Source organism: Cupriavidus taiwanensis, from assembly GCF_900249755.1.
Taxonomy (GTDB): Bacteria; Pseudomonadota; Gammaproteobacteria; order Burkholderiales; family Burkholderiaceae; genus Cupriavidus; species Cupriavidus taiwanensis_D.
In genome coordinates, this window is the sequence record NZ_LT976853.1 from 482,840 (window position 1) to 539,112 (window position 56,273).

The window sequence follows — 56,273 nt, forward strand, 5'->3', positions numbered from 1 at the left end:
GCGCTACGTGGCCAAGAACGTGGTGGCTTCCGGCCTGGCGCGCCAGTGCCAGGTGCAGGTCAGCTACGCCATCGGCGTGGCCCGGCCGATCAACGTGACGGTCTATACCGAAGGCACCGGCAAGATTCCGGACGCGAAGATCGCGGAACTGGTGCAGGAGCATTTCGACCTGCGCCCGAAGGGCATCGTGCAGATGCTGGACCTGCTGCGTCCGATCTATGAGAAGACGGCTGCCTACGGGCACTTCGGTCGTGAAGAGCCGGAGTTCTCCTGGGAAGCCACCGACAAGGCGGCTGCGCTGCGCGCGGCTGCCGGGCTATAAGCGCCGCCCAGCGCGCCAGCCGTCCTGGATGGCAAGCCCCGCCGGCCCGCAAGGGCCCGCGGGGTTTTTTGCGCGGGTTTGATCCGGGTCCAGCTGCCGCGTGACGCCGGTGCCACGCCCGGCGCACGGAGTAAAATTCCGCCACGCCCTGCCGCCGCCGCGGCGGCCACCTCCAAACACTGGTAACCGTTCCCAGAGGATGCCATGTCCGAAGCGCCTGTCCTTGCCCCGTCGACCACCGCCCGGCCGCCTGCCGCCGGCCAGCTCGACCTGATCCGCCCGCAGCCTTATACCGAGTGGGCGCCCGAGGTCAGCGCCGAAGCGCGCGCCACGCTGCGCCGCGAACTGGAGCAAGGCGCGGTGCTCTACTTCCCCCACCTGAAGTTCCATTTCCAGCCAGGCGAAGAGCGCTTCCTCGACAGCCGCTATTCGGACGGCAAGTCCAAGAACATCAACCTGCGCGCCGACGACACCGCGGTGCGCGGCGCGCAGGGCACGCCGCAGGACCTGGCCGACCTGTACGCGCTGATCCGCCGCTACGCCGACAGCAGCGAGTCGCTGATCCGCACGCTGTTCCCGGAATACATCCCGCACATGACGCGCGCCGGCACCTCGCTGCGCCCCAGCGAGATCGCCGGCCGCCCGGTCAGCTGGCGCAAGGACGACACCCGCCTGCACGTCGATTCGTTCCCGTCCAACCCGATGCTGGGCAAGCGCCTGTTGCGCGTGTTCCACAATATCGACCCGGCCGCGCCGCGCGTGTGGCGCGTGGGCGAGCCGTTCGGCGACTTCGCGCAGAAGTTCGTGCCCAGGACCCACGGCATGTGGCCGGGGCAGGCGGCGCTGATGAAGCTGCTGCATATCACCAAGCGCCGCCGCTCGGAATACGACCACCGCATGCTGCAGCTGCATGACCTGGCCAAGGCCGACCTGGACTACCAGGCCAACGTGCCGCAGCAGGAATTCCACTTCCCGCCGGGTGCCACCTGGATCGTCTTCAGCGACCAGCTGCTGCACGCTGCCATGCGCGGGCGCGCGATGATGGAGCAGACCATTTACCTCGCGCCGCAGGCGATTTCAGACCACACCCATTCGCCCGAGGCGGTGCTGTCGCGCATGCTCGGGCGGCCGATGCTGGTGTCGTAAGCGCAGGCCTGCGCCAGGCTACGTTCAGCGCAGCAACAGGCGCAGCATGGTGTCGAAGGTCTTGCCGTAAGGCGGCTTGAGCAGGCCGGCGCCATTCAGGCTGGCCTGCTGGAACACCGGCTTCACCTTCGAGAAGGTATCGAAGCCCGCCTGCCCGTGATACGCGCCCATGCCGCTGGCGCCGACGCCGCCGAACGGCAGGCCGTCCTGGGCGATATGGAACAGGGTGTCGTTGACGGTCACGCCGCCGGCGACAGTCTGCCTCATCACATGGCCGATGGCGCCGCGGTCGCGCTCGAACACATACAGCGCCAGCGGGCGCGGGCGCGCGTTGATGTAGTCCACGGCTTCGTCGAGCGTGCGGTAGGTCACCACCGGCAGCACCGGCCCGAAGATTTCCTCGCGCATCGCGGTCACGCCTTCGGGCACGTCCAGCAGCAGCACCGGCGGCAGGCGCCGCGCCTGCGCGTCCGGCTGCGCATCGGATAGCGGCACTACTGTCGCGCCCTGGGCCGCGGCCTCGTCGACCAGCCCGGCCAGCCGCGCGAAATGCCGCGGGCTGATGATGCTGGTGTAGTCGGCATTGCGCGCCAGGTCGGGATAGAGCCGGCGTACGCAGCGGCGCGCCGCCTCCACCAGTTGCCCGCGCAGGTCCTCCGGCACCAGCACATAGTCCGGCGCGATGCAGGTCTGCCCCGCGTTCATCAGCTTGCCCACCAGGATGCGCTCCACCGCGCGCTCCAGCTCGGCGCCGGCGCCGATGATGGCGGGCGACTTGCCGCCCAGCTCCAGCGTCACCGGGGTCAGGTTGGCGGCAGCCGCGCGCATCACATGGTGGCCGACCGCGGTCGACCCCGTGAACAGCAGGTGGTCGAACGGCAGCGCGGTGAAGGCGCTGGCCACTTCGGCATCGCCGTTGATCACCACGATCTCGTCCGGGGCGAAGTGCTGCGGCACCAGCTGCGCGAACAGCGCCGCGAAGCGCGGCGTGTATTCCGACAACTTCACCATGGCGCGGTTGCCGGCCGCCAGCGCGCCGGCCAGCGGCCCGACGGTCAGGTACAGCGGATAGTTCCACGGCACCACGATGCCCACCACGCCGAGCGGCTGCGGCACCAGGCGCGAGCGCCCGGGGCGGAACCAGAACCCGGTCGGCGCGCGCCGCACGCGCATCCAGCGCTTGCCGTGGCGCAGCGCGTCGTCGATGCCGGCGAGGCTGGGGAATACCTCCAGCAGCGCGGTTTCCTGGCGCGGACGGTTGGTGAAATCGGCGTGGATCGCGGCGGCGATTTCGGCCTGGTTTTCGGTCACCAGGCGCCGCAGGCGCTGCAGGCGGTCGGCACGCACGGTCCACGCGGGCAGCTGGTCGCGCCGCGAAGCGGCATGCATCGCACCGAAGACGGACGACAGGTCGGGCACTTCTCGCATGGCTGCGCTCCTGGGTTTGCGCGCACATTGGCGCACCATCGCGCACGATAAGTCAGCGCGCCGGCCAACACAATGGAAGCCTGCCACCAGGTGGCCAATTCAAACGCCCGTCCGCCGCGCGCGGCTTTCGTTGCCGCGACCCCTGTCGGACACCATCAGCGCTTCTCCGGCCGCCAAGCCAGCGCCTACACTGAATCTCACGGCTTGCCATCCGCTGGACGGACAGGGCGCGCGCGCCGGCGCAGCCCGGCTCACGCATGCGCGCCGCCTGCGGAATCGCGGGGGAGACAGATGGAAACCACCTATGACTACGTCATCGTCGGCGCGGGTTCGGCGGGCTGCGCGCTGGCGGGGCGCCTGGCCGACAGCGGCGACGACACCATCGCGCTGGTCGAGGCCGGGCACCACGACCACCATGTGCTGGTGCGCACACCCGCCGGGCTGGCCGCGATGCTGCCGCGCGCGGGCGCGCGCAACTACGGCTTCCAGACCGTGCCGCAGCCTGGCCTGAACGGCCGCCGCGGCTACCAGCCGCGCGGGCGCGGGCTGGGCGGCAGTTCGTCGCTCAACGCCATGATCTACACGCGCGGCCGGCCCGCCGACTACGATGCCTGGGCCGACGCCGGTTGCGATGGCTGGGCCTGGGACGACGTGCTGCCGTACTTCCGCCGCGCCGAATGCAACGAACGCCTGGCGGGCAGCGATGACGATCCGCTGCACGGCGGCAACGGCCCGCTGCATGTCAGCGACCTGCGCACGCCCAACCCGTTCGCCGAGCGCTTTATCGAGGCCGCGCAGCAGGCCGGCTATCCGCGCAACGACGATTTCAACGGCGAAGAGCAGGAGGGCGTGGGCTGGTACCAGGTCACGCAGCACGCGGGCGAGCGCTGGAATGCCGCGCGCGCCTACCTGCACGGCGGCAACGTGCGCGACCGCGCCTGCAACGGCGGCCGGGCGCGGCTGCAGGTGCTGACCGACACGCAGGCGCTGCGCATCGTCTTCGAAGGCCGCCACGCCGCCGGAGTGCTGGTGTTGCGTGACGGCCGCCAGCAGCTGCTGCGCGCGCGTCGCGACGTGATCGTGTGCGCGGGCACGTTCGGCTCGCCGCAGCTGCTGATGGTCTCGGGCGTCGGTCCCGCCGCGCACCTGCGCGAGCACGGCATCGACGTCGTGCATGACCTGCCCGGCGTGGGCGCCAACCTGCAGGATCATCTGGACGTGGTGCTGCACAAGCGCACCGCCGTGCCCGAGCTGTTCGGGGTGTCGTTCGGCGGCGTGGCGCGGCTGCTGTCCGAAATGCTGCGCTACCGGCGCGAGCGCGCCGGCATGATGTCGAGCAACTTCGCCGAGGCCGGCGGCTTCGTGCGCAGCCATCCGGCGCTGCCCGAGCCCGACCTGCAGCTGCATTTCGTGGTCGGCCTGGCGGACGACCATATGCGCAAGCTGAATCTCGGCCACGGCTATTCCTGCCACGTATGCCTGCTGCGCCCGCGCAGCCGCGGCGAAGTGCGGCTGGCCGCGGCCGATATCCGGCGCGCGCCGCTGATCGACCCGAAGTACCTGAGCGACGCGCGCGACCTCGACGACATGGTGGCCGGCGTGCGCATCGTGCGCAGCATCCTGGCGCAGCCGCAGCTGGCGTGCTTCGGCGGGCGCGAGCTGTATACGGCCGGGCTGCGCGCCGATGGCAGCGACGATGCCGCGGTGCGCGAACTGGTCCGCGCGCGCGCCGATACCATCTACCACCCGGTCGGCACCTGCCGCATGGGCATGGACGCGATGGCGGTGGTCGACCCGCAGCTGCGCGTGCGCGGCGTCGAGGGGCTGCGCGTGGTCGATGCCTCGGTGATGCCCACGCTGATCGGGGGCAACACCAATGCGCCCGCGATCATGATCGGCGAGCGCGCGCACGACCTGATCCGCTATGCGCCGCGGGTGATGCTGCGGGTGCTGGAGTCGATGGAAGCCTAGCCTTCGAAGCCGCGCGACGCCACCCGCGCGAGCGCATCGGCATCGGCATCCAGCGTGCCGAACACGCGCCCGTGCTGGCGCCCGAGCCGGCTGGCGACGAACAGTTCCGCGTTCTCGTGGTCGGCATGCGCCAGCATCAGCGCCGCCTGCGCGGTCAGCACCAGGCCCTGGGCAAAGCGGCGGGCATTGGCCTCGAGCTGGTCGGCGGGCTCGCGCAGCATGGCCTGCAGCGAGGCCAGTTCGGCGCGCACCGCCGGGTGGCCGCCGGCGCGGCGCGACAGGTCCTGCAGCAGGCGCGCGCCATCGTCGGGGTTGCGCTGGAGCGCGCGCAGCACGTCCAGGCACATGATGTTGCCCGAGCCTTCCCAGATCGAATTGACCGGCGCCTCGCGGTACAGCCGCGCCATCGGGCCTTCCTCGACATAGCCGTTGCCGCCCCAGACTTCCATCGCCTCGCCGGTGGCTTCGAGCGTGCGCTTGCAGACCCAGAACTTGGCCGCGGGCGTGACCACGCGTTTCCATGCGGCGGCCAGCGGATCCTCGTCGGCGTGCGCGAAGGCGTGGCCCAGTTCCATCATCAGCAGCGTGGCGGCTTCGGATTCGAGCGCCAGGTCGGCCAGCACGTTGCGCATCAGCGGCTGGTCGCACAGCAGGCGGCCGAAGGCGCTGCGGTGGCGCGTATGGTGCAGCGCCTGCACGAAGGCCGCGCGCAGGATCGCGGCGCTGCCGATCACGCAGTCGAGCCGCGTGCTGGTGGCCATCTCGATGATGGTCGGGATGCCGCGGCCTTCCTCGCCGATCAGGATGCCGGTGGCGTCGCGGAACTCGACTTCGCTGCTGGCATTGGAGCGGTTGCCGAGCTTGTCCTTGAGCCGCTGGATCTGCACCGCGTTGCGGCTGCCATCGTCGCGAAAGCGCGGCACGAAGAAGCACGACAGCGGACCGTCTTCTGCGCCCATGCGCGCCACCACCAGGTGCGCATCGCACATCGGCGCTGAGAAGAACCACTTGTGGCCGGTCAGCGCGTATTCGGCGCCGCGGCCTTCGCCGCCGGCGCCGTGTAAGGGGCGCGCCACCGTGGTGTTGGCGCGCACGTCGGAACCCCCTTGCTTCTCGGTCATGCCCATGCCGACCATGATCGCGGTCTTGTCGCGCCACGGCAGGTCGCGCGCGTCATGCCCGGTCGCGTACAGGCGCGGTTCCAGCTCGGCGAACAGCGCGGCTTCCTTGCGCAGCACGGGGATGCTGGCAAAGGTCATGGTGGGCGGGCACAGCGAGCCCGATTCCACCTGCGCCTGCAGGAAGTAGCCCGCGGTGCGCGCCGCCCACGCGCCCGCGCGCGGTTGCGCGAACGGCAGCGCCTGCAGCTGCTGGCTGCGCAGCAGCCCCAGCAGCGCGTGCCAGCCGGGATGGAACTCGACCACGTCGATGCGCTCGCCGGTGCGGCTGTGGGTGTGCAGCTCGGGCGTATGGCGGTTGGCGTCGGCGGCCCATTGCTGCACTTCCGGTTCGCCCAGCCGCGCGCCGAACTGCCGCAGCGTGTCGGCGTGCCAGCCGCCGCCCAGGCGCTCCAGCGCGGCCCGCAGCATGGGATCGCGGTCGAACAGGTTGTAGTGCGCGAGATCCGGCACCTGGTTGAAGACGCGATGGGTGGCGGCGTCGGTCATGATGTCTCCTGGATCGGGGCTGGCCGTTTGCTTGCATGGTAGAGCACTTGGAGCACCTGGAGCACTAAACGAACGTGGGGCCCGCGTGAGTGCAGGGTCGTCCGCCTGGCGTAGGCTTTTGCGATGCAGCATGCGCGATTCGATACCTTTCTGCACAGCTGTGGCACCACCCCCGATGGCCAACTGGCACTGGCGCCCACCGGTGCTCTGTGCTTAAATTCACCCCGTTGGATGAAACAGGGGTGCCGTACGGATGGGCCGTGCGGCTGAGAGAGTCCCTTCGAACCCGATCCGGTTAGTACCGGCGTGGGAAGTTTCAGCAAGACCAAGCCTCTTGTCCCACCGGGACTCGCCACCTCGCCCACCGGCCAGGCGGCGCTCACAGGGCTCCTGGTTTCGTCCACCCCGCAAGAGAGAGAGGACGACACCCATGGCCCGTACTGCCCCCGCTGCATCCTTCGAATCGCTCGAAAGCGATCTCGACCAGAAATTCGCCTACCCGGCTTCGAGCAAGACCTACCTGACCGGCAGCCGCCCGGATATCCGCGTACCGCTGCGCACCATCCTGCAAACGTCGACTCGCACCGACAAGGGCGAGATGTCCAATCCGCCGATCCCGGTGTACGACACCTCGGGCCCGTACAGCGACCCGGACGTGCATATCGACCTGAAGGCCGGCCTGCCGGCGGTGCGCGCCAAGTGGATCGAAGAGCGCGGCGACACCGAAGTGCTGCCCGGCCTGTCGTCCGAATACGGCCGCGACCGCGCCAACGACCCCGCCACCGCGCACCTGCGCTTTGCCCAGCTGACCAATCCGCGCCGTGCCAAGGCCGGCGCCAACGTGTCGCAGATGCACTATGCGCGCCGCGGCATCATCACGCCGGAAATGGAATACGTGGCGCTGCGCGAGTCGCTGAACCTGCAGGCGCTGTACGACAAGCCCGAATACAAGGCGCTGCTGCGCCAGCACCCCGGCAACGCGCTGGGCGCCGGCCTGCCGCTGCGTCCGGAAGACATCACGCCGGAGTTCGTGCGCCAGGAAATTGCCTCGGGCCGCGCCATCATCCCCGCCAACATCAACCACACCGAGCTGGAGCCGATGGCGATCGGACGCAATTTCCGCGTCAAGATCAACGGCAACCTGGGCAACTCGGCGGTGACCTCGTCGCTGGCCGAGGAAGTGGAAAAGATGGTGTGGTCGATCCGCTGGGGCGCCGACACCATCATGGACCTGTCCACCGGCAAGCACATCCATGAAACCCGCGAATGGATCCTGCGCAACTCGCCGGTGCCGATCGGCACGGTGCCGATCTACCAGGCGCTGGACAAGACCGGCGGCATCGCCGAGGACCTGACCTGGGAGATGTTCCGCGACACGCTGATCGAGCAGGCCGAGCAGGGCGTCGACTATTTCACCATCCACGCCGGCGTGCTGCTGCGCTACGTGCCGCTGACCGCCGACCGCGTCACGGGCATCGTTTCGCGCGGTGGCTCGATCATGGCCAAGTGGTGCCTGGCGCACCACAAGGAAAACTTCCTGTACACGCACTTCGACGAGATCTGCGAGATCATGAAGGCCTATGACGTGTCGTTCAGCCTCGGCGACGGCCTGCGTCCGGGCTGCATTGCGGACTCGAACGACGAGGCCCAGTTCGGCGAACTGCGCACGCTGGGCGAGCTGACCGCCAAGGCGTGGAAGCATGACGTGCAGGTGATGATCGAAGGCCCGGGCCACGTGCCGCTGCAGCGCATCCAGGCCAACATGGACGAAGAACTCAAGCATTGCTACGAGGCGCCGTTCTACACCCTGGGACCGCTGGTGACCGACATCGCCCCCGGCTACGACCACATCACCAGCGGCATCGGCGCGGCCAATATCGGCTGGATGGGCACGGCCATGCTGTGCTACGTCACGCCCAAGGAGCACCTGGGCCTGCCGGACAAGGAAGACGTGCGCGAGGGCATCATCACCTACAAGATCGCTGCCCACGCCGCGGACCTGGCCAAGGGCTGGCCCGGCGCGCAGCTGCGCGACAACGCGCTGTCCAAGGCACGCTTCGAGTTCCGCTGGGAAGACCAGTTCAACCTGGGCCTCGACCCGGAACGCGCGCGTTCGTACCACGACGCCACGCTGCCGGCCGAGGGTGCCAAGATCGCCCACTTCTGCTCGATGTGCGGGCCCAAGTTCTGCTCGATGAAGATCACGCAGGAAGTGCGCGACTACGCCGCGTCGCTGCCGAAGGACGCGCAGCAGGGCATGGAAGAAAAGTCGATCGAGTTCCTGAAGAAGGGCAGCAAGATCTATTCGTAAGGCGGTAGCAGTACGGGCCCGGCCTCGCAAGCCAGGCCCGCGCATGATCCGCCGCCGCGCAGCGCCCCGCGCGGCGGCACCGATAACAAGGAGGCCGGACGCGGCCGCATGGCGCGCCCGGCACAACACCCTCATGACAGCAGTGCAGTCGTTTGACGTCGCCATCCTCGGGGCCGGCCTTGCCGGCCGCCTGGCCGCCTGGTTGCTGGTCCGCAGCGGCGCCCGCGTGGCGCTGGTGGAGCGGGCCGGCCCGGACGGCGCGGGCTCGGCCGCCTATGTGGCCGCGGCCATGCTGGCGCCGCTGGCCGAGTCGGCCATCGCCGAGCGCCGCATCGTCGACCTCGGCATCGCCAGCGTCGACCTGTGGCGCGCGTGGCTGGCCGAGCTGGCCGAGCCGGTCTTCTTCCAGGAAGACGGCACGCTGGTGGTCTGGCATGCGCGCGACCGTGCCGAGATGTCGCTGTTCACCAGCCGCATGCGCGCCGTGGCGCCGCCCGAACTGGTGGCGCAGCGGCTGCGCGCGCTCGACGGCCAGGGCGTCGGCGAAGTCGAGCCCGCGCTGGCGGGGCGTTTCCCGCAGGGCCTGCTGCTGGCGGGCGAAGGCCAGCTCGACAACCGCGGCGTGCTGCGCGCGCTGCTGTCGTGCGCGGTCAGCGAAGGCGTGCATTGCGTCTGGGAAGCCGGTGAAGTCGATGCCGGGACCTTGCCCAGGCTGGGCATCCGCGCCGACGTGGTGCTGGATTGCCGCGGCCTCGGGGCGCGCTCGGCCTGGCCCGCGCAGCCCGGCGGCGACAAGCCGGGGCTGCGCGGCCTGCGCGGCGAAGTGGTGCGCGTGCATGCGCCCGACGTCAAGCTGCACCGGCCGGTGCGCCTGCTGCATCCGCGCTATCCGATCTATATCGCGCCCAAGCCCAACGACCTGTATGTGATCGGCGCCACCGAGCTGGAAAGCGAGGACGATTCGCCGATGAGCGTGCGTTCCGCGCTGGAGCTGCTGTCGGCGGCGCATTCGCTGCACCCGGCCTTCGGCGAGGCGCGCGTGCTGGAGCTGAACGTGCAGCGCCGCCCGACCCGCCCCGACCACCTGCCGGCGATCCGCGTCGACCAGCGCGCACGCGTGGTGCGCGTGAACGGCCTGTACCGCCACGGCTTCCTGATCGCCCCGGCGGTGACCGAGGCCGCCTGCGCGGTGGTCGGCGCGCTGCTCAAGGGCGATCCCGCCGCGCATGCCGTGCCGGCCGCGCTGCGCTGGCCCGGTATGATCGAGGCGGTGACCGAAGCGCCGGCGCCCACCGTTGGCGCGCGCTCCGGAACGCTGCACTAACGCAAGACTGACATGGATATCCTGCTCAACGGCCGACCGCTCGCGCTTGCCGCATCCGCCACGCTGGCGGACGCGGTGACCGCGGCGCAGATCGCGCCCCCCTTTGCCGCGGCGGTCAACGGCCAGTTCGTGCCGCGCGCCGCGCACGCCAACACCCCTCTTGCGGCCGGCGACCGCATCGACCTCGTGCAACCCGTGACGGGAGGCTGACCCATGACCTTCGAACCTTCCGCAACCGTGCGCGACCCGTTCGTGCTGTATGGCGAGTCGTTCGGCTCGCGCCTGTTGCTGGGCACCGCGCGCTATCCGTCGCCGGCCACGCTGGAAGCGGCCGTGCAGGCCTCCACCCCGGCCATGATCACCGTCGCGCTGCGCCGCCAGGGCGCGGTCGGCGACGGCGAGGGCGGCCAGGCGTTCTGGCAGATGCTCAAGGCGCTGGACGTGCCGGTGCTGCCCAACACCGCCGGCTGCTTCACCGCGCAGGAAGTCATCACCACCGCGATGATGGCGCGCGAGGTGTTCGAGACGCCGTGGATCAAGCTCGAGCTGATCGGCGACGACTACACGCTGCAGCCCGACACGCTCAACCTGCCCGCCGTCGCCGAGACGCTGATCAAGGAGGGCTTCAAGGTGCTGCCGTACTGCACCGAGGACCTGGTGCTGTGCCGCCGCCTGCTCGACGTCGGCTGCCAGGCGCTGATGCCGTGGGCCGCGCCGATCGGCACCGGCCGCGGCGCGGTCAACCCGCACGCGATGCGCGTGCTGCGCGAGCGCCTGCCCGACACCCCGCTGATCGTCGATGCCGGCCTGGGCCTGCCGTCGCATGCGGCGCAGGTGCTGGAGTGGGGCTACGACGGCGTGCTGCTCAACACCGCGGTGGCGCAGGCCGCCTACCCGGTCGACATGGCGCGCGCCTTCGCGCAGGCCGTGGCCGCGGGCCGCACCGCCTACCTGGCCGGGCCGATGCCCGAGCGCGAAGTCGCGCAGGCCAGCACCCCGGTGGTCGGCATGCCGTTCTGGCACGCCAGCGACACGGAGCAGCGCGCATGACCCGCCGCCCCGTGCACGCCCCCAGCGACGGCCCGCTGCGCCAGGCGGTGCTGGAACATTACGGCGACACCTTCGGCGTCGACGACAAGCCGTGGCAGGCCTGGCACCTGCAAGACGCGCCGGCGCAGCCCGGCGCCCACGATGTGCTGCTGTCCGATGGCGAAGCCGACGCCGACACCATCGCGCGCGTTGCCGCCGCCGGCGCCACGCTGGTCGAGACCGACCGCGAGGGCGGCCAGTGGGTCGACACCGTGCGCTCGCCGATGGGCACCTGGGTGTTCTCCGTCGCGGCCGACTCCGGCCAGCCGCATTCGCCCGCCTTCGTCGCGGTGCTGCTGGCCTGCCTGTCGCTGCATTTCCCGGCCCACGACGCGCTGTGCCTGGCGCGTGCCTGGGCCCCGGGCTCGGCCGACTGGCCCTCGGATTTCGCGCGCTTCCCGCACGTGCGCCACGCCGCGCTGGTCGCGCCCGAGCACACCGCCGCACCGTTCGCCCCGTGCCCCGCGCTGGGCCTGTACGTGGTGGTGCCCAGCGCCGACTGGATCGAGCGCCTGGCGCCGCTGAACGTGCCGACGCTGCAGCTGCGCTTCAAGTCCGACGACGCCGCCGCGGTGCGCGCCGAGATTGCCCGCGCGGCGCGGGCCGTGCAGGGCGCGTCGTCGCGCCTGTTCATCAACGACCACTGGCAGGCGGCGATCGACTACCGCGTTGCCCACGGCGGCGAACAGAGCGGCGTCTACGGCATCCACCTGGGCCAGGAAGACCTGGACCACGCCGACCTCGACGCGATCCGCGCGTCCGGCCTGCGGCTGGGCGTGTCCACGCACGGCTACGCCGAGATGCTGCGCGTGGCCGCGATCCGCCCGAGCTACCTGGCGCTGGGCGCGATCTTCCCGACCACCACCAAAACCATGCCGACCCAGCCGCAGGGCATGGGCCGCTTCCGCGCCTATGTGAAGCTGATGCAGCCGGTGATCCCGTCGCTGGTCGGCATCGGCGGCGTCAACGCGGCCAATATGCGCGAGGTGCTGGCGGTAGGCGTCGGCAGCGCCGCGGTAGTGCGAGCCGTCACCGAAGCCGACGACGTGCCGGCCGCGGTGGCCCATCTCGTCAGCCTGTTCCCGGCCGCCTGAGCGCGCCATGGCGCGAACCGCCGCGGCCCCGCGCATCCGCCTCGCGGTGGCCGACGACCTGCCGCGGCTGCCCGAGATCGAGCTGGCCGCGGCGGCACTGTTCCCCGATGCCGATCTGCCGGCGCTGCTGCGCCTGGTCAGCACGCCCGATTCGGCGCTGATCGCCGCGCAGCGCGATTCGCGGCTGTGGGTGGCCGAGCGCCACGGCGAACTGGCTGGCTTCGCGCTGGCCAGCCGCAATGGCGAATGCGCCTATCTCGATGAAATGGACGTCCATCCGGACCATGGCCGCCGCGGCCTCGGGCGGGCGCTGGTGGGAGCGGTGCAGGGATGGGCGCGTGCGGGCGGGTTGCGCTCGCTCAACCTGACAACGTTCGCGCATTTGCCCTGGAATGCGCCGTTCTATGCCTCGCTCGGCTTCCGGCAATTGCGCGAGGACGAGCTTTGTCCGCTGCTGGCCGCTGCGCTGGCGGCGCAGCGAGCGGCGGGATTGCGGCAGCGCGTGGCGATGCGGCAGGTGCTTTGAGCAGCAACTCTGCGGTGCCATACTAGTGAGCCTCAATGGAGGCCACCTTGATCGTCCTGCGGCTCCCGAAACAGATTGAACAGCGACTGAAAGCGCTTGCCAGGCGTACTGGCCGGAGCGAAACGTTCTACGCTTGCCAGGCCATCATCCGTCACCTGGATGATCTCGAAGACCTGCATTTGGCACACATGGTCGTCCGTCGACTACGCAATGGTGAAGAATCAACGGTGACTCTCGATGTTCTGGAAGCGGGACTGAGCGAGCCAGGCTGCGCGAAGCCCCCGGAGGGCGCCCGGCTGACCCAAGATTTGTGCGACATTCGCCCAGCCGCCGGAACCGAACCGTACCCCGCCGCTATGATGTCGGGCAGCATTCCCCGCCAATCACCCAGCGTCCCGACCATGTCCGCCCAGCCCCCCGCAATCATCCCCGCCGCCCCGGGCACGCCCGAAAAGCCCTACTTCGGCATCGATGTGCCGCTGATGCGCTATTTCGGCCTGCAGCCGGAGCTGATCGAAGAGGGCTACTGCCGCACGCGGCTGCCGGCGCACCCGCAGCTGGTGAACAGCCGCGGCGACGTGCATGGCGGCACGCTGATGGCGACGCTGGACTTCACGCTGAGCGGCGCCGCGCGCTCGCATGCGCCCACCGAGACCGGCGTGATCACCATCGACATGTCGACCCACTTCCTGGCCGCCGCGCGCGGCGAGCTGATGCTGGAAGCGCGCTGCCTGCGCCGCGGCGCGCGCATCGCGTTCTGCGAAGGGGAAGTCAAGGATGCCGACGGCAACGTGGTGTGCGTGGCGCGCGCCGCGTTCAAGCTGGTGCCGCTGTCCAGCGGCGGTAACTGAGCGGTAACTGAGCGGCAACTGAGCGGCAACTGAGCGGCAACTGAGCGGCACGTGCGCGCGGGCCGGGCCGCTCAGCCCAGCGCGCGCGGCGCGAAGGCGTGGTTCAGCGGACCGTTGCCGCTGCCCAGCCGCAATCCGGCGCCGGCCGCGATGGCCTGCGCCACATAGTCCAGCGCGGTGCCCACCGCCGCCTCCAGCGCATCGCCGCGCGCGAGCTGCGCCGAGATCGCCGCCGCCAGCGTGCAGCCGGTGCCGTGCAGGTTGCGGGTAGCGACGCGCGGATGCGTGAACACGCGCACGGTCCCATCCCTCAGCATCAGCATGTCGTCCAGCCCGCCGGCGCTGCCGGTCGCGCCATCGTCTTCCAGGTGGCCGCCCTTGAGCAGCACGGCCGGGCAGCCCAGCGCGATCAGATCGGCGGCGGCCTGTTCCATGTCGGCGCGGCGCGCGATCCGCCGGCCCAGCAGGTAGGAGGCCTCGGGCAGGTTGGGCGTGACCAGCAGCGCGCGCGGGAACAGCAGCCGCACCATGGCCTGCGTGGTGGCATCGTCGGACAGCGTTGCGCCCGAGGTCGAGATCATCACCGGATCCACCACCAGCTTGCGGATGCCGTGCCGGTCTGCCGCCGCGGCCACTGCCTCGACGATGGCGGCGGTGCCCAGCATGCCGGTCTTGGCCGCGTCCACGCCGATATCGCTGGCCACCGCATCGATCTGCGCGGCCACCATTTCGGCCGGAATGGCGTGCACGCCGGTCACGCCCAGCGTGTTCTGCGCGGTGATCGCGGTGATCGCGCTCATGCCGAAGCAGCCCAGCGCGGAAAAGGTCTTCAGGTCGGCCTGGATGCCGGCGCCGCCGCCGGAGTCGGAACCGGCGATGGTCAGGGTGCGGGGTGGCGTTGGGTTCATCTCTGGGGAAATCAAGGAGGGCCGGTGCGCAAGGCGTCCGGGCACGCTACAATACCGCCACTCGTGCGACACGCACTCTCGTGTCCGGGTAGCTCCAACGTAAGGAGCATCGACCTTTGTTGGGACAAGGTGGCGGCCTCGGCTGACACCGTCCAATCCCAACCATTTCTTGCTTAGACAAGCCGAGCCGCAAGGTGAGGTAAGTCAATCGGTGCAATGCCTGCCGGCTTTTCGGTAGGGATTGTAGCTTGCTTTTGCTGGTCAACAGCCAGCCATCGCCCAAGGCGGGGACGCTCGCCTTCGGGCGAATTCGCCTTGACACCTTCCCAGCGGGAAGGCGTCTGCGCACGTCTCTGTTGCATAACTGCCACACGAATTAAACCGATCTATTGGATCGGCATCGCGTCTTGGACCGACTGCAGCCACTGCGCTCGTACGTTCGGTAAGCGCTCGCCATTACGGGAGCACATAAGTAAGGACTGAGGCCCGGAGCGTAAAGCTCTACGCGTTATGGTTCGGTCGAGCACGCCCGAGAGGGCGCCTTGATAGAGAACCCGCTATGCGACTAGCGGTAGCCTAGGGGGACATGCGTCACTGGTAACGGTGGGGTGTGAAGCTTCCCTGACAATGTAGCCCCCGTAAGGGTGCCAATGGACCGTGAGGTCCGTAGGTAGCAAACCGAAGCAGCATCGGTTGAGGAGCTAGGCTGGCTGGTATGGGCAACATATGTGAACTGCTGATAAACGTCGTGAGTATTACGGTGCCAAAGCTGATGATAGGCACTCACCAAAAGGTACGTGGCTGGATACTCCGCTGAGTGGTCGGAGTACGTCGTCGTTAAGCCACCGGCGAAGAGGCAGGTCCTAACCCAGTCGTGTAACGCGTGGGGAACGTGGTAAGCCCGTATGGCTGCCAGAGTGCAGTTTGGCTCAGGCAGGCGAACCGCAAGGAACGCTGTCGGCTGTGCGGGTATGGGAGGTTGGAAAAAGCGAATGCCGGGTTGTAATGATCCGGATAGGGATTGAAACATCATCCCACGCGAAAGCGGGCAGACTTCCAACTGGTCTACTCGTCGCAAGACGACTGACTGAACTCGCTTGTTTAATTTTTCTTCCCTTGAGGGGCAACACGTCCCTCAAGGGGCGTGCTGTCTCTTGATGTTGGGGGAGATCCTCAAGATAGGAGGGCAGCATGGAAGCATTGATCCGCGAGGATGAATCTGCGCCTTCCGGCATTCCGCAAAAATGGGGCGACATCGATTGGCGCCGCATTGAACGGAATGTTCGAGTAATGCAGATTCGAATTGCGAAGGCAACACAGGAAGGGGATTGGCGCAGGGTGAAAGCCCTGCAAAGGTCCTTGACCCGCTCGTTCTCCGCCAAGGCATCGGCGGTGCGGCGAGTGACGATGAACCAAGGTGCGCGGACGGCGGGAGTCGACCGCGTGAAGTGGGAAACGCCTGAAGTCCGGTGGGAAGCCATTGGACGGTTGAAGCGCCGGGGGTACAGGCCACTGCCATTACGGAGGGTCTACATCCCCAAAGCCAACGGTAAGAAGCGCCCCCTGGGCATTCCGACCATGTTGGACCGAGCCATGCAAGCGTTGTATCTGTTGGCGCTGGAACCGGTGTCTGAAGGGACGAGCGATCCGAACTCGTATGGGTTTCGGATCAATCGTTCGACTCACGATGCTATGCGACAGCTGTTCGCCTCCCTAGCCCTGAAGGCCTCGGCACAATGGGTATTGGAGGCGGATATCAAAGGGTGCTTCGATCACATCAGTCATGCCTGGCTGGAGCGCAATGTCCCCATGGACAAAGCCATCCTTCGGAAGTGGCTGCAAGCTGGTGTGGTATTTGAAGGCCAGTTTCAGGCGACCGACGCCGGAACACCACAGGGAGGCATCATCTCCCCGACTCTGGCAAACGTGGCGCTGAACGGGTTGGAAGAGCAACTGACCGCAGCCCTCAAGGCGAAGTTAGGGGCTCACAATCTGCGAAGGCACAAGGTAAATGTTGTGCGCTATGCGGACGACTTCGTAATCACCGGCAATACGCCGGAGGTGCTCGAAAACGAAGTGAAGCCGTGGGTGGAACAGTTCCTCGCTGTCAGGGGGCTGACACTATCGACGGAGAAAACGCGGATCGTAAATATCGCCGAAGGCTTTGATTTCCTTGGGTGGAATTTCCGGAAGTACTCGGGAAAGCTGCTCATCAAGCCGAGCAAGAAGAACGCGCAAGCGTTCTACCGCAAGGTCAAAGGAGTCATCAGTGCGAAGAAGGGAGGAAAGCAAGAGGATCTGATCCGACTGCTGAACCCGATGCTCAGAGGCTGGGCGCAATATCACAGTCCAGTGGTGGCAAAGGCAATGTTCACCAGAATGGAGCGCATGGTTTTCCAGGCTCTGTGGCGGTGGGCAAAACGGCGACATCGAGGAAAGAACGCCGAGTGGGTGCGGAAGCGGTATTTCGTAACCATCGGCAATCGGAACTGGGTGTTCGGTACCACAACAGTGGATAAGAGAGGTAATCCCTTCTGGTTGGAGTTATACCCGCTCGCGGGCACGCCGATCAGGAGGCACACGAAGGTCAAGGGGGAATACAACCCCTTTGATCCGGCTTGGGAAATGTATGGCGAAAAGCTGCGACAGGAACGCATGCTGCAAAGCATGTCGCACCGCAAGCAGTGGATCAGGCTGTATATGTCCCAGCGGGGTTTATGTGCGCTGTGTCAGTGCAAGATGACCAAAGAGACGGGGTGGGATGACCACCACATCGTGCCGCGCGTTCTTGGCGGTTCCGATGCTCTAGGAAATCGCGTGCTGGTGCACCCGGGTTGCCATGTTCAAGTTCATCACCACGGCAGAACCGTTGTGAAGCCGGTGTTCGATTTATTCGATTCACTTTGTTGAGGCTTGAGCCGTATGCGGGGAAACCCGCACGTACGGTTCTTAGGGGGGAGTGTCACCAGCGATGGTATACTCCTACCCTCCCGAGGAGCGTTGCAACGGATGGAGGCCTGCGAAGCACATCGCGCGGCCGGCGGCACAGCCGCCCCATGCCATCCGCCAGGCTCGGACTGTCTTCAACGGCGCTCGCTGATCCGTGGTTTCGCACGGAGGCGAGTCGACCTATCCGCGTGCTCCGCATGTGCCCTTGCGCCATGCCTCGGCCGCCAGATTCCCATACTCGTCACCTGCATGCCACTCTTCACCGGGAGTGAAACATGAACGCTGTGACCGACCTGAAGCAAGACTATCTCGTCGCCGACATCAACCTGGCCGGCTGGGGCCGCAAGGAAATCGCCATCGCCGAGACCGAGATGCCCGGCCTGATGGCGATCCGCGACGAGTTCGCCGCCGCGCAGCCGCTCAAGGGCGCGCGCATCGCCGGCTCGCTGCACATGACGATCCAGACCGCCGTGCTGATCGAGACGCTCAAGGCGCTGGGCGCCGACGTGCGCTGGGCCTCGTGCAATATCTTTTCGACGCAGGACCACGCCGCCGCCGCGATCGCCGCGGGCGGCACGCCGGTGTTCGCGTTCAAGGGCGAGTCGCTGAAGGAATACTGGGACTTCACCCACCGCATCTTCGACTGGGCCGATGGCGGCACGCCGAACATGATCCTCGACGACGGCGGCGACGCCACGCTGCTGCTGCACCTGGGCGCGCGTGCCGAGAAGGACGAGTCCGTCATCGCCAAGGCCACCAGCGAGGAAGAAACCTACCTGTTCGCCGCGATCAAGGAAAAGCTGGCCAAGGACCCGGGCTGGTACAGCCGCAACCTGGCAGCGATCCGCGGCGTGACCGAGGAAACCACCACCGGCGTGCACCGCCTGTACCAGATGGCGCAGAAGGGCGAGCTGCGCTTCCCGGCGATCAACGTCAACGACTCGGTCACCAAGAGCAAGTTCGACAACCTGTACGGCTGCCGCGAATCGCTGGTCGACGGCATCAAGCGCGCCACCGACGTGATGATCGCCGGCAAGGTCGCCGTGGTCGCCGGCTACGGCGACGTGGGCAAGGGCAGCGCGCAGGCGCTGCGCGCCCTGTCGGCGCAGGTGTGGGTCACCGAGATCGACCCGATCTGCGCGCTGCAGGCGGCGATGGAAGGCTACCGCGTGGTGACCATGGACTATGCCGCCGAGCATGGCGATATCTTCGTCACCTGCACCGGCAACTACCACGTCATCACCCATGAGCACATGGCGAAGATGAAGGACCAGGCCATCGTCTGCAATATCGGCCACTTCGACAACGAGATCGACATCGCCTCGATCGAGAAGTACGAGTGGGACGAGATCAAGCCGCAGGTCGACCACGTCAAGTTCCCCGACGGCAAGAAGCTGATCATCCTGGCCAAGGGCCGCCTGGTGAACCTGGGCTGCGCCACCGGCCACCCGTCGTACGTGATGAGCAGCTCGTTCGCCAACCAGACCATCGCGCAGATCGAGCTCTGGCAGGAACGCGACAGCGGCAAGTACCCGGTCGGCGTCTACACGCTGCCCAAGCACCTGGACGAGAAGGTCGCGCGCCTGCAGCTGCGCAAGCTCAACGCGCAGCTGACCGAGCTGACCGACCAGCAGGCCGCGTATATCGGCGTGAAGAAGGAAGGGCCGTACAAGGCGGATCACTACCGCTATTGATTCGGTTCGCCTTCTGCACTCGCCGTGCTCCCCTCTCCCGCTTGCGGGAGAGGGAAGCAATCCTCCGCCAAGGAAGCCAACCAAGGAGCCGTCATGAGACTACTGGTCGTCTGGATCATCAACGCCGTTGCGCTGTTCGTCTTGCCGTACATCATCCCGTCGATCCACATCAAGAGCTTCGGCTCGGCGATGCTGGCGGCGCTGGTGCTGGGTCTGGTCAATACGCTGATCCGTCCGATCCTGGTGCTCCTGACCTTGCCGGTCACGCTGCTGACGCTGGGGCTGTTTATCTTCGTCATCAACGCGCTGCTGTTTCTGTTCGTCGGCAACCTGCTGTCGGGCTTTACCGTCGGCGGCTTCTGGGCGGCCTTGCTGGGCTCCATCCTGTACAGCGTGATCTCGTGGCTGCTGGCCAGCCTGCTGCTGGGCAACCGCGACGACTGACCCTAATCGCGCGCCGCGCCAACGCGGCGCGCCACCATCATGCAAGACCGCTACTTCAGCTTTGAATTCTTCCCGCCCAAGACGGCGGAGGGCACCGAGAAGCTGCGCAACACGCGTGCGCAGCTGGCACCGCTCAAGCCCAAGTACATCTCGGTGACGTTCGGCGCCGGCGGCACCACGCAGCAGGGCACGCTCGACGCCGTGCTGGAGATCCAGCGCGAAGGCATCGAGGCCGCGCCGCACCTGTCGTGCGTGGGCTCGTCGCGCGAGAGCATCCGCGCGATCCTGCAGCAGTACCGCGACGGCGGCATCCGCCATATCGTCGCGCTGCGCGGCGACATGCCGTCGGGCATGGGCGAGATCGGTGAATTCCGCTACGCCAACGAGCTGGTCGAGTTCATCCGCGCCGAGACCGGCGACTGGTTCAATATCGAAGTCGCGGCGTACCCGGAGTACCACCCGCAGGCCAAATCGCCGCGCCATGACCTCGACAACTTCGTGCGCAAGGTCAGGGCCGGTGCGGATTCGGCGATCACGCAGTACTTCTACAACGCCGACGCGTACTTCCGCTTCGTCGACGACGTGCGCGCGCTGGGCGTGGAAGTGCCGATCGTGCCGGGCATCATGCCGATCACCAATTACTCGCAGCTGATGCGCTTCTCCGAGATGTGCGGCGCCGAAGTGCCGCGCTGGGTGGCCAAGCGGCTGGAGAGCTTCGGCGACGACCGCGAATCGATCCGTGCCTTCGGGCTGGACGTGGTCACGGCGCTGTGCGAGCGGCTGCTGGCCGCGGGCGTGCCGGGGCTGCATTTCTACACGCTCAACGCGGCCGGCGCGACCAAGGCAATCTGGCAGCGGCTGAAGCTGTAAGGGCAATGCTGAAGGAGAGAGCGGTTTTGGGTGCTCCCAAGCCGCCCGAACTAGCCTAAGCAAGGTGTTCCCCCTCTCCCCTCATGGGGAGAGGGCCGGGGTGAGGGGTGGTTTGGCCAGGAACCACATCAAGCGGGGCCAACGGTGCTTACCCACCGGCCTCAGCCTTTGACACGCCCGCCCTCACCCCCGACCCCTCTCCCGCAAGCGGGCGAGGGGAGCTTGCTGCGGGCGTATATGGTGGCGCCACGCTGCCGGGAATCGATGCCATACTCGCCCCATGGTCACCGCCACCTTCCGCTTCTACGAGGAACTGAACGACTTCCTCGCGCCGGACCAGCGCCGGCGCGACCTGTGCTGCGTGTGCGCGCGCGCCGCCACGGTCAAGCACATGATCGAGGCGCTGGGCGTGCCGCATACCGAGGTCGAGCTGATCCTGGTCAACGGCGAGTCGTGCGGGTTCGACCGGCAGTTGTGCGATGGCGACCGGGTCTCGGTCTATCCCAAGTTCGAGCGCATCGACGTCTCCCCGCTGCTGCGGGTACGCGAGCAGCCGCTGCGGGTGATGCGCTTTGTCGCCGACGCGCACCTGGGCGGGCTGGCGCACCTGCTGCGCATGACCGGCTTCGACACGCTCTACGACAACCATTTCGAAGACAGCGAGATCGAGCGCATCGCGGTCGACGAGGGCCGCATCGTGCTGACGCGCGACCGCGAGCTGCTCAAGCGCCGCGGCATCACGCACGGCTGCTATGTGCGCGCGCTCAAGTCGCGCCAGCAGGTGCGCGAGATCTTCGCGCGGCTGGACCTGGCGCGCAGCGCGCGGCCGTTTTCGCTGTGCCTGGACTGCAATGCGCCGCTGCGCGGGCTCGATCCCGCCAGTGCCGCCGGGCGCGTGCCGGACGGCGTGCTGGCGCGCCACCGCAGCTTCGTGACCTGCGACCGCTGCCGGCGCGTGTTCTGGGAAGGCTCGCACTGGCGCTGCATGCGCGCGCTGGTCGATGAACTGGTGCAGGGCGCCGGGCCCGCGCCGGGCTAGAACGCCCCCGACTCCGTCACGATCCAGTCCATGGCGATGTCGTGCGGCTGCGCCTGCAGCGCAATGCGGCAGGCGTCGTAGCCGATGCCGATGGCCACCGGCCGCTGTGCCAGCGCCGCCAGCGTGCGGTCGTAGAAGCCGCCGCCATAGCCCAGGCGGAACTTGTCCGGGCTGAAACCGACACAGGGAATGATCAGCGCATCCGGCATCGCGGCGTCGGTGCCGTCGGGCACCGGGATGCCGTAATGGCCGGTGGCCATGGGCGTATCCGGCGTCCACAGGTGGAAATCCAGCGGCGTGCCGGGGCGGCTGACCGAGGGCAGCGCGGCATGGCGGCCGGGCACCGCGGCCAGCCACTGCGCCACCGCGGCGCGCGCGTCGAACTCCTGCTGGATCGGCCAGTAGAAGCCCAGGCAGCGCACCGCCAGGCCCGCCAGCAGTTCAGACAGCGCGGCGGCGATGCGTGCATCGGCCTCGGCGCGCGCGGGCAGCGCGGCGCGCTGCGCCAGCAGCTGCGCGCGCAGCGCGCGGCGGTCGCCGGCAGGGATGGAGCTAGTCGCGGGAATGGAAGACATGGCGTGGGATAATGCCCTCGTCCGAACCAACACGGACGGCGAAGCCGCGGTTTCCGGCACACGGTGCAGGCGCCGGCGCCGCCGTCATCGACAAGGAAGAAGAATGCTGAAGGGAGTATATCTGCAGCGTGCAGGGCGGGCCGCCTGGATCGCGCTTGCATGTGCATTGCTTGTCACGCCGGTCCACGCGCAGAAGCGCCCGCAGCCGGTGTCGCGCGCGCCGTCGACGGTCATCCCCAGCGATCCCGACGAAGCCTTCACCGCGCTGCGCGAAGCCGCGCGCAAGAACGACGTGGAACGCGCCTACGCGATCTCGGCGACGCTGGTGGATTACCCGGTGCCGTCCTACGTCGAGTACTTCCGCATCAAGCCGCAGCTGTTCGACGCCAGCGGCCTGGCCCGCATCGACGCGCCGGACGACCAGGTGCGCGTGTTCCTGCAGCGCTACAAGGGCGACGCGATCGCCGACCGCATGCGCAACGACTGGCTGCTGGTGCTGGGCAAGAAGCGCGACTGGGCCAATTTCGATGTCGAGTATCCGCAGTTCGCGCTCAAGGACGATACCCAGGTCGAGTGCTATGCGCTGCTGTCGCGCGCGCTCAAGGGCCAGAACGTCGCCGCCGATGCGCGCCACGTGCTGAGCGACCCCCGCTACTACGGCGAGGGCTGCGTCGACCTGATCGGCTACCTGGTGCAGAGCCAGCAGATCCAGCGCAGCGACGCGGCTTTCCAGGCGCGCCTGGCGCTGGAGCAGAACTACGTCACGCTGGCCGGCAAGATCGCCGCGCTGCTGCCTGATGCGCGCGTGGACAGCGATACCCTTGCCACCATCGTCAAGATGGCGCGCTCGGATCCGGCGCAGGCGGCGGCCTACCTGTCCACGGCGCAGGGCACGCTGTCGCGCGACGAGCAGGGCGCGGCCTGGGGCGTGATCGGCCAGTTCGCGGCCAGGAAGCTGTTGCCCGAGGCGGCCGGCTACTACCGCCGCCAGATGGACCTGGGCGGCAACCAGTGGCTGTCCGACGACAGCCAGGAATGGCGCGTGCGCGCCGCGCTGCGCCAGGGCGACTGGAAGCAGGTGCGCCAGGCGGTCGAGCTGATGCGCCCGGAGCTGCGTGCCAAGGACCCGGCCTGGACCTACTGGTACGGCCGCGCGCTCAAGGCCGACGGCCGCGACACCGAGGCCCAGCAGAACTTCCAGCAGATTGCCGGCCAGTTCAACTTCTACGGCCAGCTGGCCAGCGAGGAGCTGGGCAACCGCATCACGCTGCCGCCGCGCACCACCGTTACTGACGCCGAGGCCATGGCGATGCGCGCGCGCCCCGGTTTTCAGCGCGCGCAGAAGTTCTACGCGATGAACCTGCGCTTCGAGGGCAACCGCGAGTGGAACTGGGAGCTGCGCAATATGAGCGACCGCGAGCTGCTGGCCGCGGCCGAATATGCGCGCCGCCTCGAATTGCTCGACCGCACCGTCAACTCGGCCGACCGCACCCGCAACGAGCATGACTTCGCGCTGCGCTTCCTGATGCCGTACCGCGACATCATGCAGCGCGCCACCGACGAGGTCGGCCTCGACATGGCGTGGGTGTACGGCCTGATCCGCCAGGAATCGCGCTTCATCATGAATGCGCGCTCGTCGGCGGGGGCGCATGGCCTGATGCAGGTGATGCCGGCGACGGCAAAGTATGTGGCGCGCAAGATCGGCATGAGCGACTTTTCGCCGTCGATGATGGGCGATCCCACCATCAACATCCAGCTCGGCACCAACTACCTGAACATGGTGCTGACCGACCTGGACAGCTCGTGGACGCTGGCCTCGGCCGCGTACAACGCCGGCCCGGGCCGGCCCAAGGCCTGGCGCAGCACGCTGACGCGGCCGGTGGAAGGCGCGATCTTTGCAGAGACCATCCCTTTCAACGAAACGCGCGGCTATGTGAAGAATGTGCTTTCCAACGCTACGTACTATGCTGCATTGATGAGTGGCCGGCCGCAGTCGCTGAAGTCGCGCCTGGGCATGGTCACGCCGTCGGCGGTGACCACCACCAGCCTGCCCTGAAGCCGTCGCTTCTGGTGCGCCTGCCCCGGCATGGGGCGGGCACGACGGGCCTGCCGGCGTAGCGCCGCGGGCCCGGGCTGGCGCGGGTGCCGCGGCGTGCGGTTCTTTCCTGGCACGGAGGCATCATGCAGACCAGCAACGTCCTCGTCATCGGTGGCGCCGGCTTTATCGGCAGCCACCTCGTCTCGCGCCTGGCCGGCGCCGCGTCGGCCTCGGGCGCGCCGCTGGAACCCGGCGCCAATCCCGATTCCCCCATCGCCCCGGACCGCATCGTGGTCGGCACGCGCAATGTCGAGCATGCGCAGCACCTGCTGCTGCTGCCGCGGGTCGAGGTGGTGGAGCTGGGCCTGGCCGACAATGCCGCGCTCGACGATGCGATCGGCTCGCTGGGCGTCGACGGCATCGTCGTCAACCTGGTGGGCGTGCTGCACGGCGAGCGCGCCGAGCCCTACGGCGAGGCCTTTGCCAGCGCGCATGTGGAACTGGTGCGGCAGATCGTGGCGTCTTGCCTGTCCACGGGCGTGCGCCGGCTGTTGCATATGAGCGCGCTGGGCGCCGACAGCAACGGGCCGTCGATGTACCTGCGCAGCAAGGGCGACGGCGAGCGCATCGTGCGCGCCAGCGGGCTCGACTGGACCATCTTCCGGCCCTCGGTGGTGTTCGGTCCCGACGACCATTTCCTGAACCTGTTCGCCCATATGCAGCAGCTGGCGCCGGTGGTGCCGCTGGCGTGCGCGCATGCGCGCTTCCAGCCGGTGTTCGTGCAGGACGTGGTGCAGGCCTACGTGAACGCGATGGTCAACCCGGCCACCATCGGCCATGGCTATGAGCTGGGCGGGCCGCAGGTCTATACGCTGGAAGAGCTGGTGCGCTTTGCCGGGCGCGCCTCGGGCCATCCGCGCCCGGTGATCGCGCTGCCGGATGCGCTGGCGCGGGTGCAGGCCGCGGTCATGGAGCACATGCCGGGCGAACCGCTGCTGTCGCGCGACAACCTCGATTCGATGCGGCTCGACAACGTGCTGGAACGCCCGATGGCGCCCGAGCTGAACCTGCAGCCGGTGCACCTGGAGTCGGTCATGACCGACGCGCTGTCCGGGCGCAACCGCGATGCCGCGCTGACGCACATGCGCGCCAGCGTACACCGCTGAGGCGCGCGCCGCGGTGCGGGCTATGTGACCGGATTTCATATCGGTTGCGAGTGCAATTCACTTTGACGCGGGCGGCCGCGCTGGCAAAATGACTGGTCCGGCGCGCGGCTGCCCCGCCGTCCGTGCCGCCTCTCTCCCTCCGTTTCCTCCCCCAAGGACCCCGCGATGAAGCTCGTCATCGGCAACAAGAACTATTCCTCCTGGTCGCTGCGCCCCTGGCTGCTGCTGCGCCAGGCCGGCATTGATTTCGAGGAAGTGCAGGTGCGCCTGTTCACCGGCAGCTTCGCCGCCGAGATCGCCCGCTACTCGCCCGCGGGCAAGGTGCCGGTGCTGCTCGACGGCGACGTCACCGTGTGGGATTCGCTGGCGATCTCCGAATACGTGGCCGAGCGCTTCCCCGACAAGCAGCTGTGGCCGGCCGACCCCGCGCAGCGCGCGGTGGCGCGCGCGGTCTGCGCCGAGATGCATTCGGGCTTCGTCAACGTGCGCAGCCAGTTGCCGATGAACGTGACCGCGGTGCTGCCCGGGCGCGGCTGGAACGTGGCGGTGCAGCGCGAAGTGGAGCGGATCGCCGCGATCTGGGACGGACTGCGCCAGCAGCATGGCGCGCGCGGGCCGTTCCTGTTCGGCACCTTCACCGTCGCCGACGCGTTCTTTGCGCCGGTGGTGAGCCGCTTCGCCACCTACGGCATCCACCTGCCGGACGAGACCGAAGACGCCAAGGCCTACGCCGATTTCATGCTGGGGCTGCCGGCGATGCAGCAATGGATTGCCGGCGCGCGCGAGGAACGCGACTTCCTCGCCGACGACGAACCGTACCGCCTGGCCCCCGACCGTGCCGATGCGATCATCGTCAACCACTAGCGATCAAGCCGGCACCGGGCCTGCAAGCCGTGCCGGCGCCTGACGAGGCCACAACCATGCAGGTGTATGCCGTCGGCGGCGCGATCCGCGACGAACTGCTGGGCAAGCCCAGCCAGGACCGCGACTACGTGGTCGTCGGCGCGACCCCGGCCGAGATGGAAGCCACCGGCTATCGCCCGGTCGGCAAGGATTTCCCGGTGTTCCTGCATCCGCGCACGCAGGAGGAGTACGCGCTGGCCCGCACCGAGCGCAAGACCGCGATGGGATACAAGGGCTTCGCGTTCTACTGCGAGCCCGATGTCACGCTCGAGGACGACCTGGTCCGGCGCGACCTGACCATCAACGCGATGGCGCGCGCGGTCGATGCGGATGGCAACCTGACCGGCCCCGTGATCGATCCGCACGGCGGCCAGCGCGACCTGGCCGCGCGCCTGTTCCGCCATGTCTCCGACGCCTTTGCCGAAGACCCGGTGCGCATCCTGCGGCTGGCGCGCTTTGCCGCGCGCTTCCACGACTTCAGCGTCGCCGCCGAGACCATGCGCCTGATGCGCGAGATGGTCGCCGCGGGCGAGGTCGATGCGCTGGTGCCCGAGCGCGTGTGGCAGGAACTGGCGCGCGGGCTGATGGAGGCGCGGCCATCGCGCATGTTCGAGGTGCTGCGCGAGTGCGGCGCGCTGGCGCGCCTGCTGCCCGAGCTGGAGCGGCTGTGGGGCGTGCCGCAGCGCGCCGACTTCCATCCCGAGGTCGATACCGGCGTGCACGTGATGATGGTGATCGACTGCGCCGCCGCGCTGGGCGCGCCGCTGCCGGTGCGCTTTGCCGCGCTGGTGCATGACCTGGGCAAGGGCACCACGCCCGAAGACGTGCTGCCGCGCCATCTCGGCCACGAGCTGCGCAGCGTCAGGCTGCTCGAAGCGGTCTGCGCGCGGCTGCGCGTGCCCAACGATTGCCGCGACCTGGCGGTGGTGGTGGCGCGCGAGCACGGCAATATCCACCGCTCGCTGGAGTTCGGCGCCGCCGCGGTGGTGCGGCTGCTGGAGCGCTGCGATGCGCTGCGCAAGCCCGCGCGCTTCGCCCAGGCGCTGCAGGCCTGCGAGGCCGACAAGCGCGGGCGCAAGGGCTTCGAGCACAGCGACTACCCGCAGGCCGCGCGCCTGCTGGCGGCGCGCGACGCCGCGGCGTCGGTCGATGCGGGGGCCATCGCGCGCGCGTGCGCGGACAACGTGGCGCAGATCAAGGACCGCGTCCATGCCGCGCGGGTGGCGGCGGTGGCGCAGCGCCTGGGGACCCAGCCGGGCGAGTAAGCCCGTGCCGGCTGCCCCGTCGAAGCCGCTACAGCAGCTTGCCGATCACCAGCGCGATCAGCGAGATCAGGATCGTCGACGCGAACGGCAGCACGAACTCGCGCCCGAACACGCGGAAGCGCACGTCGCCGGGCAACCGGCCCAGCCCGACCTTCTGCAGCCACGGCAGCGCCGCGGACAGGATGATCACGCTCAGGAAGATGGTCAGGGTCCAGCGCAGCATGGCGGCTCCGGTGCCGTTACAGGGCGTGGCAGCGGTCGCCGCACGCAAAGCCGGTCAGCGGCTCGCTGTCATCCAGGCCGCGCTCCAGCCCGCGCGTCAGCGCGATCACCTTGAACAGCTCGCCCATCTCGGCTTCGGACAACAGCTTCTGCACCGCATTGGCCTGCGGCAGGAACGTGCGCGCGTCGGACGGGTCCAGCGTCATCAGCAGGTCGGTGATGCCGGCGTTCATCAGGAAGCGCGCCTGCGAGGCAAAGCCCGCCACGGTCAGCCCCGCCTCCACCGCGGCATGCGCGATGCCGCTGAAGTTGACGTGCGCGGTGATGTCCTGCAGGCCGGGGTACAGGAACGGGTCCGGGTGCGCATGATGGCGGTAGTGGCACATCAGCGTGCCGCCGGCGCGCTGCGGGTGGTAGTACTCGGCGGCGGGGAAGCCGTAGTCGATGAAAAAGGCCGCGCCGCGCGCCAGCATCGAGCCGACCGCGCGCGTGAAGCCCTCGGCCTCGGCATGGGTCTCGGTGACCAGGTCGTGGTCGCCGGGGATGGCGCGCAGCGCCTCGGGCACGTCGGCATCGGCCAGCGGGCGGTCTTCGAAGCGGAAGGCGGATGCGCCGCGGTCGGCTTGCACCGTGGCGCGCGCCACGCCGCGCTCATGCCAGCTGCCGCCGCTGCGCGCATACAGCTGCACCGGCATCGCATCCAGCACTTCATTGCCGACGATCACGCCTTCGAAGGCGGCCGGCAAGGTATCGAGCCAGGTAACGCGCTCGGCAAGATGCGGTGCGCGCCGGGCCAGCGTGTCCTGCTGGCGCGCGCGCAGTTCGCCCGACAGTTCGACGATGGCGTAGGTGTCCGGCAACTGGCCTTCCTGCTCCAGCCCCAGCAGCAGGTCCGCCGCGAGCCGGCCGGTGCCGGCGCCGAATTCCAGCAGGCGCGGCAGCCCCTGCGCCAGCAGCGGCGCGAACTGGCGCGCCAGCGTGCGCGCGAAGAAGGGGCTCAGTTCCGGTGCGGTGATGAAGTCGCTGCCGTCGCGGGCATCGCGCCCGAACTTGGCCGAGCCGCCGCTGTAGTAGCCCAGGCCGGGCGCGTACAGCGCCAGCGCCATGTAGCGGTCGAAGCCGATCCAGCCGCCGGCCGCATCGATCGATTCGCCAATACGGGCCGTAAGGGTATCGGAGGCGGCCTGCGCGTCGGCGGGGGGAAGGGGTAAACTAGCGGCTTTCTGCATCCTGCGATTGTAGCAATGCCCGCCTCCAAGATTTCCGCCGGCCAGACCGGTACCCAGCCAGCCGCGGCCCGCGGCGTGGCGCTCGTGACCGGCGGCGCGCGCCGCCTGGGCCGCGCCATCGCGCTGGAACTGGCGGCGCAGGGCTGGGACGTGGCCGTGCACTGCCATCGCTCGGTCGACGAGGCCGAAGCGCTGGCCACGCAGATCCGCGCGCTCGGCCGCCGCGCCGCGGTGCTGCGCGCCGACCTCGCTGACGAGGCTGCCACCAGCCGCCTGGTAGCCGACTGCACCGCCGCGCTGGGCGTGCCCACCTGCCTGGTCAACAATGCCTCGCTGTTCCAGTACGACGTGGCGACCAGCTTCTCGTATGCGTCGCTGGATACGCATATGCGCACCAACGTGGCCGCGCCGCTGCTGCTGGCGCGCGAGCTGCACAAGGCCCTGGCGGCCGCTGCCGGCAACGACAAGGCCGCCGAGCCGCGCGGCGTGGTGATCAACCTGCTCGACCAGAAGCTCGACAACCTGAACCCGGACTTCCTGTCGTACACGCTGTCCAAGGCCGCGCTGCAGACCGCCACGGTGCAGCTGGCGCAGGCGCTGGCGCCGCGCCTGCGCGTGGTGGGCGTGGCTCCCGGCATCACGCTGGTGTCGGGCGAGCAGTCCGAGCAGAGCTTCCGCCGCGCGCACCGCGTGACGCCGCTGGGCCAGTCGTCCACGCCCGAGGACATCGCCCAGGCGGTGGCCTACCTGGCGCAGGCGCGCGCCGTGACCGGCACCACGCTGTATGTCGACGGCGGCCAGCACCTGATGCCGCTGGCGCGCGACGTGATGTTCCTGACCGAGTAAGCTGGAAGCCAGCAACCGAATACCGTAGTGCCTGATGTGCCGCGCCCGCCGGGCGCGGCTTCCTTTTTCCCCTCAGCAGCCCGCTCATGACCATGCTCGCCGCCCTTTCCCACCCCAGCCTGCAAGACTGCCGACGCATGTTCCTGCGCAACTACGAAGTGCAGATCAATATCGGCGTGCACGAATTCGAGAAGAAGGGCGAACAGCGCGTGCTGATCAATATCGACCTGTTCGTGCCGCTGGCGCAGAGCACCCCGCAGGCCGACAAGCTCGACGAAGTGGTCGACTACGATTTCATGCGCAACACCGTGGCCGAGCGCATGGCGCAGGGCCACGTGCACCTGCAGGAAACGCTGTGCGACGACGTGGCCCGCGCCATGCTGAAGCACCCCAAGGTGCGCGCCGTGCGTGTCTCGACCGAGAAGCCCGATGTCTACCCGGATTGCGATTCGGTCGGCGTCGAGGTATTCCACATCAAGCAGGCCTGAGCCGCCAGTGCCTGCGCGCCTGCAGCTTGCGGGCGCCTGACGTAAAATGTTGCCCCTTCGCGCCGCGCCGGCCATTCCATCCGGCGGGCGCCACGCAACAGGATGCTCCATGAGCCACTCGAACAACTTCTACCGCCTCGAGACGAGGCTGCAATCGCAAACCGGCAAGGCCATCGGCGACTTCGGCATGATCGAGGACGGCGACACCGTGCTGGTCTGCATGAGTGGCGGCAAGGACTCGTACACCATGCTGTCGGTCCTGATGGCGCTGCAGAAGCGCGCGCCGATCAAGTTCAAGCTGATCGCGATGAACCTGGACCAGAAGCAGCCCGGCTTCCCCGAACATATCCTGCCGCAATACCTGAAGTCGGTCGGCGTGGAATATGTAATCGTCGAGGCGGACACCTACTCGATCGTCAAGGAGAAGGTGCCCGAGGGCAAGACCACCTGCTCGCTGTGCTCGCGCCTGCGCCGCGGCGTGATCTACCGCACCGCCAAGGAGCTGGGCGCCAACAAGATCGCGCTGGGCCACCACCGCGACGACATCGTCAACACCTTCTTCCTGAACATGTTCTTCGGCGGCAAGATGAAGGCGATGCCGCCCAAGCTGGCCACCGACGACGGCGCGCATATCGTGATCCGCCCGCTGGCGTACTGCTCGGAGAAGGACATCGCATCGTATGCGCGCGCGATGGAATTCCCGATCATCCCGTGCAACCTGTGCGGCTCGCAGGAAAACCTGCAGCGCAAGAAGGTCAGCGAGATGCTGCAGGAGTGGGAGCGGCAGAACCCGGGCCGCATCGATAATATCTTCTCGGCGCTGCGCAACGTGGTGCCGTCGCACCTGGCCGATACCGAGCTGTTCCCGTTCACCGGGCTGGCCACCGGCCTGGCCAAGGTGGACGAGGCCTCGCTGTTCGGTGAAACCACGTTCCAGCAGCAGCCGCTGATGTTCGCCGGCAGTGTGGAAGAGAACCGGATGGAGTTCGTGCGCTTCGAGCGTGCGCCGGCGGCTGCCGCGGCACCGGCGCAGCAGGCCGGCACACAGTAAGCTGCCGACAGCGCAACCTTGCCGGCGGTTTGCTCCCCTCTCCCGCCCGCGGGAGAGGGCGCACACAATCGGTCTTCGGTCTCCCTAGTTCGCCGCCGCCGACTGCACCGGCGGATTGGCCTTCTCGCGCATCAGCGCATGCGTGTCGTCGATCCACTTCTGGAAGCGGTCCTGCGCGTGCGCCTTCTGTTGCGGCGTGGTCATATTGGCGATGGCCACGGTCAGCGCGATGCCGGCGTTATTGCCGGCTTCATGGCTGGCCGCGTGCCGGGCCGGCGGGTTCTGCCAGTATTCGCGGAAGCGGCGCAGCAGGTCCATCACCTGCGCCTTGGGCGGCTGCGTGGCCTGCACGTAGCGCACCATCTTGATCCATTCCTGCTGGCGCGCGACGCGCTCGGCATAGCGCGACTCGGCGTTCTGCACCACCGGCCCCACCTTGACGCGGATCGCCTTCTCCTGATCGGGAGAGAAGCCGCCGTAGATCAGCCGGGCGTATTCCATCACCTTGTCGAAGCGCGCTTCCTCGCGCTCGGCCGGGTCCGCGTTGAGGAATTTCTTGCGGTACTTGGCGTTGCCCTCGGCAAACTTCTTTTCCATGCGCGCGATCTGGTCGGGTGTGAGCGTCAGCAGCAGGTCGGCCATGTCGGGCATGGCCTGCTCGAAGGAGCGGCGCGCCAGTTCCTGCGAGGCGTCCTGGAAGTGCGCGACCATCGCCGGGGTGACCGGCTGGCGCACGTCGGCCTTGGCCTCCTGCAGCAGGTTGGCGATTTCCGGCAGCTGCGCCTTGCGATGCCAGGCAAAAAAGCGCGCGATGGCCTCGCGCGTCAGCGGCTCCTGGGCCGTGGTAACGTCGACATAATTGTCGATCCACCAGTACGCCAGCCGGTCGCCCTGCTGGTAACCCAGCTTCATCGCGCTGCACGCGCACAGGGCCGCGGCGCCGAGAATCATCAAAATACGCCGGGCCCAGCAATTGTGAAATTCGGAAACCACGGTCCGTTGCGCAGAAACCGCCATGTTAAAATCGGCGCGCATTGGAGCCGGGCTACCCTGATGCCGGCCAGCCGAGTCCTGGCAAGGGTTTGCGGGAAGCTGCGCAGGCCTTTTAACCAGCTTGCGCGAGCCCCGGCGGCACAGTTTGCCAAACACCGGACCCAACCTCGGGCCAAATACCCGGCCGGCGTTTTCCAGAATATTTTCGGACACACTCACTTAGGGGTCTCCTTGTGAATATCGTCATTCTCGCCGCGGGCATGGGCAAGCGGATGTATTCCGATTTGCCCAAGGTGCTGCACCCGGTAGCCGGGCGGCCCATGCTCGCGCATGTCCTGGATACGGCCCGTGCGCTGTCGCCGTCCCGGCTGGTGGTCGTGGTCGGCCACGGCGCCGCGCGCGTGCGCGAGGCGGTGGCCGCCGACGATGTCGCCTTCGCCGAGCAGGCCCAGCAACTGGGCACGGGCCATGCGGTGATGCAGGCACTTCCCTTGTTGGACGATAACCAGCCTACGTTGGTTCTCTACGGTGACGTCCCGCTCACCAGCGCGGCAACGCTGCAGGCCCTGGTGGCCGAGGCCGGCGCGCAGCGCCTGGGCGTGCTCACCGTGGAAATGCCCGACCCCACCGGCTATGGCCGCATCGTGCGCGACGCCGCGGGCAGCATCGTCCGTATCGTCGAGCAAAAGGACGCGACCGAGGCCGAAAAAGCCATCCGCGAAATCAACACCGGCATCATCGTGTGCCCGACCGGCCACCTGCGCAAGTGGTTGTCGACGCTGCGCAACGACAACGCCCAGGGCGAGTATTACCTGACCGATACCGTCGAGCGCGCCGTCGCCGACGGCGTCGAGACGGTGTCGGCGCAGCCGGCGGCGCTGTGGGAGACGCTGGGCGTCAACAGCAAGCTGCAGCTGGCCGAGGTCGAACGCATCCACCAGGGCAACCTGGCCCGGCGCCTGCTGGAAGCCGGCGTCACACTGCTGGACCCGGCCCGCATCGACGTGCGCGGCGAGCTCACCTGCGGGCGCGATGTCACCATCGACGTGGGCTGCGTGTTCGAGGGCCGCGTGCACCTGGAAGACGGCGTGCGCATCGGCGCCCATTGCGTGATCCGCAACAGCACCGTCGGCGCCGGCGCGCAGGTGCATCCGTTCTGCCATATCGACGAAGCCAGGGTGGGGCCCGCGGGCCGCATCGGCCCCTACGCGCGCCTGCGTCCCGGCACCGAGCTGGGCGAGGACGTGCATATCGGCAACTTCGTCGAGGTCAAGAATGCACAGGTGGCGGCACACAGCAAGGCCAACCACCTGGCTTATGTGGGCGACGCCACGGTGGGCTCGCGCGTCAATATTGGCGCGGGTACCATCACCTGCAACTATGACGGGGTGAACAAGCACCGCACCGTGATCGAGGACGATGTCTTCATCGGCTCCGACACGCAACTGGTGGCCCCGGTAACGGTGCGCCGCGGCGCCACGCTCGGCGCCGGCACCACGCTCACCAAGGAGGCCCCGGCCGACAAGCTGACGCTGTCGCGGGCCAAGCAGCTGACCATCGACGCCTGGCAGCGTCCGGTCAAGCAGCCGAAGCAGTAAGCATCGCGCGCCGCCTGCACCAGGCGGCGCCACCGGATTCATACCGGCGCCAGTGGCCAGACGGCAGGCGCCAGCAAACGGGGGTTCAGCATGTGTGGCATCGTCGGCGCGGTTTCCACGCGCAATATCGTTCCGGTCCTGATCGAAGGGCTGCGCCGCCTGGAATATCGCGGCTATGACTCGTGCGGCGTCGCCGTCGTGCGCGACGATGCGGTCGAGCGCGCGCGCACCGTGTCGCGCGTCGCCGACCTCGACGCGCAGACGCAGGCGTCGGGCCTGTCCGGCTTCACCGGCGTGGCGCATACGCGCTGGGCCACGCACGGCAAGCCCGACACCGTCAACGCCCACCCGCACCTGTCCGGCGAAACCATCGCGCTGGTGCACAACGGCATCATCGAGAACTACGAGCCGCTGCGCGAAGAACTGCGCGCGGTCGGCTACGGCTTCGAGTCGCAGACCGATACCGAGGTGGTCGCGCACCTGATCCACCAGGCCTACAGCTACCCCAGCAGCGCCACGCGCGGCGACCTGTTCGCCTCGGTGCGCGCGGTCACCAAGCGCCTGCACGGCGCCTACGCCATCGCGGTGTTCGCCAAGGACCAGCCGGGCCGCGTGGTCGGCGCGCGCGCCGGCTCGCCGCTGGTGGTGGCGCTGGGCGAGAACGAATCGTTCCTGGCGTCCGACGCGCTCGCCGTGGCCGGCACCGCCAACCGCATCATCTACCTGGAAGAGGGCGATGTGGTCGAGATCACGCTGGACGGCGTGACCATCCACGACGCCGGCGACCACCCGGTCGAGCGCGAGGCGCGCGTGGTCGAAGCCCATGCCGCGTCGGTGGACCTGGGCCCGTACCGCCACTTCATGCAGAAGGAAATCTTCGAGCAGCCGCGCGCGCTGGGCGACACCCTCGAGGGTGTCGAAGGCCTGTCGCCGGACCTGTTCGGCGCCAACGCCGCCGAAGTCTTCGCCGGCATCGACAGCGTGCTGATCCTGGCCTGCGGCACCAGCTACTATTCCGGCTGCACCGCCAAGTACTGGCTCGAAAGCATCGCCAAGATCCCGACCCAGGTCGAAGTCGCCAGCGAATACCGCTACCGCGACACCGTGCCCAATCCGCGCGCGCTGGTGGTGGTGATCTCGCAATCGGGCGAGACCGCCGACACCATGGCCGCGCTGCGCCATGCGCGCGCGCTCGGCCACGTCCATACGCTGGCGGTCTGCAACGTCGCCACCAGCGCCATGGTGCGCGAGACCGAACTGCGCTTCCTGACCCGCGCCGGCACCGAGATCGGCGTGGCCTCGACCAAGGCCTTCACCACGCAGTTGGCCGCGCTGTACATGCTGACGCTGTCGCTGGCCAAGACCCGCGGCCTCTTGACCGACGAGGCCGAGGCCCAGGCGCTGACCAACCTGCGCCACCTGCCGGCCGCGCTGCACGGCGTGCTGGCGCTGGAGCCGCAGATCATCGCCTGGTCCGAAGACTTTGCCCGCCGCGAGAACGCGCTGTTCCTCGGCCGCGGCCTGCATTACCCGATCGCGCTGGAAGGGGCGCTCAAGCTCAAGGAAATCTCGTATATCCACGCCGAGGCCTACCCGGCCGGCGAGCTCAAGCACGGCCCGCTGGCGCTGGTCACCGAAGCCATGCCGGTGGTCACGGTCGCGCCCAACGACGCGCTGCTGGAAAAGCTCAAGTCCAACATCCAGGAAGTGCGCGCCCGCGGCGGCCGCCTGTACGTGTTTGCCGACAGCGATACGCAGATCCAGTCGTCCGACGGCATCCAGGTGATCCGCATGCCCGAGCACTACGGCGACCTCTCGCCGATCCTGCACGTGGTGCCGCTGCAGCTGCTGGCCTATCACACCGCCTGCGCGCGGGGGACCGACGTCGACAAGCCGCGCAACCTGGCGAAGTCGGTGACGGTGGAGTAAGTTGAGCGAGGCCGGCGCGATGCCGGCTGCCAGCTGCAAAGAGGCCCTGCGGGGCCTCTTTGCATTGGGACGCGGCCGCGCCGCCGCTACGCGACCGACAGCAGGAATGCCCGCGCCATTTCCTGGTCCAGCCGCCGGTCCGACAGCGCGAAAATGCTTTCGCGGTTGATCAGCGCATACAGCAGCGTGCCGGCCAGTGCCTGGTGGGCGAAGCGGATGCGCAATTCCAGTTCCGGCGACGCGCCGGCCGGGTGCAGCCGCGCCAGGCGCGGGGCCAGGTCCGCCATGTACTGGCGGTTGAGCTGCCGGATCGGATCTTCACCGGTGGTGGCCCGCACCACCAGCGAGGCGCGCAGCACGCCTTCGTTGCGGCAGGCCCAGATGCGGCTGTCGCGCGCCAGCGTGCGCACCGCGTCTTCCAGCGTGGTGGGCGCGTGGTCGAGCCGGGCCAGGCGCGCCGCCATGGCCTCGCGCAGCGCGGCCAGCGCCAGCGCCTGCAGCGCCCTGAAATAGCTGTCCTTGCCCTCGAAGCGGCTATAGAACGCGCCGGTGGTCACGCCCGCGCGGGCGCAGATTTCCTGGATCGAGACCTGTTCCAGCGTGCGTTCGCGCAGCAGCCGCCGGCCGGCTTCCAGCAACTGGTGCGTGGTGCGCAGCCCGCGCGAATAGCGCGGCACGGCATAGCCGGCATGGCCTTCCAGCGCGATCAGATTTTCTTTCATGACGACCCCGATCGGTCGCGGAAGTGCTTCCGCGAGCCTCTTTTGTCCGTGTTTTTACCGATGTCATGAACTGTATCAGGCCACCATACTCGGCCAAAACATAATTAAGATTATCAATTAAGCGGTACCGCAGCCATGCGGGACTGCCCGCAGACCGATGCACACAGCGACGCCCCCTCCGGCTCGGACGAGCTCCAGATTCGCAAGGTCGGTGCCCGCCTGTCCGGCCATATCGGCCGCGGCGACCGCGGGCCGGCGCATCACGGAAGGCGCACCGTCGATGCCCGCCGCGGCGGCATCGCATCCTTACAGGAGACACGCATGAATCCGACCTACCAACCCCGTCGCGCGTGGCTGACCGCAGTGCTGCTGTTCTTCTTCCTGGTGGTCAACGCCATGGACAAGATGGTGGTGGGCCTGCTGGCCGCGCCGATGATGGACGAACTGGGGCTGACGCCGGCGCAGTTCGGGCTGGTCGGCAGCAGCTTCTTCTGGCTGTTCGCGGTGTCGGGCGTGCTCGGCGGCTTCCTCGCCAACCGCACGCCGACCTCGCGGCTGCTGGTGCTGATGGCGCTGGCGTGGTCGCTGTGCCAGATCCCGATCGCGCTGTCGTCGAGCCTGGCGGTGCTGATCGTGGCGCGCGTGCTGCTGGGCTTTATGGAAGGACCGGCCGCGCCGGTGGCGATCCACGCCTGCTACAAGTGGTTTCCGAACAACCGGCGCAACCTGCCGGTGGCGGTGCTGACGCAGGGCGCGGGCATCGGCATCGTGCTGGCGGGGCTGCTGATCCCGGCCGTGGCCGCGCACTGGGGCTGGCGTACCAACTTCTACCTGCTTGCAGTGCTGGGCGTGGTGTGGGCGGTGGCGTGGCTCGCGCTCGGGCGCGAAGGCACGCTGGATGAACGCCCGGCCGGGCACGGAGCCGCGGGCACCGGCGCGCCGCAGCGGCTGCCGTATCGCGTACTGCTGGGCGATCCCACGGTGCTGGGCTGCTTTGCCTTGCGGCTGGCGGCGTACTGGGGCCTGGCGCTGTGCCTGACCTGGATCCCGGCTTACCTGCAAAGCGGGCTGGGCTTCGACCATGCCGTCAGCGGCAAGCTGTTCGCGCTGATCGTCGGCACCAACCTGCCGCTGACGATCGCCATCGCCTGGTTCTCGGAACGGCTGCTCGCGCGCGGGGTGTCGTCGCGGGTGGCGCGCGGCCGGGTCTCGGCCGGCATGCTGCTGCTGGCGGGCGGCTTCTTCCTGATGCTGCTGTGGCCGGGCACCACGCCGGCCATGCGCGTGGCGCTGCTGGTGCTGGCCTGCGTGTGCGCGCCGGCGATCTATTCGCTCGGCCCGGCGATGCTGGCCGAGGTGGTGCCGGCAGGGCAGCGCGGCGCGGTGCTGGCGATCGACGCCTCGGTGTCGTCGGTCGCGGGCGTGCTGGCGCCGCTGGTGACGGGGGTGCTGGTGCAGAACACGCCCGGCGCGCGCGGCTTTGAACTGGGGCTGGCGCTGTGCGGCGCGATCATGGTGGTGGCGGCACTGGCCGGGCTGTGCGTGGTCAACCCGGAGCGCTCGCGCCAGCGCCTGGCCGCGCGGCTGCCAGCGGACGTCCAGGCCGGACAGCCCGCGGTGGCGGCAGGCTGATCGCCACCTGTCACGCCGGGCCTACGGCGCCGGCCCGGCATCGGCGCCGGCTTGCGCCACCGCTTCATGCACCAGCGCCGCGAACACGCGCATGGCCGGCGATGGCGTGTGCCCGGCCAGCGTCACGATCCCGTATTGCGCCTTCAGCGCGGTGGGCGGGTGCATCGGCAGGGCCACGGCCAGGCGCTGCGCGCAGGCATCGGCCATCATCGCCACGGGGACCAGCGCGACGGCATCGACCGCCAGCAGCAGCGTGCGCAGCGCGTGCATGTCGTTGCAGGTGACGGTCATCAGGCCCGGCTCATCGTCGGGCAGCGGGCCGCTGCCGCCGCTGGCCTCGTGCAGGGCCTGGCGGAAGAAGCGCACGATATGCGGCGGCAGCCGGGTGCCGGCCACCGGGTAGGCGCGCAGGTCGGCCAGCGTGACCTTGCGCTGCCGCGTCAGCGGATGCCCGGCGCGCACGAAGAAAGCTGTTTCCATTGCCGGCAGCCGCTCGATCTGCAGGTGCGCCTGGTCCGCCAGGCTGCGGCTTTCGCCGACGAAGATGTCGAGCTGCTCGGCTTCGAGTGAACGCCGCATGGCCGGGGTGTCGGCGGTCTCCAGGTCGATGCGCAGCCGCGGGTAGCGGCGCACCAGCGCCTCCAGCACGGGGTCCAGCAGGAACGAGGCCGCAAACGGCCCGAAGCCGGCGCGCAGGGTGCCGATCTCCACGTCTTCCAGCAATTGCAGGTCGCGCCGCAGCTCGCGCTGCTCGCGCAGCATGCGGCGCGCGCGCGCCAGCGCCAGCGTGCCGGCGGCGGTGGGACGCACCTTGCCGTAGCTGCGGTCGACCAGCGTGCCCAGGTCGGCTTCGAGCGCCTGGATGCTGCGCGTCAGCGCCGGCTGCGACAGGTGCAGCGCGGCGGCGGCGCGCGCAAAGCTGCCCTGTTCGACCAGCGTGACGAAGTGATGCAGTTGCCTCAAGCCCATGAATTCACTATTTGCGCATCGAAAACTGAAAAATATTGCATTGGACGTAAGTTCTCAAGCCCACTAAGGTTGTCCTCCAAAACCAAAACCCGAACTGGAGACAACATGAACCGACGCGCATGGCTGACGCTGGCCACCGGCGGCGTGGCCGCCGGGCTTTCGCTCGGCATGGCCCTGCCTGCCGCGGCGCAGGCCTATCCCGCCAAGCCGATCCGCATCGTCGTGCCCTATGTGGCCGGCGGCGGCACCGACACCATTGCCCGCGCCATGGGCGAAAAGCTGAGCAAGCGGCTGGGCCAGCCGGTGGTGGTCGACAACAAGGCCGGCGCGTCCGGCATCATCGGCACCGATGCCGTGGCCAAGGCCGCGCCGGATGGCTACACGCTGCTGATGACGCTGACCCAGTCGGTGCTGACCAACCAGTTCCTGTTCCAGAAGCTGCCTTACGACCCGCGCAAGGACCTGAGCATGATCAGCGTGCTGGCCGACGCGCAGCTGGTGCTGGTGACCCATCCGTCGGTGCCGGCGCGCACCGTGCGCGAGCTGGGCGACTATGCGCGCAGCCGGCCGGGCAAGCTGAGCTATGCCTCGTGGGGCGTGGGTTCGCTGTCGCACCTGAGCGGCGCCTACTACAGCAAGCTGGTGCACGGCCAGGCCACGCACGTGCCCTACAAGGGCGAAGCGCCGATGCTGCAGGACCTGCTCGGCGGGCAGGTGCAGTTCGGCTTCGCCAGCATCCTGACCGCCAAGCCCTACATCCAGAGCGGCAAGCTCAAGGCGCTGGCGGTGACCGGCACCCAGCGCAGCAGCGCGATGCCCGACATGCCCACCTTCGCCGAGGCCGGCCTGCCGGACAGCGCCTTCAAGACCGTCGGCTGGATCGGCCTGGTGGCGCCGGTAGGCGTGCCGGCACCGATCCTGGCCAGGCTGGAAGCCGAGGTGCGCGCCATCCTGCAGACCCCCGAGATGCAGGAGCGCATGGTCACGCTGGGATTGCGCACGGTCGGCAGTTCGCCGGCCGAGGCGCAGGCGCTCTACGCGCGCGACTGGCCGGTGCTGAAGACGCTGGTGGCGGATTCGGGCGCGAAGCTGGACTGAACTTCACCGGTGGCAAAAGCCCATGGCGGGCGCCGCGGCAAATTACCGCGGCGCCCGTTTTTTATTGTCACGATGCCGTGCAGGGCGCTTTTGAAAGTCGAATAAAAACCATTGGTATTCGCATCCGCAAGCAGGCGGAAAAATACGAATCCATGCGGCAAAAGCGACGCCGCGCGGGCCCTGATGGCTTTGATGTCCGCTTGCGCGGCACTACCATGAAGTCACGGCGGATGAGTCGCCGTGGCGTTGCTGTGGTCATGCAAACGCGACATCGTATGTCCCGGTCGAGGGACATTGGGGGCTGCCATGAAGAGCGACAAAAAGGTAATCCAGTTGCTGAACACGCAGCTGCGGCATGAGCTGACCGCGATCAACCAGTATTTCCTGCATGCCCGCATGTATCGGCACTGGGGACTGCGCGCGCTGGGCAAGCACGAGTACGAGGAATCGATCGAGGAAATGAAGCACGCCGACAAGCTGATCGAACGGATCTTGCTGCTCGATGGCTTGCCCAACCTGCAGGACCTCGACAAGCTGCTGGTCGGCGAGAACACCGAAGAGATGCTCGGCTGCGACCTGAAGCTGGAGCTGGTATCGCAGGCCAGCTGCAAGGACGCGATCAAGTATTTCGAATCGGTCGGCGATTATGTCTCGCGCCAGCTGGTGGTCGATATTCTCGAAGACACCGAAGAACATATCGACTGGCTCGAGGCGCAGCTGGAGCTGGTGCGCAAGGTCGGGGTGCAGAACTACATCCAGTCCGCCATGGGCGAACTGGAGGACTAAGCCGGCGCTGCGCTGCGCGGTCTCCTGCAAAGATTTCCATTTCCCGCTACACTGCGGCCCGCAGCACGTCGCGCCGCTCCGGCGCGATGTCAGCGGCGGGGTGGCAGAGTGGTTATGCAACGGCCTGCAAAGCCGTGTACGACGGTTCGATTCCGGATCCCCGCCTCCAGTTTCCTGCCCGGGCGCATCGCGCCCGGCGCCCCGGCGCACTCGCGCGTGATCGCCGCGCTTGCCTCTTATTCCCTCTCATTCACACGCGTGTCATCGGCCTGCGCCATGACCGCGTCCGGCTGTGCCGCGCGCACCCTGACCGGTATGCCGCAGCGATTTCCGGACACCTATTTATCCCCAATAGATCAACGACACCGAATCAGGTAATGTTGCCCGACAGGCCCGCCGGCCTGTGTGCAACCCGTGCCGCCAGATGGCGGCACCGCCATGTCCGGGCTTCCATGGCGTTTCCCGTCGCGAGGCAGTGTGAAAGAGAGAGGCTCCAGATGATGAAAGACCTGCGCATCCGCGCGGCCGTGCCGACGGATGCTCCCGCCGTGGGAGAGGTGCTGGAACGATGCGGGCTGTCGGTGGACGGCGTGCCGCGCCTGCTCGAGCATTTCCACGTCGCCATCCTGGGCGCGCAGATCATCGGCTGCGCCGCCGGCGAGCGCTGCGGCGAGACCGTGGTGATCCGTTCCGTGGCGGTGCTGCCCGAACACCGCGACCAGGGCGTGGCCACCCACGTGGTGCGGGCCGCGCTGATGCGCGCACGCGCCAACGGCGCGCGGCGCGCGGTGCTGCTGGCCTCGAGCTGCCCAAGCTATTTCGCGCGCTACGGCTTTACGCTGGTGCCCGCCGCCAAGCTGCCACCCGAGGTCATGTCATCGAGCGAATTCCTCCGCGCCGCCGACACGCCGCCGCTGTGCATGTGGTGCGAGCTGAGCTGATTCCCTGCAGACCGATGGCGAGCTTGCGCGCCCGCCTCAGTGGACGCCGTCGCAGCGGCTGATCTCCACCGTCACGTGCACCAATTCCTCGTGCACTGACAGCGCCTCGCGCACGCGCTGCGGCGTCAGCGCGGCATCATGCGTGACCAGGCAGACGATGCAGGCAAAGTGCTGCCGGCCCACGCGCCACACATGCAGGTCCGACACGCGGGTGCCTTCGTCGCTTTCGTTGCCGTGATCGAGGCCGGCCAGCACCTCGCGCACTTCATCCACCACCGGGTGGTCCATCTCGCGGTCCAGCAGCACGGTGCCGCTCTGGCGCATCAGGCCGATGGCCCAGCGGCCGACCAGCACCGCGCCCACCAGCCCCATCACGGGGTCGAGCCACGACCAGCCCAGCCACCAGCCGCCAGCCAGCGCAACGATCGCCAGCACCGAGGTGGCGGCATCGGCCAGCACGTGCACATAGGCGGCGCGCAGGTTCAGGTCGTGGTGGTGGTGATGGTCGTGCCCGTGCCCGTGCCCGTGATGATGGCCGTGGTCATGACCATGGTCGTGGCCATGCGCATGGCCGCCCAGGATCAGCGCGCAGCCGAGGTTGACCAGCAGCCCCAGCGCGGTCACGCCCATCGCCTCGCGATAGTGGATGGCCTGCGGCGCGAACAGCCGCTCGACCGATCCCGCCGCCATCAGCGCGGCAATGCCGAGCAGGAATACCGCGCTGGCAAAGCCGGCCAGCACTTCGATCTTCCAGGTGCCGAAGGCAAAGCGCCAGTCACCGGCGTAGCGCCGGGCCGCGGCATAGGCAAAGGCGGACAGGCCGATCGCCAGCGCGTGCGAGCTCATGTGCCAGCCATCGGCGAGCAGCGCCATCGAGTTGAACCAGAGCCCCGCGGCGATCTCCGCCACCATGGTGATGGCGGTGATCACCATGACCAGGCGCGTGCCGCGTTCGGCGGCGCGGTTGCCGGCGTCGAAGGCGTGGCTGTGGGTCCAGGCGGACAGGTCTTGGGTATGCATGGGGAATACGCGCGTTGCGCTTGAAATCCTGGGGAATCGCCTGGCACGAGGCCGGCAGGCCCAAGGGTAGCAGAGACCATTGCGCCTGCCGCGGCATCCCGCGACGGCAGCAGGGGCGCATTCGGGTGACGTCAGGAAGGGGGGCGCCATCGCCAAAGTGTGCGTTATGCGCAACAAGAGGTCCGCGATAGTCGTAAGGAATCTTATCTTTCGCATACATACATTCATGAATGGATGTATGATTCGGCGAAAAATTCACGTCCCCGTCATCTCTTTGTTGACCGTACCACGATGAGCTATCGCTTTATTGCCACCTGTCTTGCCGCCTGGATCGGCGTTTGCGCCACCGCGGGCTGGCTGGTCGAGCGTCTCTGGAGCTGAGCGCCGACCGCGCCGTGGGCTGAGCCTGGACCGCCTCCACCTCACTCCACCTCACTCCACCTCACTCCACCTCACTCCGCCTCCCGCCACCTCAAGCTGCCTGTTGCGCCTGCGCCAGGCTGTCGAAGAACTGCCACAACTGCGGCGCATCGCCGGTGGCCACGTTGAAGCGGATCCACGGCGAGTCGGTTTCGCCGGGCTCGAAATACGAACCCGGCGCCAGCCAGATGCCATGCTCCAATGCCAGCGTGGCAAGCCGGTTGCCGAGCAGCGGACCGCCACGGCGGCTGGCCACCCACTGCGCCTGCACCGATTCGTTCAGGCGCGCCCACGCGAACATCCCCCCTTCCGGGCGCAGCAGCACCTCAAGCCCGTGCGCTTCCATCTTTTCCGTGACGCGGTCCTGCTGCGCACGCAGCCGCTCCGACAACGCCGCCACATGGCGGCCGTAGTGGCCGCTGGTCAGCACCGAATACACCAGCCGCTCGGTCACCTCCGATGAGGTCAGGCCGACCGCCATCTTGGTGCGCGCGAAGGCCTTGGCCAGCTCCGGGCTGGCCGCCAGGTAGCCCACCCGCAGCGACGGCGTGATGGTCTTGGAAAAGCCGTTGACATAGACCACCTGCGACAGCCCGTCCATCGCCGCCAGCATCGGCGAGCCGGCCGGCGCCAGTTCGCGGTAGATATCGTCCTCGACCACCAGCAGCCGGTGCTGCTCGGCCAGCTGCAGCACGCGGAAGGCGTTCATGCTGGTCAGGCTGGCGCCGGTCGGGTTCTGCAGCACGGTGTTGATGAACAGCGCGCGCGGGGCGTGGGTGCGCAGCGCATCCTCGAGCGCGTCGGTGTCCAGCCCCGCCGCCGTGCGCGGCACCCCCACCACGCGCAGCCCGGCCAGCCGCAGGATCTGCAGCAGGTTGCAGTAGCAGGGCGATTCCACCAGCACGGTATCGCCGGCGCGCAGCAGCGTGCGCACCACCAGGTCCAGTGCCTGCGTCGCGCCCTGGGTCAGCACCACCTGCTGCGCCTGCAGCGGAATGCCGTACTGGCCCAGGCCTGCGGCAATATGCTCGCGCAGCGGCGCAAAGCCATACGGATGGCCGTAGCCGGACAACTGCGCCGCCGGCACGCGGGCCGCGGCGCGCATGGCCTGGTGCAGGCCTTCCTCGTTGAGCCAGTCGCCCGGCAGCCAGCCGGCGCCAGCCTTGATCGGCACCGAGTGGTCGGCAAACACGTCCGACAGCAGCCAGGCCGCGTTCAGTCCCGGCGCTTCCCACTGCGGCGCGCGTGCATGACCGGCCGGGGCGTGGCGGTGCGCCACGGTGTAGCCGGAGCCGGGCCGCGCGGCCAGGTAGCCGAGCGCGGTCAGGCGCCCGTAGGCCTCGGCCACGGTGAAGGTGCTGACATGGTGGTGCTGGGCAAAGCGCCGCACCGACGGCAGCGCCGCGCCGGCGCGCAGCGCGCGCTGTTCCACCAGCGCGGCGATGCCGGCGACGATCTGCTCGGTCAGGGTGTCGCCGTCGCGGCGGCTGCGGGTCAGGTTCAGGGTCAGCATCAGGCACTCGGGCGGGCGTGGACCTGTACAGTTTAGCGGCAGCGGGGGCGCTCGCGGGGCATGGCTCTCCGCCACGCGAACATTGCCGCAGTGCAGCGTGGGATGGCATGCCGCGGTGGAGGCCCCGCGCCACGGAATCGCCTGGGATCGGTGCCGCTGCGTCGCTTGCCTGTACGGTTCGGCGTGATCAAACTGTACGGTAAGGCATGGTTGTCCGGACTGTATATTTTGTCGGCCAGTCGCCGCCGGTAGAGTGGCTCTCATTGCCGCCGCTGTCCGCCAGCGCGCGGCCGCAATCCGACCCGCCAACCGACCCGCTTTCCCTCCAGGAGGACGTATGGACGCCGCCAAGACCGTGATTCCCGATCTCGATGCCCTGTGGATGCCCTTCACCGCCAACCGCCAGTACAAGGCGGCGCCGCGCCTGCTGGCGTCGGCCAGCGGCATGTACTACACCACCCACGACGGCCGCCAGATCCTGGACGGTTGCGCCGGCCTGTGGTGCGTGGCGGCCGGTCACTGCCGCAAGGAGATCGCCGAGGCGGTGGCACGCCAGGCGGCCACGCTGGACTACGCGCCGCCGTTCCAGATGGGCCATCCGCTGTCGTTCGAGGCCGCCACCAAGCTGGCGGCGATCATGCCGCACGGGCTGGACCGCATCTTCTTCACCAACTCGGGCTCGGAGTCGGTCGATACCGCGCTGAAGATCGCGCTGGCGTATCACCGCGCGCGCGGCGAAGGCCAGCGCACGCGCTTTATCGGCCGCGAGCGCGGCTACCACGGCGTCGGCTTCGGCGGAATGGCGGTGGGCGGCATCGGCCCCAACCGCAAGGCCTTCTCGGCCAACCTGATGCCGGGCACCGACCACCTGCCGGCGACGCTGAACCTGGCCGAGACGGCTTTCTCCAAGGGCCAGCCGCAATGGGGCGCGCATCTTGCCGACGAGCTCGAGCGCATCCTCGCGCTGCATGACCCGGCCAACGTCGCCGCGGTCATCGTCGAGCCGCTGGCGGGCTCCGCCGGCGTGCTGGTGCCGCCGGTCGGCTACCTGGAAAAGCTGCGCGAAATCACCAGCAAGCACGGCATCCTGCTGATCTTCGACGAAGTCATCACCGCCTTCGGCCGCCTGGGCGCGGCGACCGCGGCCGAGCGCTTCAACGTGACGCCGGACCTGATCACCATGGCCAAGGCGATCAACAACGCCGCGGTGCCGATGGGCGCCGTCGCGGTGCGCCGCGAAGTGCATGACGCGGTGGTCAACTCGGCTGCGCCCGGAACGATCGAGCTGCTGCACGGCTACACCTACTCCGGCCACCCCGTTGCCGCGGCCGCGGCGATCGCCACGCTGGACCTGTACCAGCGCGAAAACCTGTTCGGCCGCGCCGCCGAGCTGGCGCCGGTATTCGAGGCCGCGGTGCACGGCGTACGCGGCGCGCCGCACGTGAAGGACATCCGCAACTACGGGCTGGTGGCGGGCATCGAACTGGAGCCGCGTCCGGGCCAGCCGGGCGCGCGCGCCTACGAGGCCTTCCTCAAGTGCCTGGAGCTGGGCGTGCTGGTGCGCTACACCGGCGACATCCTGGCGTTCTCGCCGCCGCTGATCATTTCGGAGGCGCAGATCGGCGAGCTGTTCGATACCGTGAAAAAGGCGCTGCAGGACATCAAGTAAGCGGCCCTCGCCGCATCGCCTTGCCGCCGGGCCCGCGGGCCCGGCCTCCCTGATTGCACGCCGGGCGCGCTGTGTTGCGTGCCCCGGCCCTCGAAGGAAACCCCAAGTGAGCATCGCAGAAAACCGGCAACTGGCCGAAATCCATCATTTCATCGGCGGCACCGTGCGCCGCGCCGGCGGCCAGCGCCAGGCGGATGTGTTCAACCCCGCCACCGGCGAAGTCAGCGCACGCGTGGCGCTGGGCACCGCGCAGGACGTGGCCGACGCCGTGGCCGCCGCCAAGGCCGCGTTCCCCGCCTGGGCCGACACCCCGCCGCTGCGCCGCGCGCGCATCCTGTTCAAATTCAAGGAACTGCTGGACCAGCACCACGACGACCTCGCCGCGCTGATCACGCGCGAGCACGGCAAGGTGTTCACCGATGCCAAGGGCGAAGTCACGCGCGGCATCGAGGTGGTGGAGTTCGCCTGCGGCATCCCCAACCTGCTCAAGACCGATTTCACCGACAACATCGGCGGCGGCATCGACAACTGGAACCTGCGCCAGCCGCTGGGCGTGGTGGCCGGCATCACGCCGTTCAACTTCCCGGTGATGGTGCCGATGTGGATGTTCCCGGTGGCGCTGGCGTGCGGCAATACCTTCGTGCTCAAGCCGTCCGAGCGCGACCCGTCGCCGAGCCTGCTGATCGCTGATCTGCTGCGCCAGGCCGGCCTGCCCGACGGCGTGTTCAACGTGGTCCAGGGCGACAAGGAAGCGGTCGATGCGCTGCTGGCGCACCCCGACGTGCAGGCGCTGTCGTTCGTCGGCTCGACGCCGATTGCCGAGTACATCTACACGGAAGGGACGAAGCACGGCAAGCGCGTGCAGGCACTGGGCGGCGCCAAGAACCACCTGGTGGTGATGCCCGATGCGGACCTGGACCAGGCCGTCGATGCGCTGATCGGCGCCGCCTATGGTTCGGCGGGCGAGCGCTGCATGGCGATCTCGGTGGCGGTGGCGGTCGGCGATGTCGCCGACCGGCTGGTGCCGCGGCTGGCCGAGCGCGCCCGCGCGCTGAAGATCCGCAACGGCATGGAGGCCGATGCCGAAATGGGGCCGCTGGTGACCGCTGTTCACAAGGCCAAGGTCGAGGGCTACATTGCCAAGGGCGTGGAAGAGGGCGCAACGCTGGTCACCGATGGCCGCGGCCACCAGGTCGATGGCCACGAGAACGGCTTCTATGTCGGCGGCACGCTGTTCGACCACGTCAAGCCGGACATGACCATCTACAAGGAGGAGATCTTCGGCCCGGTGCTGTCGGTGGTGCGCGTGCATGACTTTGCCGAGGCGGTGGCGCTGATCAACGCGCACGAGTACGGCAATGGGGTCTCCTGCTACACCAGCGACGGCGGCATCGCGCGCGCGTTCGCGCGGCAGATCCAGGTGGGCATGGTCGGCATCAACGTGCCGATCCCGGTGCCGATGGCGTGGCATTCGTTCGGCGGCTGGAAGCGCTCGCTGTTCGGCGACCACCATGCCTACGGCGAAGAGGGCGTGCGCTTCTACACGCGCTACAAGAGCGTGATGCAGCGCTGGCCGGACTCGATCGCCAAGGGCGCCGAGTTCACCATGCCGGTGGCGAAGTAAGCGCCGCAGCCGGGGCATGAAGGTCAACCGCATCGTCGCCAACATCGGCACCGCCGATCCCGGCCAGGCCCGCGTCTTCTACCAGGAGGTGCTGGGCCTGGACCTGCTGATGGACCACGGCTGGATCCGCACCTACGGCAGCGATGCCGCGGCGCGGACCCAGGTCAGCTTTGCCGTGGAAGGCGGCAACGGCACGCCCGTGCCCGCGCTGTCGATCGAAGTCGACGATGTCGACGAAGCCCACCGCCGCATGGTGGCCGCCGGCTTTGCCGTGGAATACGGCCCGGCCGACGAGCCGTGGGGCGTGCGGCGCTTTTTCGTGCGCGATCCGTTCGGGCAACTGGTCAATATCCTCGCGCACGCCTGAGGGCGTGCCTTGTCGGTCGTCAGTGCCGCCCCGGCCTGGCTTTCCTATCATTCCTGCAACGCGGTGGCCTGGCGCAAGTGATGTATGCGCCCGGGCCTCGTCGTACACTACCGCCCTTTTTTCCGGGCCCGCGCGTTGCCGCCGCGGACCCGGCCACCGTTGCAGGGAGTCTGAATGAGCTTGTTCCGCACCAAGGACATCGACGCGATGCTGGCCGTCGCGCGCGATGACGGCCTGAAGAAAGTGCTGGGTCCGGTCGACCTGGTGCTGATGGGCATCGGCGCCATCATCGGCACCGGCATCTTCGTGCTGACCGGCACCGGCGCGCTGACCGCCGGGCCGGCGCTGACGGTGTCGTTCGTGATCGCGGCGCTGGCGTGCGGGTTTGCCGCGCTGTGCTACGCGGAGTTTGCCTCGGCGATCCCGGTGTCGGGGTCGATCTATACCTACAGCTACGCCACGCTGGGCGAGATCGTCGCGTGGATGATCGGGTGGGACCTGCTGCTGGAATACGGGCTGGCGACGTCGGCGGTGTCGGTGGGCTGGTCGGGCTATTTCCAGTCGCTGATGGCGGGCTTCGGCATGAAGCTGCCGGCGGCGCTGAGCGCGGCGCCGGGCTCGGTGCCGGGGGTGCAGACCGTGCTGAACCTGCCGGCGTGCCTGATCATGCTGGCCATCACCTGGGTGGTCTCCTACGGCGTGCGCGAGTCGGCGCGCGTCAACAACCTGATGGTGGCGGTGAAGATCGGCGTGGTGCTGCTGTTTATCGCGGTGGGCGTGTGGCACGTGCAGCCGGCCAACTGGCAGCCGTTCGCGCCGTTCGGCTTTGCCGGCATCTTCAATGCGGCGGCGCTGGTGTTCTTCGCGTTTATCGGCTTCGATGCCGTGACCTCGGCGGCCGAGGAAGTCCGCAACCCGCGCCGCGACCTGCCGATCGGCATTATCGGCTCGCTGGCGGTCTGCACGGTGCTGTACGTGGTGGTGGCGGCGATCATGACCGGCATCGTGCCGTTCGCCAGGTTTGCCGGCGTCGACCATCCGGTTTCGCTGGCGCTGCAGTTTGCCGGAGAGAACTGGGTGGCGGGCTTCGTCGACCTGGGCGCAATCCTGGGCATGACCACGGTGATCCTGGTGATGACCTACGGCCAGACCCGCGTGATCTTCGCCATGTCGCGCGACGGGCTGCTGCCCGAGCGGTTGTCGTCGGTGCATCCGGTGCATGCGACGCCGTATTTCGCCACCTGGACCGTCGGCATCGTGTTTGCCGCGATTGCCGCGTTCGTGCCGCTGAACGTGCTGGCCGAGCTGATCAATATCGGCACGCTGGCCGCCTTCACGCTGATCTCGGTGGCGGTGCTGGTGCTGCGCAAGACCCGGCCCGAACTGCCGCGCGCGTTCCGCTGCCCGGGCGTGCCGGTGGTGCCGCTATTGTCGATCGGCTTCTGCCTGTTCCTGATGGCACACCTGCAGGCGCTGACGTGGATTGCCTTCCTGGTGTGGCTGGCAGTGGGGCTGGTGATCTACTTCGCCTATGCGCGGCGCAATGCCGTGCTGCATAACCACGGCGGCTGAGCCGGCTCGGTGGCCAGGTTCAGCCGCCGCGTTCGGCGGCTGCCTTCATGAACGCCACCGCGCGCGGCTCGTTGGCATAGGCGGCGTTGATGCGGATCCACGCCGAGGTCTCGCCGCCCGGGCGGAAGTAGTTGCCCGGCGCCAGCGTCACGCCGTACTCCTCGCCCAGCGTCACCAGCTCGCGCGAATCCGCGATGCCCGGCGGGCGCGCCCACAGGAAGTTGCCGCCGGACGGCTGGCAGAACACCTCCCAGCCATTGCCGTGCAGCTGGCGCACCGCGCCGGCCACGGCCTCGCGCACGCGCAGCCGCAGCCGCTCCACATACTTGCGGTAGCCGCCGCGCTCCAGCAGCGCCGCGGTCACCGCCTCGGCAAAGTGCGAGCCGGCCACGCTGGTCAGCACCTTCACGTCGACCAGGTCCTTGACCAGCGCCTTGTCGGCCACCAGGTAGCCGATCCGCAGCGACGCCGACACCGTCTTGGAGAAGCCGCCGATGTAGATCACGTGCTCGAGCTGGTCCAGCGTCGCCAGCCGGTCGGTGAAATGGGTCTGGAAGTCCGAGAAAATATCGTCCTCGACAAAGCGGAAGCCATGCCGGCGCGCCAGCTCCAGCAGCCGGAACGCCACCGGCGGCGCCAGCGTCGAGCCGGTCGGGTTCTGCAGCACGCTGTTGGTGAAGAACAGCTTGGGCTTGTGCTGGCGCAGCAGCGCTTCGGTGGCGTCGGGGTCGGGGCCGTCGGGCGTGTGCGGCACGCCCACCAGCTGCACCCCGTGCAGCCGCAGCAGGCCGAACAGGTTGTAGTAGCCGGGGTCTTCCACGAACACCGTGTCGCCGGGCTTGAGCAGGTGGCGCACCACCAGGTCCAGCGCCTGGCTGGCGCCGGTGGTGATCAGCACTTGCGGCAGCTCCGCGGCGATGCCCAGCTGGCGCACGCGCAGCAGCACCTGGCGGCGCAGCTCCGGATGCCCCATCGGCGTGGCGTAGTGGATTACGCTGTCGATCTCGTTGCGCGAGATCGCGCGGATCGCCTGCGTCAGCCCTTCGACATCGCGCCAGTTCTCGGGGACGAAGCCGCCCGCCAGCTTGAGCGTGCCGCTGGGGTGGTTGAACTGCTCCAGGATATGGTCGGACAGGTCCTCGGCCAGGCTGGGGTCCGACCAGCCGCGCGCCGAGCGCCCTGCCAGCGGGCTGTCCGCCACATAGAAGCCCGAGCCCTGGCGCGAATCGAGCAGCCCCTGCGACACCAGCCGGTCATAGGCCTCGATCACCGGGAAGCGGCTGATGCCGTTTTCCGCGGCGAGTTGCCGGATCGACGGCAGCCGTGCGCCCGGGCGCGCCTCGCGGTTGCCGATCCACGCCTTCACCCCTTCGACGATCTGCTCGGTCAGTGGAATTCCGGTGGAAGCATCTAAGATGAGTTTCATGGGGAGGACGGCCGGCGAAGGCTGGCGAGGGCGCAACTGTCAGGAAAAACTACTGAACAGTTCATCGAAAACTGTTCACAACTGTACATGGGATTGTAGTGAGGGATGCGAATAATGGAAGCGTGGCGGAGGAGGGCGCCGGCATCCACATCCCCTGGATGGCCCGGCACCCGCGATCACCGCCGGGCTGACAAGGAGTGCAACATGCGCGAACTACGGACTTTCGAACTCGACCAACCCGGACTGCCGGTAAGCTGGCGCGCCGGTTACGGGCAGACCGTCTGCGCGGTGGCGGGCCAGCTGTGGGTGACGGTGGAAGGCCATCCCCACGACATCTGGCTGGCGCCGGGCGACGAACTGGCGCTGCCCGAGGGCTACCGCGTGTGGCTGTCGGGCGACGGCGCGGGGGCGCGCTTCACGCTGGCGCAGGTGCCGGCGCCGTGGTCGCTGCGGCGCTTGCTGGCGTGGCTGCGCGCGCTGCGGCATCGGGTCGAGGAGCACAGCACCGACGCCTTTGGCGAATGCCCGAGGATGTGGGCCTGAGCGGCCTGCTTTTTACCTGACAAGGCCACCTGCGGGTGGCCTTTTGCTTGGCGGCGGCGCCTACTCTATAAGCACGGAGGCGCCCGTCCTCGGGGTTCCGCCCCATTGCTTTACGTTAACGTCAACGTCATATAATCGATCGGCCCCGGATCCCGGGGCCCAGCCCGCGCGCCTGCCGCCCAGCCGACCCAGAGCGGCACAGACTGCACGACAGCGCATGCCGCGGTGGCAGCCAAACACCAGAGACGGTGGAGACAATGACCGACCTTTCCGATGTCCATGATGTGCGCCGCGGTGCGCCCCAGCCCAAGCCGGCCGCGCCAGGCACCGGCCCGGCCAACAAGGTGCGCTTCGTCACCGCGGCGTCGCTGTTCGACGGCCACGATGCCTCGATCAACATCATGCGCCGCATCCTGCAGTCGCACGGCTGCGAGGTGGTCCACCTCGGCCACAACCGCTCGGTCGAAGAGATCGTGACCGCGGCGCTGCAGGAAGACGCGCAGGGCATTGCCATCTCGAGCTACCAGGGCGGCCATGTCGAGTACTTCAAGTACATGGTCGACCTGCTGCGCGACAAGGGCGGCGAACACGTGCAGGTCTTCGGCGGCGGCGGCGGCGTGATCGTTCCCGACGAGATCCGCGAGCTGCAGGCCTACGGCGTGGCGCGCATCTACAGCCCCGAGGACGGCCAGCGCATGGGCCTGGCCGGCATGATTGCCGACATGGTGCAGCGCTGCGACCTCGACCTGAGCCGCTACGCGCCCACCACGCTCGACCCGGTCGCCGCCGGCGACCGCCGCGCGCTGGCGCAGTTGATCACCGCGCTGGAGAACGGCAAGGCCGACCCGGCGCTGGTGCAGGCGATGCACTCGCAAGCAGCCGCGGCATCGATCCCGGTGCTGGGCATCACCGGCACCGGCGGCGCCGGCAAATCATCGCTGACCGACGAGCTGATCCGCCGCTTCCGGCTCGACCAGCAGGATGCGCTGTCGATCGCCGTGATCTCGATCGACCCGTCGCGGCGCAAGTCCGGCGGCGCGCTGCTCGGTGACCGCATCCGCATGAACGCGATCAACCATCCCAACATCTTCATGCGCTCGATGGCGACGCGCGAGGCGGGCTCCGAGATCTCGCAGGCGCTGCCCGACGCGATCGCCGCGTGCAAGGTGGCGGGCTTCGACCTGGTGATCGTCGAGACCTCGGGCATTGGCCAGGGCGACGCCGCCATCGTGCCGCACGTCGACCTGTCGCTGTACGTGATGACGCCCGAGTTCGGCGCCGCCAGCCAGCTCGAGAAGATCGACATGCTGGACTTTGCCGACTTCGTCGCCATCAACAAGTTCGACCGCAAGGGCGCGCAGGACGCCTGGCGCGACGTCGCCAAGCAGGTGCAGCGCAACCGCGAGCAATGGCATGGCAAGCCGGAGGACATGCCGGTCTACGGCACCCAGGCGTCGCGCTTCAACGACGACGGCGTGACCATGCTGTACCAGGGCCTGCGCGAGGCGCTGGCAGGACGCGGGCTGCAGGTGCAGCCCGGCATGCTGCCGGCGCTGTCCGGGCGCATCTCCACCGGCCAGAACGTGATCGTGCCGCCGGCGCGCAGCCGCTACCTGGCGGAACTGGCCGACACCGTGCGCGGCTACCACCGCCGCGTGGCCGAGCAGAGCCGCATTGCGCGCGAGCGCCAGCAACTGCGGGAATCGAGCCGCATGCTGCAAGCCGCGCAGGGCGACGTTGCCGCGCTCGACGCACTGGCCGCCGAACGCGACAGCGCGCTGGGCCAGGTCGAACGCAAGCTGCTGGCGATGTGGCCGCAGATGCAGGAGGCCTACAGCGGCGACGAATACGTGGTGAAGATCCGCGACAAGGAAATCCGCACCGGACTGGTCACCACCACGCTGTCGGGCACCAAGGTGCGCAAGGTAGTGCTGCCGCGCTTCGAGGACGACGGCGAGGTGCTGAAGTGGCTGATGCGCGAGAACGTGCCCGGCAGCTTCCCCTACACCGCCGGCGTGTTCGCCTTCAAGCGCGAGAACGAAGACCCGACCCGCATGTTCGCCGGCGAGGGCGATGCGTTCCGCACCAACCGCCGCTTCAAGCTGGTGTCGGAGGGGATGGACGCCAAGCGCCTGTCGACCGCGTTCGACTCGGTCACGCTGTACGGCGAAGACCCGCATGTGCGCCCCGACATCTACGGCAAGGTCGGCAACTCGGGCGTGTCGATCGCCACGCTCGACGACATGAAGGTGCTGTACGACGGCTTCGACCTGACCAGCCCGAGCACCTCGGTGTCGATGACCATCAACGGCCCGGCGCCGACCATCCTGGCGATGTTCATGAACACCGCCATCGACCAGCAGCTCGACAAGTTCCGCGCCGACAACGGCCGCGACCCCACCGCCGACGAGGAAGCCAAGATCCGCGCCTGGGTGCTGCAGAACGTGCGCGGCACGGTGCAGGCCGATATCCTGAAGGAAGACCAGGGCCAGAACACCTGCATCTTCTCCACCGAGTTCTCGCTCAAGGTGATGGGCGACATCCAGGAGTACTTCGTGCACCACCAGGTGCGCAACTTCTACTCGGTATCGATCTCGGGCTACCACATCGCCGAGGCCGGCGCGAACCCGATCTCGCAGCTGGCGTTCACGCTTTCAAACGGCTTCACCTACGCCGAGGCGTACCTGGCGCGCGGCATGCATATCGACGACTTCGCGCCCAACCTGTCGTTCTTCTTCTCCAACGGCATGGATCCCGAGTACAGCGTGCTGGGCCGCGTGGCGCGCCGCATCTGGGCGGTGACCATGCGCGACAAGTACGGCGCCAACGAGCGCAGCCAGAAGCTCAAGTACCACATCCAGACCTCGGGCCGTTCGCTGCATGCGCAGGAGATCGACTTCAACGATATCCGCACCACGCTGCAGGCACTGATCGCGATCTACGACAATTGCAACTCGCTGCACACCAACGCCTACGACGAGGCCATCACCACGCCCACCGGCGAATCGGTGCGGCGCGCGCTGGCGATCCAGCTGATCATCAACCGCGAATGGGGCGTGGCGAAGTGCGAGAACCCCAACCAGGGCAGCTTCCTGATCGAGGAGCTGACCGACCTGGTGGAAGAGGCGGTGCTGCAGGAGTTCGAGCGCATCGCCGAGCGTGGCGGCGTGCTGGGGGCGATGGAAACCGGCTACCAGCGCGGCAAGATCCAGGAGGAATCGCTCTACTACGAGCAGCTCAAGCACGACGGCACGCTGCCGCTGATCGGCGTGAACACCTTCCGCAATCCGGACGGCGACCCGGTGCCGCAGAAGCTGGAACTGGCGCGTTCCAGCGAAGCCGAGAAGCAGAGTCAGCTGGCGCGCCTGCAGGCATTCCAGCAGGCGCATGCCGACGCAGCGCCGGCGATGCTGCAGCGGCTGCGCCAGGCCGTGATCGACAACCAGAACGTGTTCGCGGTGCTGATGGACGCGGTGCGGGTTTGCTCGCTGGGGCAGATCACGCATGCGCTGTTCGAGGTCGGCGGGCAGTATCGCCGCAATATGTAGACCCCGGTCCACGCGCTGACCGGTAATCGCGCAGGGCGGCCGCGGCAAGGGCCGCCCTGCGTTACACTCGGATGCTGCGCCGCACCGTCATCACCGGCCAGCGCAAACCGGCGCCTGGCGGCAACAAATCCCGAGACCACCGCAACACAAGACCATGGACACCCAGTACAGCCCGAACAACATCTTTGCCAGGATCCTGCGCGGCGAAATGCCATGCATCAAGGTGTACGAGGACGACGACACCATCGCCTTCATGGACATCATGCCGCAGGCCGACGGCCATACGCTGGTGGTGCCCAAGGAAGCCGCGGTCAACCTGTTCGACTTGTCCGAGCGCGGCGCCCAGGCCGCCATCGTCGCCACCCAGCGCGTGGCGCGCGCGGTGCGCGCGGCGTTCAATCCCGACGGCATCTCGATCGGCCAGTTCAACGGCGCCGCGGCCGGGCAGACCGTGCCGCACATCCATTTCCACATCGTGCCGCGCTAC

The 56,273-nt window shown here is 68.3% G+C and carries 47 protein-coding genes, 1 tRNA gene, 1 pseudogene and 2 riboswitches (2 of these 51 running past the window's edge); of the genes and pseudogenes, 37 read left to right on the top strand and 12 right to left on the bottom strand.

Annotated elements, in window-relative coordinates:
- A protein-coding gene (gene metK / locus CBM2594_RS02215) for a methionine adenosyltransferase (protein ID WP_116357655.1) crosses the window boundary here: on the top strand, window positions 1-322 show its 3' end. 842 nt of this gene lie to the left of the window's left edge; 322 of the gene's 1,164 nt are visible here — the last part of the coding sequence; the start codon falls outside the window, past its left edge; the stop codon is at window positions 320-322.
- Window positions 323-526: 204 nt separating this feature from the next.
- Entirely contained in the window at window positions 527-1,468 is a 942-nt protein-coding gene (locus CBM2594_RS02220) for a Kdo hydroxylase family protein (RefSeq protein ID WP_116355413.1), read from the top strand.
- Window positions 1,469-1,492: 24 nt separating this feature from the next.
- On the opposite strand, the gene CBM2594_RS02225 is transcribed toward CBM2594_RS02220, so the two are convergent.
- The gene (locus CBM2594_RS02225; RefSeq protein ID WP_116355414.1) at window positions 1,493-2,896 is read right to left on the bottom strand and encodes a coniferyl aldehyde dehydrogenase; all 1,404 of its coding nucleotides are present in this window, start codon (window positions 2,894-2,896) and stop codon (window positions 1,493-1,495) included.
- A gap of 291 nt (window positions 2,897-3,187) precedes the next feature.
- Here CBM2594_RS02225 and CBM2594_RS02230 point away from each other — a divergent pair, with 291 nt between their 5' ends.
- Window positions 3,188-4,867 (top strand): GMC family oxidoreductase, encoded by a 1,680-nt coding sequence (locus CBM2594_RS02230; RefSeq protein ID WP_116355415.1) that lies wholly within the window; start codon window positions 3,188-3,190, stop codon window positions 4,865-4,867.
- Here the strand turns inward: CBM2594_RS02230 and CBM2594_RS02235 are convergent.
- Window positions 4,864-6,534, bottom strand: coding sequence for an acyl-CoA dehydrogenase family protein (locus CBM2594_RS02235; protein WP_116355416.1), 1,671 nt, complete (start codon window positions 6,532-6,534; stop codon window positions 4,864-4,866). The two genes, CBM2594_RS02230 and CBM2594_RS02235, sit on opposite strands and share 4 nt — an antisense overlap.
- Before the next feature lie 228 nt (window positions 6,535-6,762).
- Window positions 6,763-6,864, top strand: a riboswitch (TPP riboswitch).
- Window positions 6,865-6,964: 100 nt separating this feature from the next.
- On the opposite strand from CBM2594_RS02235, the gene thiC reads away from it, so the two are divergent.
- From thiC to CBM2594_RS02275, 8 genes and pseudogenes are all read left to right on the top strand, one after another.
- Entirely contained in the window at window positions 6,965-8,845 is a 1,881-nt protein-coding gene (gene thiC, locus CBM2594_RS02240) for a phosphomethylpyrimidine synthase ThiC (protein ID WP_116355417.1), read from the top strand.
- A 133-nt stretch (window positions 8,846-8,978) separates the two neighbouring features.
- Window positions 8,979-10,169, top strand: a complete 1,191-nt coding sequence (locus tag CBM2594_RS02245) for an FAD-dependent oxidoreductase (RefSeq protein ID WP_116355418.1) — start codon at window positions 8,979-8,981, stop codon at window positions 10,167-10,169.
- Between the two features lie 12 nt (window positions 10,170-10,181).
- Window positions 10,182-10,379: a sulfur carrier protein ThiS gene (thiS, locus tag CBM2594_RS02250; protein WP_116355419.1), complete on the top strand. Its 198-nt coding sequence runs from the start codon at window positions 10,182-10,184 to the stop codon at window positions 10,377-10,379.
- Window positions 10,380-10,382: 3 nt separating this feature from the next.
- Entirely contained in the window at window positions 10,383-11,219 is an 837-nt protein-coding gene (locus CBM2594_RS02255; protein WP_116355420.1) for a thiazole synthase, read from the top strand.
- On the top strand, window positions 11,216-12,352 hold the full coding sequence (locus CBM2594_RS02260) for a thiamine phosphate synthase (protein WP_116355421.1): 1,137 nt from the start codon (window positions 11,216-11,218) through the stop codon (window positions 12,350-12,352). Before CBM2594_RS02255 ends, CBM2594_RS02260 begins: the two co-directional genes overlap by 4 nt.
- A gap of 7 nt (window positions 12,353-12,359) precedes the next feature.
- A complete protein-coding gene (locus tag CBM2594_RS02265; protein ID WP_116355422.1) occupies window positions 12,360-12,878 on the top strand; it encodes a GNAT family N-acetyltransferase in 519 nt (172 codons plus the stop codon).
- A gap of 35 nt (window positions 12,879-12,913) precedes the next feature.
- Window positions 12,914-13,072: pseudogene (gene relB, locus CBM2594_RS27190) on the top strand (type II toxin-antitoxin system RelB family antitoxin); the annotation flags it as partial.
- Between the two features lie 207 nt (window positions 13,073-13,279).
- Window positions 13,280-13,729: a PaaI family thioesterase gene (locus tag CBM2594_RS02275; protein WP_116357656.1), complete on the top strand. Its 450-nt coding sequence runs from the start codon at window positions 13,280-13,282 to the stop codon at window positions 13,727-13,729.
- 71 nt (window positions 13,730-13,800) lie between these two features.
- On the opposite strand, the gene thiD is transcribed toward CBM2594_RS02275, so the two are convergent.
- The gene (gene thiD / locus CBM2594_RS02280; protein ID WP_198048086.1) at window positions 13,801-14,637 is read right to left on the bottom strand and encodes a bifunctional hydroxymethylpyrimidine kinase/phosphomethylpyrimidine kinase; all 837 of its coding nucleotides are present in this window, start codon (window positions 14,635-14,637) and stop codon (window positions 13,801-13,803) included.
- Between the two features lie 1,191 nt (window positions 14,638-15,828).
- Between thiD and ltrA the strand changes: the two genes are divergently transcribed.
- The 5 genes from ltrA to CBM2594_RS02305 all read left to right on the top strand — a co-directional run bounded on the left by ltrA (window position 15,829) and on the right by CBM2594_RS02305 (window position 21,633).
- The gene (gene ltrA / locus CBM2594_RS02285) at window positions 15,829-17,547 is read left to right on the top strand and encodes a group II intron reverse transcriptase/maturase (protein ID WP_116355424.1); all 1,719 of its coding nucleotides are present in this window, start codon (window positions 15,829-15,831) and stop codon (window positions 17,545-17,547) included.
- 76 nt (window positions 17,548-17,623) lie between these two features.
- Window positions 17,624-17,739: riboswitch (S-adenosyl-L-homocysteine riboswitch) on the top strand.
- A 122-nt stretch (window positions 17,740-17,861) separates the two neighbouring features.
- Window positions 17,862-19,280: an adenosylhomocysteinase gene (gene ahcY / locus CBM2594_RS02290; protein WP_116355425.1), complete on the top strand. Its 1,419-nt coding sequence runs from the start codon at window positions 17,862-17,864 to the stop codon at window positions 19,278-19,280.
- Window positions 19,281-19,373: 93 nt separating this feature from the next.
- Window positions 19,374-19,724: a phage holin family protein gene (locus tag CBM2594_RS02295; RefSeq protein WP_116355426.1), complete on the top strand. Its 351-nt coding sequence runs from the start codon at window positions 19,374-19,376 to the stop codon at window positions 19,722-19,724.
- A 39-nt stretch (window positions 19,725-19,763) separates the two neighbouring features.
- Window positions 19,764-20,594 carry a methylenetetrahydrofolate reductase [NAD(P)H] gene (metF, locus tag CBM2594_RS02300; protein WP_111521693.1) on the top strand — a complete coding sequence of 277 codons (831 nt, stop codon included), beginning with the start codon at window positions 19,764-19,766 and terminating at the stop codon, window positions 20,592-20,594.
- A 280-nt stretch (window positions 20,595-20,874) separates the two neighbouring features.
- Window positions 20,875-21,633, top strand: a complete 759-nt coding sequence (locus tag CBM2594_RS02305) for a Mut7-C RNAse domain-containing protein (RefSeq protein WP_116355427.1) — start codon at window positions 20,875-20,877, stop codon at window positions 21,631-21,633.
- Here the strand turns inward: CBM2594_RS02305 and CBM2594_RS02310 are convergent.
- Window positions 21,630-22,208, bottom strand: coding sequence for a 5-formyltetrahydrofolate cyclo-ligase (locus CBM2594_RS02310; RefSeq protein ID WP_116355428.1), 579 nt, complete (start codon window positions 22,206-22,208; stop codon window positions 21,630-21,632). The two genes, CBM2594_RS02305 and CBM2594_RS02310, sit on opposite strands and share 4 nt — an antisense overlap.
- Before the next feature lie 103 nt (window positions 22,209-22,311).
- Between CBM2594_RS02310 and CBM2594_RS02315 the strand changes: the two genes are divergently transcribed.
- The 4 genes from CBM2594_RS02315 (at window position 22,312) to CBM2594_RS02330 (ending at window position 27,580) form a co-directional block, all read left to right on the top strand.
- Window positions 22,312-24,264 carry a lytic transglycosylase domain-containing protein gene (locus CBM2594_RS02315; RefSeq protein ID WP_116355429.1) on the top strand — a complete coding sequence of 651 codons (1,953 nt, stop codon included), beginning with the start codon at window positions 22,312-22,314 and terminating at the stop codon, window positions 24,262-24,264.
- A 125-nt stretch (window positions 24,265-24,389) separates the two neighbouring features.
- The gene (locus CBM2594_RS02320; RefSeq protein ID WP_116355430.1) at window positions 24,390-25,412 is read left to right on the top strand and encodes a complex I NDUFA9 subunit family protein; all 1,023 of its coding nucleotides are present in this window, start codon (window positions 24,390-24,392) and stop codon (window positions 25,410-25,412) included.
- A 165-nt stretch (window positions 25,413-25,577) separates the two neighbouring features.
- On the top strand, window positions 25,578-26,276 hold the full coding sequence (locus tag CBM2594_RS02325) for a glutathione S-transferase family protein (RefSeq protein WP_116355431.1): 699 nt from the start codon (window positions 25,578-25,580) through the stop codon (window positions 26,274-26,276).
- Window positions 26,277-26,332: 56 nt separating this feature from the next.
- Window positions 26,333-27,580 carry a multifunctional CCA addition/repair protein gene (locus CBM2594_RS02330; protein ID WP_116355432.1) on the top strand — a complete coding sequence of 416 codons (1,248 nt, stop codon included), beginning with the start codon at window positions 26,333-26,335 and terminating at the stop codon, window positions 27,578-27,580.
- Window positions 27,581-27,608: 28 nt separating this feature from the next.
- On the opposite strand, the gene CBM2594_RS02335 is transcribed toward CBM2594_RS02330, so the two are convergent.
- The gene (locus tag CBM2594_RS02335; protein WP_012351539.1) at window positions 27,609-27,803 is read right to left on the bottom strand and encodes a DUF2905 domain-containing protein; all 195 of its coding nucleotides are present in this window, start codon (window positions 27,801-27,803) and stop codon (window positions 27,609-27,611) included.
- 16 nt (window positions 27,804-27,819) lie between these two features.
- A complete protein-coding gene (locus CBM2594_RS02340) occupies window positions 27,820-29,031 on the bottom strand; it encodes a class I SAM-dependent methyltransferase (protein ID WP_116355433.1) in 1,212 nt (403 codons plus the stop codon).
- 15 nt (window positions 29,032-29,046) lie between these two features.
- Here CBM2594_RS02340 and CBM2594_RS02345 point away from each other — a divergent pair, with 15 nt between their 5' ends.
- From CBM2594_RS02345 to ttcA, 3 genes are all read left to right on the top strand, one after another.
- Window positions 29,047-29,877: an SDR family oxidoreductase gene (locus CBM2594_RS02345; protein WP_116355434.1), complete on the top strand. Its 831-nt coding sequence runs from the start codon at window positions 29,047-29,049 to the stop codon at window positions 29,875-29,877.
- 86 nt (window positions 29,878-29,963) lie between these two features.
- Window positions 29,964-30,365 carry a dihydroneopterin aldolase gene (locus CBM2594_RS02350; RefSeq protein WP_011614433.1) on the top strand — a complete coding sequence of 134 codons (402 nt, stop codon included), beginning with the start codon at window positions 29,964-29,966 and terminating at the stop codon, window positions 30,363-30,365.
- 109 nt (window positions 30,366-30,474) lie between these two features.
- Window positions 30,475-31,416 carry a tRNA 2-thiocytidine(32) synthetase TtcA gene (gene ttcA, locus CBM2594_RS02355; protein ID WP_116355435.1) on the top strand — a complete coding sequence of 314 codons (942 nt, stop codon included), beginning with the start codon at window positions 30,475-30,477 and terminating at the stop codon, window positions 31,414-31,416.
- Window positions 31,417-31,500: 84 nt separating this feature from the next.
- On the opposite strand, the gene CBM2594_RS02360 is transcribed toward ttcA, so the two are convergent.
- The gene (locus CBM2594_RS02360) at window positions 31,501-32,367 is read right to left on the bottom strand and encodes a DUF6279 family lipoprotein (RefSeq protein WP_232346544.1); all 867 of its coding nucleotides are present in this window, start codon (window positions 32,365-32,367) and stop codon (window positions 31,501-31,503) included.
- Window positions 32,368-32,642: 275 nt separating this feature from the next.
- Between CBM2594_RS02360 and glmU the strand changes: the two genes are divergently transcribed.
- Window positions 32,643-34,007 carry a bifunctional UDP-N-acetylglucosamine diphosphorylase/glucosamine-1-phosphate N-acetyltransferase GlmU gene (gene glmU, locus CBM2594_RS02365; RefSeq protein WP_116355437.1) on the top strand — a complete coding sequence of 455 codons (1,365 nt, stop codon included), beginning with the start codon at window positions 32,643-32,645 and terminating at the stop codon, window positions 34,005-34,007.
- A 90-nt stretch (window positions 34,008-34,097) separates the two neighbouring features.
- A complete protein-coding gene (gene glmS / locus CBM2594_RS02370) occupies window positions 34,098-35,936 on the top strand; it encodes a glutamine--fructose-6-phosphate transaminase (isomerizing) (protein WP_116355438.1) in 1,839 nt (612 codons plus the stop codon).
- An 86-nt stretch (window positions 35,937-36,022) separates the two neighbouring features.
- Here the strand turns inward: glmS and CBM2594_RS02375 are convergent, their stop codons facing one another.
- Window positions 36,023-36,658: a TetR/AcrR family transcriptional regulator gene (locus CBM2594_RS02375; RefSeq protein ID WP_116355439.1), complete on the bottom strand. Its 636-nt coding sequence runs from the start codon at window positions 36,656-36,658 to the stop codon at window positions 36,023-36,025.
- Window positions 36,659-36,979: 321 nt separating this feature from the next.
- On the opposite strand from CBM2594_RS02375, the gene CBM2594_RS02380 reads away from it, so the two are divergent.
- The gene (locus tag CBM2594_RS02380; RefSeq protein ID WP_116355440.1) at window positions 36,980-38,290 is read left to right on the top strand and encodes an MFS transporter; all 1,311 of its coding nucleotides are present in this window, start codon (window positions 36,980-36,982) and stop codon (window positions 38,288-38,290) included.
- A gap of 21 nt (window positions 38,291-38,311) precedes the next feature.
- Here the strand turns inward: CBM2594_RS02380 and CBM2594_RS02385 are convergent, their stop codons facing one another.
- Complete coding sequence (locus CBM2594_RS02385) at window positions 38,312-39,259, bottom strand: LysR family transcriptional regulator (protein ID WP_116355441.1); 948 nt, start codon at window positions 39,257-39,259, stop codon at window positions 38,312-38,314.
- A gap of 105 nt (window positions 39,260-39,364) precedes the next feature.
- Here CBM2594_RS02385 and CBM2594_RS02390 point away from each other — a divergent pair, with 105 nt between their 5' ends.
- The 4 genes from CBM2594_RS02390 to CBM2594_RS02405 all read left to right on the top strand — a co-directional run bounded on the left by CBM2594_RS02390 (window position 39,365) and on the right by CBM2594_RS02405 (window position 42,084).
- The gene (locus tag CBM2594_RS02390; RefSeq protein ID WP_116355442.1) at window positions 39,365-40,357 is read left to right on the top strand and encodes a Bug family tripartite tricarboxylate transporter substrate binding protein; all 993 of its coding nucleotides are present in this window, start codon (window positions 39,365-39,367) and stop codon (window positions 40,355-40,357) included.
- A gap of 306 nt (window positions 40,358-40,663) precedes the next feature.
- Window positions 40,664-41,143, top strand: a complete 480-nt coding sequence (bfr, locus tag CBM2594_RS02395) for a bacterioferritin (protein ID WP_116355443.1) — start codon at window positions 40,664-40,666, stop codon at window positions 41,141-41,143.
- A gap of 94 nt (window positions 41,144-41,237) precedes the next feature.
- Window positions 41,238-41,312: transfer RNA gene (locus tag CBM2594_RS02400), tRNA-Cys, on the top strand.
- Window positions 41,313-41,640: 328 nt separating this feature from the next.
- Window positions 41,641-42,084, top strand: a complete 444-nt coding sequence (locus CBM2594_RS02405; RefSeq protein WP_116355444.1) for a GNAT family N-acetyltransferase — start codon at window positions 41,641-41,643, stop codon at window positions 42,082-42,084.
- A gap of 36 nt (window positions 42,085-42,120) precedes the next feature.
- Here the strand turns inward: CBM2594_RS02405 and dmeF are convergent, their stop codons facing one another.
- Together dmeF and CBM2594_RS02415 are read right to left on the bottom strand one after the other, a co-directional pair.
- Window positions 42,121-43,104 carry a CDF family Co(II)/Ni(II) efflux transporter DmeF gene (gene dmeF / locus CBM2594_RS02410; protein ID WP_116355445.1) on the bottom strand — a complete coding sequence of 328 codons (984 nt, stop codon included), beginning with the start codon at window positions 43,102-43,104 and terminating at the stop codon, window positions 42,121-42,123.
- A 472-nt stretch (window positions 43,105-43,576) separates the two neighbouring features.
- A complete protein-coding gene (locus CBM2594_RS02415) occupies window positions 43,577-45,037 on the bottom strand; it encodes an aminotransferase-like domain-containing protein (RefSeq protein ID WP_116355446.1) in 1,461 nt (486 codons plus the stop codon).
- 337 nt (window positions 45,038-45,374) lie between these two features.
- Here CBM2594_RS02415 and CBM2594_RS02420 point away from each other — a divergent pair, with 337 nt between their 5' ends.
- From CBM2594_RS02420 to CBM2594_RS02435, 4 genes are all read left to right on the top strand, one after another.
- On the top strand, window positions 45,375-46,706 hold the full coding sequence (locus CBM2594_RS02420) for an aspartate aminotransferase family protein (protein WP_116355447.1): 1,332 nt from the start codon (window positions 45,375-45,377) through the stop codon (window positions 46,704-46,706).
- A gap of 106 nt (window positions 46,707-46,812) precedes the next feature.
- Window positions 46,813-48,330, top strand: a complete 1,518-nt coding sequence (locus CBM2594_RS02425; protein WP_116355448.1) for a CoA-acylating methylmalonate-semialdehyde dehydrogenase — start codon at window positions 46,813-46,815, stop codon at window positions 48,328-48,330.
- Window positions 48,331-48,346: 16 nt separating this feature from the next.
- The gene (locus tag CBM2594_RS02430; RefSeq protein ID WP_116355449.1) at window positions 48,347-48,697 is read left to right on the top strand and encodes a VOC family protein; all 351 of its coding nucleotides are present in this window, start codon (window positions 48,347-48,349) and stop codon (window positions 48,695-48,697) included.
- Between the two features lie 174 nt (window positions 48,698-48,871).
- A complete protein-coding gene (locus CBM2594_RS02435; RefSeq protein WP_116355450.1) occupies window positions 48,872-50,269 on the top strand; it encodes an amino acid permease in 1,398 nt (465 codons plus the stop codon).
- Window positions 50,270-50,288: 19 nt separating this feature from the next.
- On the opposite strand, the gene CBM2594_RS02440 is transcribed toward CBM2594_RS02435, so the two are convergent.
- A complete protein-coding gene (locus CBM2594_RS02440) occupies window positions 50,289-51,695 on the bottom strand; it encodes an aminotransferase-like domain-containing protein (RefSeq protein ID WP_116355451.1) in 1,407 nt (468 codons plus the stop codon).
- Between the two features lie 204 nt (window positions 51,696-51,899).
- Here CBM2594_RS02440 and CBM2594_RS02445 point away from each other — a divergent pair, with 204 nt between their 5' ends.
- The 3 genes from CBM2594_RS02445 to CBM2594_RS02455 form a co-directional block, all read left to right on the top strand.
- Window positions 51,900-52,238: a DUF2917 domain-containing protein gene (locus tag CBM2594_RS02445; protein ID WP_116355452.1), complete on the top strand. Its 339-nt coding sequence runs from the start codon at window positions 51,900-51,902 to the stop codon at window positions 52,236-52,238.
- A gap of 257 nt (window positions 52,239-52,495) precedes the next feature.
- Window positions 52,496-55,786 (top strand): fused isobutyryl-CoA mutase/GTPase IcmF, encoded by a 3,291-nt coding sequence (gene icmF, locus CBM2594_RS02450; RefSeq protein WP_116355453.1) that lies wholly within the window; start codon window positions 52,496-52,498, stop codon window positions 55,784-55,786.
- A gap of 154 nt (window positions 55,787-55,940) precedes the next feature.
- Window positions 55,941-56,273, top strand: partial view of an HIT family protein gene (locus tag CBM2594_RS02455; RefSeq protein ID WP_116355454.1) — the 5' portion only. 105 nt of this gene lie beyond the right edge of the window; only the first 333 of its 438 coding nucleotides appear in the window; the start codon lies at window positions 55,941-55,943; its stop codon lies off the right edge, out of view.

What these genes read in the sequence shown, in the direction of transcription:
- CBM2594_RS02340 (WP_116355433.1), bottom strand. Translation starts at nt 29,031, where the DNA reads ATGCAGAAAGCCGCTAGTTTACCCCTTCCCCCCGCCGACGCGCAGGCC.
- ahcY (WP_116355425.1), top strand. Translation starts at nt 17,862, where the DNA reads ATGAACGCTGTGACCGACCTGAAGCAAGACTATCTCGTCGCCGACATC.
- CBM2594_RS02350 (WP_011614433.1), top strand. Translation starts at nt 29,964, where the DNA reads ATGACCATGCTCGCCGCCCTTTCCCACCCCAGCCTGCAAGACTGCCGA.
- CBM2594_RS02225 (WP_116355414.1), bottom strand. Translation starts at nt 2,896, where the DNA reads ATGCGAGAAGTGCCCGACCTGTCGTCCGTCTTCGGTGCGATGCATGCC.
- CBM2594_RS02420 (WP_116355447.1), top strand. Translation starts at nt 45,375, where the DNA reads ATGGACGCCGCCAAGACCGTGATTCCCGATCTCGATGCCCTGTGGATG.
- CBM2594_RS02405 (WP_116355444.1), top strand. Translation starts at nt 41,641, where the DNA reads ATGATGAAAGACCTGCGCATCCGCGCGGCCGTGCCGACGGATGCTCCC.
- glmS (WP_116355438.1), top strand. Translation starts at nt 34,098, where the DNA reads ATGTGTGGCATCGTCGGCGCGGTTTCCACGCGCAATATCGTTCCGGTC.
- thiD (WP_198048086.1), bottom strand. Translation starts at nt 14,637, where the DNA reads ATGAACCCAACGCCACCCCGCACCCTGACCATCGCCGGTTCCGACTCC.
- CBM2594_RS02375 (WP_116355439.1), bottom strand. Translation starts at nt 36,658, where the DNA reads ATGAAAGAAAATCTGATCGCGCTGGAAGGCCATGCCGGCTATGCCGTG.
- CBM2594_RS02415 (WP_116355446.1), bottom strand. Translation starts at nt 45,037, where the DNA reads ATGCTGACCCTGAACCTGACCCGCAGCCGCCGCGACGGCGACACCCTG.
- CBM2594_RS02335 (WP_012351539.1), bottom strand. Translation starts at nt 27,803, where the DNA reads ATGCTGCGCTGGACCCTGACCATCTTCCTGAGCGTGATCATCCTGTCC.
- CBM2594_RS02235 (WP_116355416.1), bottom strand. Translation starts at nt 6,534, where the DNA reads ATGACCGACGCCGCCACCCATCGCGTCTTCAACCAGGTGCCGGATCTC.
- CBM2594_RS02245 (WP_116355418.1), top strand. Translation starts at nt 8,979, where the DNA reads ATGACAGCAGTGCAGTCGTTTGACGTCGCCATCCTCGGGGCCGGCCTT.
- CBM2594_RS02255 (WP_116355420.1), top strand. Translation starts at nt 10,383, where the DNA reads ATGACCTTCGAACCTTCCGCAACCGTGCGCGACCCGTTCGTGCTGTAT.
- CBM2594_RS02345 (WP_116355434.1), top strand. Translation starts at nt 29,047, where the DNA reads ATGCCCGCCTCCAAGATTTCCGCCGGCCAGACCGGTACCCAGCCAGCC.
- CBM2594_RS02230 (WP_116355415.1), top strand. Translation starts at nt 3,188, where the DNA reads ATGGAAACCACCTATGACTACGTCATCGTCGGCGCGGGTTCGGCGGGC.
- CBM2594_RS02295 (WP_116355426.1), top strand. Translation starts at nt 19,374, where the DNA reads ATGAGACTACTGGTCGTCTGGATCATCAACGCCGTTGCGCTGTTCGTC.
- CBM2594_RS02260 (WP_116355421.1), top strand. Translation starts at nt 11,216, where the DNA reads ATGACCCGCCGCCCCGTGCACGCCCCCAGCGACGGCCCGCTGCGCCAG.
- CBM2594_RS02385 (WP_116355441.1), bottom strand. Translation starts at nt 39,259, where the DNA reads ATGGGCTTGAGGCAACTGCATCACTTCGTCACGCTGGTCGAACAGGGC.
- CBM2594_RS02390 (WP_116355442.1), top strand. Translation starts at nt 39,365, where the DNA reads ATGAACCGACGCGCATGGCTGACGCTGGCCACCGGCGGCGTGGCCGCC.
- CBM2594_RS02445 (WP_116355452.1), top strand. Translation starts at nt 51,900, where the DNA reads ATGCGCGAACTACGGACTTTCGAACTCGACCAACCCGGACTGCCGGTA.
- icmF (WP_116355453.1), top strand. Translation starts at nt 52,496, where the DNA reads ATGACCGACCTTTCCGATGTCCATGATGTGCGCCGCGGTGCGCCCCAG.
- CBM2594_RS02275 (WP_116357656.1), top strand. Translation starts at nt 13,280, where the DNA reads ATGTCCGCCCAGCCCCCCGCAATCATCCCCGCCGCCCCGGGCACGCCC.
- CBM2594_RS02265 (WP_116355422.1), top strand. Translation starts at nt 12,360, where the DNA reads ATGGCGCGAACCGCCGCGGCCCCGCGCATCCGCCTCGCGGTGGCCGAC.
- thiC (WP_116355417.1), top strand. Translation starts at nt 6,965, where the DNA reads ATGGCCCGTACTGCCCCCGCTGCATCCTTCGAATCGCTCGAAAGCGAT.
- CBM2594_RS02435 (WP_116355450.1), top strand. Translation starts at nt 48,872, where the DNA reads ATGAGCTTGTTCCGCACCAAGGACATCGACGCGATGCTGGCCGTCGCG.
- thiS (WP_116355419.1), top strand. Translation starts at nt 10,182, where the DNA reads ATGGATATCCTGCTCAACGGCCGACCGCTCGCGCTTGCCGCATCCGCC.
- bfr (WP_116355443.1), top strand. Translation starts at nt 40,664, where the DNA reads ATGAAGAGCGACAAAAAGGTAATCCAGTTGCTGAACACGCAGCTGCGG.
- CBM2594_RS02330 (WP_116355432.1), top strand. Translation starts at nt 26,333, where the DNA reads ATGCAGGTGTATGCCGTCGGCGGCGCGATCCGCGACGAACTGCTGGGC.
- ltrA (WP_116355424.1), top strand. Translation starts at nt 15,829, where the DNA reads ATGGAAGCATTGATCCGCGAGGATGAATCTGCGCCTTCCGGCATTCCG.
- CBM2594_RS02310 (WP_116355428.1), bottom strand. Translation starts at nt 22,208, where the DNA reads ATGTCTTCCATTCCCGCGACTAGCTCCATCCCTGCCGGCGACCGCCGC.
- dmeF (WP_116355445.1), bottom strand. Translation starts at nt 43,104, where the DNA reads ATGCATACCCAAGACCTGTCCGCCTGGACCCACAGCCACGCCTTCGAC.
- CBM2594_RS02360 (WP_232346544.1), bottom strand. Translation starts at nt 32,367, where the DNA reads ATGATTCTCGGCGCCGCGGCCCTGTGCGCGTGCAGCGCGATGAAGCTG.
- CBM2594_RS02320 (WP_116355430.1), top strand. Translation starts at nt 24,390, where the DNA reads ATGCAGACCAGCAACGTCCTCGTCATCGGTGGCGCCGGCTTTATCGGC.
- CBM2594_RS02430 (WP_116355449.1), top strand. Translation starts at nt 48,347, where the DNA reads ATGAAGGTCAACCGCATCGTCGCCAACATCGGCACCGCCGATCCCGGC.
- CBM2594_RS02380 (WP_116355440.1), top strand. Translation starts at nt 36,980, where the DNA reads ATGAATCCGACCTACCAACCCCGTCGCGCGTGGCTGACCGCAGTGCTG.
- metF (WP_111521693.1), top strand. Translation starts at nt 19,764, where the DNA reads ATGCAAGACCGCTACTTCAGCTTTGAATTCTTCCCGCCCAAGACGGCG.
- CBM2594_RS02305 (WP_116355427.1), top strand. Translation starts at nt 20,875, where the DNA reads ATGGTCACCGCCACCTTCCGCTTCTACGAGGAACTGAACGACTTCCTC.
- CBM2594_RS02220 (WP_116355413.1), top strand. Translation starts at nt 527, where the DNA reads ATGTCCGAAGCGCCTGTCCTTGCCCCGTCGACCACCGCCCGGCCGCCT.
- CBM2594_RS02440 (WP_116355451.1), bottom strand. Translation starts at nt 51,695, where the DNA reads ATGAAACTCATCTTAGATGCTTCCACCGGAATTCCACTGACCGAGCAG.
- CBM2594_RS02315 (WP_116355429.1), top strand. Translation starts at nt 22,312, where the DNA reads ATGCTGAAGGGAGTATATCTGCAGCGTGCAGGGCGGGCCGCCTGGATC.
- CBM2594_RS02325 (WP_116355431.1), top strand. Translation starts at nt 25,578, where the DNA reads ATGAAGCTCGTCATCGGCAACAAGAACTATTCCTCCTGGTCGCTGCGC.
- ttcA (WP_116355435.1), top strand. Translation starts at nt 30,475, where the DNA reads ATGAGCCACTCGAACAACTTCTACCGCCTCGAGACGAGGCTGCAATCG.